The following is a 57,671-nucleotide window of genomic DNA, read 5'->3' as shown; positions in this document are numbered from 1 at the left end:
GTTTTGATTCTTATTTAGGTAAAAAAGAATACAACAAGTATAAACTTGCACGTGTGATGAATGATGTGGAAGTGAAAAAGGATCCGCATAGATCAAATGAACGACTTTATCGCTTAACTACAAATAAAGTTGTAACAGTTACAGGTGAAGAAACGATAAATGGACAAGTGTGGGTTAAAATTATTTCTGATAATCCTGCTGTAAATGAAGCATATATCGCAAAAGAAAACTTAGAATACGTAACACACTAATTAAATATAAAAGAGAAAAACTGTTTATCTAGATGCGTTTATAAAAAAGGTGCTCCAAAAGCCAGCATAACTGACTTGTTGGAGCACCTTTTTTTTATTCAATTTCAAAATCAACAATCATATAAGCGAGTATAACAACGAAGAAAATACTAACGGATGGCGCTGTTAATACGTGCCCGGACATAAAGCCGATTCCAAGTGATAGGACGAGCGTGCTAGCCAGTAGCATATATTTCACAGTTAATATTTTCTTGAAGTTTGTCATGATACGAATGAATAATTTAATACCGAAGTATAGAAATGGTATTAAGTAAATAAGGAAACCGACGATTCCGAATGCAAAGAATAGGTCGTGGAAATCCATTTCGATTAACTTAATTTTATCAGTATAGTTACCAGCATAGCCCATTCCGAATAGTTTTTGTGATAGTGGTGCGTCTTTATAGTATTGTTTGTATACTTTTAAAAATTTATCGCGATCACTGTAAATTAAACTTTTCATTTCAGAGTCTGTTAGTTCACCCTGCTCATGTTTTTCTTCTTTAATTACTTTTCCTTCTTTTCTATCCTTTTCTTCTTGTACTGATTTTTTGTATTCGTATATTTGCATGTGGATGCCCATATTTTTTGCGATAGGAGTATGTGGTGTAAGTACAATTAAACCTCCTAGTACAATAGCGGCAACAACTGTATTTACGAGATATTTGAATCCTGTTCCTTCTTTTTTGCGATGAATCATATATTCAATGAATGAGAATAAAAGTGCCACGCCAAGCGTTAGAACAATTGCACCATATCCTACTTTCGTTCCGACCATAATACTTGCATACATCGCAAGCATTGTTGGAATCCAGTAATAGATTTTCGAGAAAGAAGTTGTTTTATGAATCGAATAGAGCACTACGATTGGGAACATAATTGCAAAAATAGAACTTAAATCATTTCCAGCAAAGAACCAACCTCTTGAGCCAATCTTTGAGTGAGGGTAGCTTGGGAAATCTGTACCAGTTTGCATTGCAACAATCAGTGTGATGCTTAAAATTAAAGTTGCATATAAGAAATATGTAATGATTTTATGCAACGTATATTCTTTATTTTTCAACTTTTTAAAGACGATGGTATATCCAAACAGTAGCACAATTGGATATATGCTCTTTAAAATAAACTTTACTTCTTCGCCAAATGAAACTGGAGATTTAATCATCATATTATTTGCAAGACCAATTGCTAGTACGATCCCGAGTAGGCATAAATAGAGAATGTACTTTTTCGCTCCAGGTTGTTCTCTATGAAGAAGTAGATAACCTAATGCAAGAAGCATAAAGGCGAAACGGACTACGATTCCAACTGTTGCGCTCATGTGTAATACATAGATTGAAAAAGACGTTAATAAATCTAAAATTGGTTGAAACACAATGAATAGCAATAGGAAATGCGGGAAGTAGTTATCCGTTTGTTTCAACTTATTAACCATATATTCCTCCATTTCTTCATTCCTTTAGTTCAATACCCAAGAGATGGGGATAAAAGCCTTGTTTACATAATAAGGCGAATGAATTTCAATATTTATTTTTTTGCATCAAAATTAAGAATACACCATTTCATTGTAATGGTAAATAGATGAAAAATATTGATAAACCGACTTTAATTTCTATATTTTTTAACGAAATTGGATGTTTTATACGGAGATATATACAAATTACGAGAAAATTAAGAAAAAAGAAGGATTTTTAACATGCTTTCTATAATTATATAAGTATAATCTTTATGTTGAAAAGAGGGGTATATATAATGGAAGTAACAAGTAAAACAGAATCTGTTGTTGTGAAATATGAAGGGCGCGTAGCAACGGTTATGGTCAATCGTCCAGAGGTTTTAAATGCATTAGATGAACCAACGTTAAAAGAGTTATTACAAAAGTTGAAAGAAGTGGCGGAAAGTTCTGTTCACGTTGTTGTGTTGTGTGGAAGTGGCCGTGGTTTTTCTGCGGGTGGAGATATTAAATCAATGCTTTCAAGTAATGATGAAAGTAGGTTTGAAGGCATCATGAATACAATTTCTGAAATCGTTGTGACGTTATATACGATGCCGAAGCTTGTTATTAGTGCAATTCATGGGCCGACTGCTGGACTTGGATTAAGTATTGCATTAACAGCTGATTATGTTATGGCAGATATATCATCAGTTATTGCGATGAACTTTATTGGAATCGCTTTAATTCCAGATGGTGGTGGCCATTTCTTCCTTCAAAAGCGCGTCGGTGAAAATATGACGAAGAAAATCATTTGGGAAGGGAAGAAATTATCAGCGACAGAAGCGCTAGATATCGGTTTAATTGATGAAGTAATCGGTGAGGATTTCCAAACGGCTGTGAAGCAAAAAATTAATGAATGGTTACAAAAACCAATCAAGGCGATGATTCAAACGAAACAAATTTTATGTGAAGTAAATCGTTCTAATTTAGAACAAACGCTTCAGCTCGAAAAGCGTGGTCAATATGTGATGAGACAAACAGCGGACCATAAAGAAGGTATTGCTGCTTTTCTAGAAAAACGTTTACCAGCATTTAAAGGGGAATAAAGTGAAACTTTAATCCGTGGGGGGTGTTTATCCCCCGCGGATTATTAGTCTGACTGCCCGTTAATTCGAGATAAAGGGAAGAAAGTGCTAACACATTTTAGTATAATTGTGTTAGCACTTTTTTTAGGAGTAATAAATGAAGAAAATTATCGGTGTTATCGTTATGATTTTACTTACATATTATGCTTTGCATAGTACACCATCTCTTGCGGTACGGACTGCATTATTCTTTGAGGGACATCCAACTGTTTCTTTCTCTGGTGAAGTGAAGAAAGAACGGGATGTGAAAAAAGAGGCGATTCCTGATGAGTACCAAACCTTATACGGCGATAAGAAAGAAGAACCAGAGCATTACTTCTTTCCGGTAGTAAAGGCGCACGGATCAGGAATTGATATGTTAAGTGCTTGTGTGGAAAAAGAGTGGTTTTTCTATAAAGCAGAGCTTGGGTGTTATTAAAAGTGGGAGGAAAAGTGATGTCAACTTATAACAGGTTAGTAAGAGATCGTGTCCCGGAGAAAATTTTGATGTCTGGAAAAACATATACAGCACAAAAATTAACAGGGCAAGCTTACATACAAGCGTTAGCGAAAATTGGTACAGAAGAAATTCGTGAATTTGCTTCGATGAAAGAGCGTGAACATGCGCTAGATTCACTTGCAGATGCACTTGAAATTATTATTTCATTAGCGCGTGCAGAAGGTGCAACAATGGAAGATGTAGAGCTTATTCGTAAACAGAAAGAAGAAGAGCGCGGCGGATTTACAAGAGGGATTTATTTGATGGACGTTTCGGAAGAGTAGTTTTATAGAAAAAGCACAACTTACTCAGTAGCGCTGTGCTTTTTTCCTACAATTAGGCTAATGATTAAGAAGATAATAGTTAATGCCCAGCCAATTGTAATTGAGGTAGTAGTGTGAACGACATAAGAGACTTGTAAACATAGTAATGATGATAAAAACCAAATAAGTGCAATATGTACATGTTTTTTCGTTACATTCATTTTTGTTATCTCCTTTTCACTTACTAAACTAAATTTTACTATAATTTAGAAAATTAGACTATATGAGTAGAGGTTTTATTGTAATTTCGCTATACTAAATAGTAGAGAAAACGAGGGGGAAACGACAATGGCACATCATGCGAAAGAAACGATGGAATTAATCAAGGAGCTTGTCTCTATTCCAAGTCCATCTGGAAACACGGCGAAAATTATTAATTTTATTGAAAACTATGTAAGTGAGTGGAATGTAGAGACGAAGCGTAATAATAAAGGCGCTCTTATTTTAACGGTTAAAGGGAAGAATGATGAGCAGCACCGTTTATTAACTGCACATGTTGATACGTTAGGCGCAATGGTGAAAGAAATTAAGCCAGACGGTCGTCTTCGACTATCTATGATTGGTGGATTTCGCTGGAACTCTGTAGAAGGGGAATATTGCGAAATTGAAACGTCAAGCGGTAAGACGTATACAGGTACAATTTTAATGCATCAAACCTCTGTCCATGTGTACAAAGATGCAGGGGAAGCGAAGCGCGATGAGAAAAATATTGAAGTGCGTATTGATGAGCGTGTCTTTTCAGCAGATGAAGTACGTGAGTTAGGAATTGAAGTAGGAGACTTCGTTTCATTTGATCCACGCGTTCAAATTACGAAGAGTGGATACATAAAATCACGCCATTTAGACGATAAAGTAAGTGTAGCAATTCTATTGAAATTAATTAAAAGATTACAAGATGAAAAGGTAACATTACCATATACAACACATTTCTTAATTTCTAATAATGAAGAAATTGGGTACGGTGGAAACTCGAATATTCCAGAGGAAACGGTAGAATATTTAGCAGTTGATATGGGAGCGTTAGGTGATGGACAAGCATCTGATGAATATACAGTATCTATTTGTGCGAAAGATTCTAGCGGTCCATACCATTACGCTTTACGTAAACATTTAGTTGAACTGGCGAAAGCGAATGCTATTGAATATAAAGTGGATATTTATCCATACTACGGATCAGACGCATCAGCTGCGATTCGCGCCGGATTTGATGTGAAACATGCGTTAATTGGAGCTGGTATTGATTCTTCTCACGCATTTGAGCGAACGCATGAGAGTTCTATTATGTATACAGAAGCATTAGTGTATGCATATGTAATGTCTAATTTAATTGAAGAATAATTTCATAGCAAATAGAGAGGGCTGATTGAAAATATTATTTTTAATCAGCTTTTCATTAGCGCAAGTTTTTTATATTCATAAAGGAAAAGTACTCGAAGTGAAAATTGGCGAAGGTGACCTAGGTATTGCAGGAACTTGTTTTAAAGCTTTAGATAAAGGGAAGTTCCTTATAGGGAATTATGATAATGGAGAAGGAATATGGTATTTCTCGACTTTCCAAACAAATCTTGAGACGGGAAAAGCAGAAAGGATCGATCAGGTAAAGCTTTCTTTGGAGGAAGGGAATATATATTAAAGAAAATTTTAAATAATACATTAGGAAAAGCGATTAGAGTACTATGTACTAATCGCTTTTTTATATACATTCATTATCAGTTATATATATACGATTTTTGTTATGTGAAGGGAAAACGTATTTACTATAGATATATAATGTTATAAACTATGAAAGGATTAATTATTAGTTAATACTTTATAGTTAGTTTAATGGGAGAAATTGTATAAATATGAAGTTTCGAGAGGAGATTTATTTTTCATGAAGTACAAAGCAATAGCCGCAGGTATATTAGCAGCAAATTTACTAGCACATCCAATTAGTAGTTTAGCAGAAACGAAGAAATTTCCTGATGTTTCAGACGATGCGTGGTCGAAAGACGCGATTTATTATTTAGTAGAGAGAAATGTAATTAATGGTATGCCAGATGGTAACTTTATGCCACAAGGAAATTTAACACGTGCTCAGGCGGCAAAGATTATCGCAACAGCAATTGGCGTTAAAGTGGATCCAAACGCTAAGCCATCTTTTAATGATTCAAAAAATCATTGGGCAGCTCAATATATTGCAGCGATTGAAAAAAAGGATATTATTAAAGGCCGAGGACCGGGAGTATTTGATCCTGAAGGACAAGTAACTCGTGCTGAAATGGCGGCTATGCTTGTAAGGGCATATGAATTGAAAAGCCAAGTAACCGGAACAGCGCCTACAAAATTTGCTGATTTAGAAAATCATTGGGGTAAAGAAGAAGTAAATATTTTAGTAGAATTAAAACTTTCTTTAGGTACAGGTGACGGCTGGAAACCAGATAATTCTATTACACGTGAACAGGCAGCTCAGCTTACTGCTCAAACAGATAAATTTGGAAAGAATAGTAATCGTCCAGTAGAAACAAAGAAAATATATATGGATAGAAAATTCATTACATATCACGGACCATCATTAACATCTGGGATTAGTGCAAATCAGCATGATCCACAAATGGTTGAAGTAAAAGAAGAGCGAGATGGATGGATCAAAATTGCAACAAGTAACGGTGATAAATGGACACCTTTAGTAGAGAAAACAGAAGCTATTAAGGAAGGATTCACTACATATGCAGGGACTACCCATACTTCTAAAGTACTAGGTACATATGGAGCACAACAAGTAACTGTTATTGAAGAAAGCGGCAGCTGGATTCGCATCCGTACAACTAGTGGTTTCCAATGGGTTGATAAAAACCAATTGAACCCAGCGAAACAAGGGAACTTCTTAGAAGGAAAAGCGATTATTATTGATCCGGGTCATGGCGGGGTTGATCCAGGGCATTCTGGTGTGAAAATGGATGAAAGTGCTATCGTATTAGATACATCTTTACGCGTACAAAAACTATTTGAACAAAAGACACCATTTACTGTTTTATTAACACGTAATGATGATACACGTCCAGGAAATACCTCTGGTGAATCTTTGAAAAAACGTATAGAATTTGCGCAAGAAAATAAAGGTGATATTTTTGTGAGTGTTCATGCAAACGGGTTTAATGAACAAGTAGAAGGAACAGAAACGTTCTACTACAGATCAGCATCAAATCCAAATTCAGAAGAGAGCCGTGTACTAGCAGAAAAAGTACAAAAACGTTTAGTACAAGCACTTCAATCAAATGATAGAGGTGTAAAAACAGAAGACTTCTATGTAGTGAAATACAATACAATGCCTGCTATTTTAGCTGAACTAGGTTTCATCGATGCTAAAGGCGAAGGTGAAAAACTAGCTACTGAACAATGGAGACAACGTGCAGCAGAAGCAATTTATTCTGGTATTCTAGATTACTATGAATGGCAAGGTAACGATGTATCTTCTTATCGTTAATAATAGAAAAAATTATGGAAGAGATTGCCATAGGCAGTCTCTTTTTATTTATAAAACAAATTATAAAGGTTTCTCTTTATTTCGGGCATATGATATCATTTAATTTTATATGAAAAAGTATTTGAGTAATTTTGATCATAACAATTTTAAACGATAAAGGATGATAATAGATTGAGTAATCATAGTAAAACACCTGCATGTATATATACGTATGCATTTCGCGAAGAGGAGCGTGCTTTATGTTACTTGGAAATGCGCTCGTTCTTTGGAATGGAGGCTCACGTTAATATTTTGAAAAGTGATGTCAAAATTGACCCGAGTAGAAGTGCGTTTATGAAAGAGCGCGTTGAGGTTATGTATGAAGGAGACGACTTAGAAAGTATTTTAAAACAAGTAGAACAAATTGATTTGGCGGGGGCGTCATTTAAAGTTATCTTCGTTAAAATCAATGATCTTGGGAAAGAAAATAAAATTGAATATGGGGAAAGACGTCTCATTGAACGCGACCTCGGTATGCATATTGAAGGAGAAGCGGATGTTCGTAATCCAGAGCGTGTATTCGGGATTGTTCCTCTTGGAGGACGCTGGTACTTCGGACACTATGTAGAAAGTGAGCCAGTTTGGTATCATCACATAAAAAAACCGCATAGTTATTCGACATCTCTTAGCACGCGTGTTGCGAGATCAGTTGCAAATATCGCTGTACCAAATCCAGAGGGAGTACGAGCTATTGATCCGTGCTGCGGCATTGGAACAGTAGTAGTAGAAGCACTTTCTATGGGAATTAACATTGTTGGTAGAGATATAAATCCACTTGTGGTTCTTGGAACGAGGAAAAACATCGCACATTTTGGGTTTGAAGGAACAGTAACAAAAGGTCCAATCGAGGAAATTACTGAGAATTACGACGTTGCGATTATCGATATGCCGTACGACTTATTTACGCATGCAACACCAGAAGACCAGTTCTCAATTCTTTCAAGTGCGCGCCGCATTGCAAAAAAAGTAGTCGTTGTCACGATGGAAACAATGGACGACATGATTCATGAAGCGGGATTTGAAATTACAGACCGCTGTATCACAAGAAAAGGATCATTTTCTAGACAAATTCTTGTTTGTGAATAGGAAAGGTCACCCGTTTATTAAATTAATAAATTACAGGATAGTTAGTCCATTATGAGGCTGATTATCCTTTTTTATTTAACAACAAATACAAAAACTCCATTTTGAATAAAGATTGATCAAAATGGAGTTACCCTTTTTAGCTAAGTATGAGATTTTTATAAAAAAGTTTGATTATTTTACTGAGCCTTAATGAATAACATTTCAAGAATACCAATAAAAAGCATAATCAGTCATAACTGAAGAATCACCCAACTGATGTAACATAGCTGAAATATTCCCTCTATGATAGGTTCCATGATTCACAACGTGTAAGACCATTTCAGATATACTTGTTTCTCTTAATCCTGCCCATGGATTATCCAACATTATTCTCTTTTCCATATCTTCCTGTCTGTTCAAAAAGGTTTTAAACCGGGATGTTAAAGTGTGAAATTCCGTTTCTAAGTCTTCAATGGGCAGTTTCTCAATCTTTTCTTGAATTTGAAATGAAGATTGCATTGCTTCATTCATACTCTGACCCTCAAGGGTATGAAGCCATCCATATTCCACCAAATAGAGATGAGATAAAACCTTTGAAACAGAAGAAAAGACACTTTTCATTTCCTTTTGATATTTCTCAGGAGAAAGTGTCTTAAGATGATCAATAATCCGTTGATTTGCCCATACATGATAGTTATATAGATTTTCTACATGATTGGCCATACAATCGCCTCCTTATCATCACGTTTTTTAATGTTCTTTATCAGAATGAATTATTCCTTTAAATATCATTACTTATTTGATGAGATCTTCAACTAAATGGCCCAATTGTTGAACAAAGGTCAAAGCAATCTTCAACTAACCTGCCCCGTTAGTTGAAGTACATTTCTTCACAATGTTTATCGTTAGATTAACATAAATATCCAACAAGAAAACATCAAGCTTTTTTACAAAGCTACACTTGTGACAAAAAAGCTTATTTTTTCATTTTGTGGTGATTCTGAATTCTTAAGTTGATGGGCATGCCTGTGTAGGTGATCTTTTTTTGGTTTGTATCAATGTGTGATTAGTTGGTAGTTTAGATGGGAGATTTGACGGGATTTGTTGAATAGACGATATATCTCGAGAGTTGTTTTGTTAGTGAATTACTCTTCTTTCGTTGTCTCTTGTTGTGCGATTAATAAATTGCGTAATACGTGTGCGCGGTAACTTTCTAGTTTTCGTCCTTCATGATAGCGAACACCTAATTTCTTTAGTTCAGCTACGTACCAGCCTTTCGTTCCGTAATACATGAGACCACTTCCTTTTTTCTTTTGAACAGTATATGTGCCTGGGTGAGAGAATTTTCTTTTTTTATTCATGAAATTTGCGGAATTTAACATTGAATATTCAGTTTATTTTTATTATGATTAACTTATTATCGGATGACAGTGATTAGCCTCGCTGTAAGCCAGAATTTATGTTTGAAAAAGAAGAGAGTAACTTCTTTCCACTTGAGCTTCTTTAGAAGAAGTACGAGCTATAAGGATAAGGGTAGTAAAATTCAATGCAAATGTGTACATTGTTTTTCTGGCTCTTAACATAGTAACGGAGGATGAAATATGCGTAAAGGGACTTTTTTTATGGCAGGACATTCGAGACTTCCGAAAGGTATGGCTGTTCGCAGTATGTATGAAACATTAACAATTACAATTGAGGCAGATCATAAATATCATGTCATTATTGAAGCGTCATGTACGCTTGCGACAGAGCATGGTAGAGACTTCGTCGCTCAAATGTTGAGAGGACATAGTTTGCAAGATGGTATTGAGGAAATCGTTCAAGATATTACGGACCATTATCAAGGAAAAGCGCAAAATGCTATCGTCAGTGCGGTGAAAGATTTACATCGCCAATATGTAAGTTATTTAAATGATGAACAGCCCAGGGGAGAGTACGAGGAAACAACACCATAAAAACTATCTAGTTAACAACCATAAACGAGAGCCAGTTGTATTTCTTTTAAAGAGATACGACTGGCTTATTTTATTGAGGAGGCAAGAACTATGAAAAAGTTAAATGAAGTGTAAGTTGTAAAACAAGAGATGAAAAAAAGAGGGTGCGTAGAAAGTAAGGGGGTTTTTAAAACGTATAAAGTATGTAGAGAAAATAATAAAAAACAAATTGACAGTTAGAATATTTTGAATTATTATTTAATTAATAAGATCCATACGAGAAATTAGCCTTCTCTATATTCGATCTTGCTTTCCTGTTTTACAAATATTTTCATACAAACTGTCTATTATTATTGTACTTTAAGAGATTAAAGAACACTCGTAATTATGAGCCAGTTGTACGTTTCTACGATTTTATGTCGTGGTATGCGTATGACTGGCTTTTTCGTTGTTAGGACAGTAAGACCGAATCTCAGCATAAGAAGATAAGGATAACTGTCTGTAAAAAACGTCAATAAGTTCTTCATATTTAAATTAGGGAGGAATTGAAATGTCGATTATTACAGAACAAAATGCAAAGATGAAATTTGCAAAGAAATATGAGGGGTATGAAATTGCTCCTCATCCAGAGCATAAACGTTTATATCATATTACGCTAAACCAGCAATTGCTTAAGCAGTTTTTTGAAGAGGTAAAAGAGCATTCAGAGCAGTCATTACAATACATTCCTTATTCTCGGTTTAATCTTGCGGATGGAATGAGAAAGATTTTTGGGCAATCATTTATGGATAACATTCGCGGCATTGTTCATGACCGTGAAACGGGCGGATTTACAATTGGGGTACAAGGTGAAACGTCAGATCCAGCAGACTACGTGAAATTTGCAACAGCATTAACACATTTAATCGGGGAGCCAAACTTTGATGCAATGACAGGAACGTATTATGCTAGATTTAATGTGAAAGATACGGATAGTAGTGATTCTTACCTTCGTCAAGCGTACCGATTGTTTACACTGCATACAGACGGTACATTCGTTGATGAGCCGACAGATTGGCTTCTTATGATGAAAATTGAAGAGCAAAATGCAGTAGGTGGAGAATCTCGTTTACTACATTTAGACGATTGGGAAGACCTTCATAAATTTAGAAATCATTCGCTCGCATCTGTTAAGGTTACGTATAAAGCGCCACCAAGTAAAAATGCGCAAGAAATCGTCTATCGTGAAACGTTTTTTGATGTGAATAACGCACCATGTATTTGCTTTATTGATCAGTTCGCTTATCCAGATAATATTGAACAAGCAAACTATCTGAAAGACTTATCATATTCTGTTGAAAACTCACCAGCAACACATGCATTGAAATTACCAATTGGTGACTTAGTTCTTTTAAACAACTTATTTTGGATGCACGGAAGAGCTGCGTTTGAGAAAAATAAAGATTTATATAGAGAACTAATGCGTCAACGTGGTTGTTTTTCTAAATAAGTTTGTACGGCGGGTCTTAAAAAAGACCTGCCTTTCATCATATTAAGGGGGAAGTAGGATGTATGACTTTATAATTATTGGCGGAGGAATTGTTGGGCTTTCAACGGGAATGGCTTTAACGAAAAAATTCCCTCGTGCGAAAATCGCGATCATTGAAAAAGAAAAGGAACTTGCACATCATCAAACTGGACATAATAGCGGAGTAATTCACTCTGGAATTTATTATAAACCAGGGAGTTATAAAGCGAAGTTTGCCAAAGAAGGAAACGCAGCTATGGTTCAATTTTGTAAAGAAAATGACATCGCTTATGACATGTGCGGAAAAGTAATTGTCGCTACAGAAAAGGACGAACTTCCTCTTTTACATAACTTATATGAAAGGGGCTTACAAAACGATTTACATATTGAAAAAATAGATAAAGAAGAATTAGCTGAAATTGAACCGCATGTAAAAGGACTTGGCGCAATCCGTGTTCCTTCTTGCGGGATTGCTGATTATAAAGGAGTAAGTTATGCATTTGCCCGTTTGATCCAAGAAAGCGGGGGAGAAGTACATTTAGGAACAGCGGCAGAGCGTATTACGGAGAAAAAAGACGCTGTAACAATTGAGACGAATCAAGGGATATTTAAAACGAAATTTCTCATTAACTGCGCCGGCTTACATAGTGACCGTATTGCGAAAAAGACAGGCATATTAACGGATATGAAAATCGTTCCGTTTCGTGGTGAATATTACGAACTTGTCCCAGAAAAACGCCATCTCGTAAAACATTTAATCTATCCAGTTCCAAATCCAGAATTCCCGTTTTTAGGTGTTCATTTCACAAGAATGATAAACGGGGATGTACATGCAGGACCAAATGCAGTATTAAGCTTCAAACGCGAAGGCTATACGAAAACAGACTTCAACATAAAAGACTTCATGGAAACAATGACATACACAGGCTTTTGGAAAATGGCGATGCCAAATATGAAAGAAGGCATAAAAGAAATGGTGCGCTCATTTAGTAAACAATCATTTTTAAAAAGCTTACAGCGCTTAATACCAGAGCTTACAGAGAAAGATATCGTGCCAACCCATGCAGGTGTAAGGGCACAAGCCATTTTATCAAACGGAAATATGGTTGATGACTTCTGCATTATCCCTGGCATCAATTCTCTGCATATTTGCAATGCACCATCCCCGGCCGCAACGGCTAGTATAAAGATTGGTGAGGAGATTGCTAAGCAAGTGCCGGATGTGGTGGCGGTTAGGGTTTGATGGGTCAGGGTGATTTTTCTTTAGTATCAGGGCTACGAAATTGAAAACTATTTAAAGAAAATACGACATCACTTCTATTTCTAGTTTATTAAAATAGGATTTATAGTAAGAATTTCTAAAAATATAAAGGAGGGATATGCTTTGTTTCCAGGTACTTTATATGAAACACATGTTAAAACAAAAAATTTAGAAGTGGCAAAAGAGTTTTATACTAAACTTGGATTATTTCATGCTCGCACTATTGAAGAACGCCGTGTAGCTTTCTTTTGGTTTGATAAAGAAAATAAGAAGGAACAAATGCTGGGCATTTGGGAAGTATCGGAAGAAGCATTCCATACAAGTCACTTTGCATTCAAGGTTAACTATGAAGAAATCATTCATGCAAGAGAATGGCTTCTTAATAAAGGAATAAACCCAAGGGCTGCTTTCGGTCTTGAACCTTCTGAGCCTATGGTTCAAACTTGGACACCTAGTGCAAATCTTTATTTTTACGATCCTGACGGCAATTCTTTAGAATTTCTATGTTTACTTCCTGAAAAGAAAAAAGTAAAACAAGACGTCATGTATTTGAGTGAGTGGGAAAGCTTGGAGAGTGAAGAATAAATTTGATTTTTAACTCAAATCCCGCAAAACTATGGCTTAAATCACCCCCTGAGTTTTCGGGGGGATCTTTTTGTTTTGGGGCTAATAATCACCTACTGTATAAAAAAATAGACAGTAGTATTTATTTTTCAAAAAATGTATACAGATTTATCCCGCATTAACTGCCCGTAAAAGCCCGATTGGTGTGGGCGAATAATCAGTGGGGGATGGAGCCCCCCCACTGATTAAAGTTTCACTTTATACTCTATGCGTTGGCATGATACTTGCAATGAAAATAGTATTAACATATAGGGGAGAGATAGAAATGAAGGTTAGTAAAATATACACAACAATTGATGCTCACGTAGCTGGGGAACCACTTCGAATTATTACGGGCGGAGTGCCAGAGATAAAGGGAGAAACGCAACTAGAAAGACGCGCATACTGCATGGAACATTTGGATCATCTTCGCGAGGTTCTTATGTATGAACCGAGAGGACATCACGGCATGTACGGTTGTATCATTACTCCGCCCGCAAGTCCTCATTCTGATTTTGGCGTATTATTTATGCACAATGAAGGCTGGAGTACGATGTGTGGTCACGGAATTATCGCTGTTATTACAGTTGGAATTGAAACAGGTATGTTTGAAGTGACAGGAGAAAAACAAAAATTCATTATTGATAGCCCTGCCGGGGAAGTTATTGCGTATGCAAAATTTAACGGGAGCGAAGTAGAGGCAGTATCATTTGAAAACGTTCCTTCGTTCGTATACAAGAAAGACGTTCCTATCAAAATAGATGACTATGAATTTCAAGTAGATATCGCGTTTGGCGGAGCATTCTACGCTGTAGTGGATAGTAAAGAGTTTGGTTTGAAAGTCGATTTTAAAGATTTAGCTGCAATTCAAACGTGGGGCGGTAAAATTAAACACTACATTGAAAGTCAAATGGAAGTAAAACATCCACTTGAAGAAGATTTAAAAGGAATATACGGCGTTATTTTCTCAGATGAACCGAAAGGAAAAGACGCTAGCTTACGAAATGTAACGATCTTCGCTGACGGGCAAGTCGACCGTTCCCCTTGCGGTACAGGAACATCCGCAAGAATCGCAACTCTTTTTGAAAAAGATGCCTTACAAAAAAGAGAGATGTTCATCCACGAATGCATTACTGACGGCCAATTTGAGGGAGAAGTATTGTCGGTAACAGAGGTAGATACATATGAAGCTGTCGTTCCGAAAGTAACGGGGAATGCATTTATTACAGGATTTCATCAGTTCGTTGTAGACCCGAGAGATGATTTGAATCGGGGATTTTTGTTAGAGTAGAAGGAGGAGGTGGAAAGATATGCTAGTCATAAGCGCGAACGAACAACGAAACTTAGTAAATATGAAGGAAGTCATTGAATACGCGGCGCTTGCTTTAAAAGAATTTTCAGCAGAAAGAACGATCACACCAATTCGCGGTTCATTACCATTTGCGAACGAGCAAAATACCGCATTAATTATGCCTTCAGTAGCGGAAGGACTCGAAGCGCTCGGTTTAAAAGTAGTAACGGTAGCTCCGCATAATAAAAAGATAGGAAAGAAAACGATAAACGGAATTGTTATGCTATCAGACTTTCAAACGGGAGAACCACTCGCACTTTTAGAAGGATCGTACTTAACGATGATTCGAACAGGAGCCTTATCAGGAGTAGCGACAAAACATTTAGCTCGTCATAACGCAAAAAACTTATGCATTATCGGTACTGGTGAACAAGCGAAAGGAATTGCAGAAGCTGTACTTGCAGTTAGAGACATCGAAAAAGTCACCTTATATAACCGAACGGAAGAAAAAGCGTATGCATTCGCGCAATATATCCAGGAGACATTTAACAAACCAGCTTACGTCTACAGGGATCCAAATGAAGCAATAAGCGAAGCGGACATCATCGTCACAACAACGAATGCATCCACACCAGTCTTCTCAGAAAAACTACAAAAAGGCGTCCACATAAACGCCGTCGGTTCATTCAGACCGAGCATGCAAGAACTACCATCTCACGCTATCGCGGGCGCAAACAAAGTAGTAGTCGAATCAAAAGAAGCAGCACTAGAAGAAACAGGTGACCTTCAAGTCCCGATAAAAGAAGGGTTATTTGAGGCGAGCGACATCTATGCTGAACTTGGTCAACTTATAAGCGGGGAAAAGGCTGGTAGAGAGAACGATGAAGAGATTACTATTTTCAAATCGGTTGGTTTGGCGGTAGTGGATATTATAGTTGCGAAATACTTATATGAAAAAGCGATGGAGAATGGAATGGGTACTATGATTCAGTTGTGAGGCTGCCTTTTGGTGGTCTTTTTTTGGTGGGGCGTGGCGCCGCTTTGGGGTTGGTTGCGGGCGAATTACAGATTTATTTTATTTAAAATTTATATATATAAATTACAAAAGGCGTTATATAATCTATAAGGATGAAAACGGTTTATGAAACAATTAAGAAAGGAGTATAAAGTATGGAGGAATGGATTGCAAGTCAGAAAGAAACCAACCATCATAAAATAGCGATAACATTATTTCCTATCATTTTATTTTTAGGATATATCCATCCAGGATTATTTGGTTTTGGACTATTTTTATTTTTTATTATTACATCATTTAAGTTATTGAAGAAAATGTTATTTTTCATGCTCATATTAGGCATAATAGCGGCAATTCTTCCGTTTTTAGCACCAATTATTTTTATTGTTATGCTCGTTCTCTTTTTTATGAGAATTCAGTTTGTGCTAAAAAATTGGAGGCCTTTCTTAGCTGGATTGCTTGTATATGGAATTGCGGCTATTTTATTAGCCAGAATGAGTTTCGATCCTACTAGTGCGTCTTTAGCCTACGATTCTTCACCTAGTAAAGTAATGGAGTCTATTATCGTTTCGGCGTTAGGCTTTATTGGTATAAGAGCAACGTTAATTTGGTTGTATGGACATAGTTATAGTAGTTATGCAGCTCTTGGAATTATGGGAAGTGTACCTCTTATTATTATTTCTTTCATTTTGCCATTTTTAAAAATGCATGTTGGTGGAGATGTGTATGTCGCAGAACCAGGAGTGGTTGATGGACACGCTGTGACAGGAGAAACAGTTGTACATTCTTCAGAGGCGCATATAGCTAAGGGAACGAATGTGCAACCATATGTAAGAACGGCGCCAGATGGAGACGTAACGAATAACTTATCGTATCACGGCCCCGATGCAAAGCCTGTGAATACAGAAATGGTAGCAGTGAAAGGCCATGTAAGAACAGTGCCAGATGGAGATGTAACGAATAACTTATCGTATCATGGTCCGGATGCAAAGCCGGTGAATACAGAAATGGTAGCAGTGAAAGGCCATGTAAGAACGGTGCCAGACGGAGATGTAACGAATAATTTATCGTATCACGGCTCAGATGCGGAATCGGTGAATGTAGAAGCACACGACTATGCAAAAACTAGTTTGGATGGAGATACGGCTAAAGCTAAAGACTCTTCACAGTGGGGGAGCATGACCCCAGAACAGAAAGAAACCGCTTTGAATGCATTTAATGGAGTATTAATTGGACAAGGAACGATAGATAAACTGTTAAAACGTGTTGAGCCGAAGAAAGGGCGGAGTCGTTTTTGCGGACATTGTGGTAAGGAAAGGTCTGGAAGAGAAAGGTTTTGTGTCGCATGTGGCAGTAATCTTGAAAATGATGAGCTAGCTCCAAAACAAGCGGATAGTAAAAAAGAAAAGGATTTCGTGTTGTTAGGCATTACGGGAGTAATCGGTGTAGCAGTTGCGCTGCTTACGGTGAAAATGTTATTTTTCTCAGGTGATGATAAAATCACAACTCCGGTGGAAACTAGCGAAAATATGGAAGCGCAAACTACACAACTAAGCACCGCATCATTAGCGGATATAGATGGTTATTGGGTAGATACAAGTGATCCTAGTTATGTAGGGATTAATGTAACTGGAGATAAAAAAGGCGAAATAACACTCTATAACGGTGAAAAAAACGTTACATACTTATTTAAAGAACAAAATATTGATGAGAAGAAAATTAGTTTACGCATTTATGAGGTGAAATCTAATTTAGAAACATTCACACCATTTAATGTTCAGGTGAATGTAGTAGATGACGAGGAGATTGAGTTAATAAGACTAGGGCATCAAGAAGAAAACCTCTCGCTAAAACGAATGACGAAAGAAGAGTTTATGAACAATTATGAGCCTGTTGATGAGAAAAAAACGTATACAGGACAAAATGATAAACGTGAACAATCTAATCGCACGAAAACAACGATACCATTCACACAGGTAGAAGGTGACTGGATCAATACTACCGGTGGGGATGGCATAGCTTTTGTATTAAGTGAAGGAGATAAAAGCGGTGAATTAATTATCGCAAAGGAACAGCCAGGCGGCCGTCTTCCACAACATAAATTCTATATAAGCTCTGAACCGAAGAGTGGGGATAATACATATATCATCTCGGTCAAACAAAACTCAGGTGAATACAAAAAAGTAGAGTTAACGTTGGCGGAAGATCGATTACGAATGAAGGTGGATGGGCAGGAGAGTGTTTATCGGAGAGGATAGAAACGGTTTTGTCTCAAAAGGTGTAAATTAGTTTTACTATAATATATAAGAGAATCGTTTTTTTATTTAATTTTGTTGTGGTGACTCTTATATGTACAACGAAATTTAAAAGGCATTACGAGGAGAAGTCGAAATAGACGAAGGACTGTAAGAATGGTTAGGGAAATTTGATTTAGAAGATGTTAATGATATGTTGGAACACGTGAATTCTGTGCGGACATCAAATCATTAATTCAATTGGCGTATGAAAAAAGCTGTACCTCTAATAATTAGAGGTGCAGCTTTTTTACCACTCCCGCCATTCTTCTGTTATATCTTCTTCGGATTCTAAGCCAGCTATTCGTGCTGCTGCATCGATAAATTCATAGAGATCTTCTCTTTCCATTGTTTCGATAAAATGGTCATGTTCGATATTTAGTTCATTTAGTTTAATAACTACCTCTTTAACAACTCGCATTACTTCGACTTCGGTTGGAGTCTCGCCTAATTGCTCTAGATGGTTAATGTAAGTGTCAAGAACCTTATTTGTTGCACTTATATTTTCTTCAGTGAAAAATTCCCCATCTTCATCATGCTCAACCCATGGGGTTGTTGGTTTGTTTTTTTTCAATTCATCAAACGTCATGATAACCTCCTAAAAATGTTTTTTTATCTTTAATCTCATTCTACATTTTCAATTATATATAACAACCATTTCAGAGAAACTTTCTGTAGGCTGCTAGTTTTTCAACGCATTTTACGAGGCCACCTATTCGTGGTCTTTTTATTTTACCCCCCGCATAAATATATTTTATCGCAAGAATTCATTAATAGATTTCAAACTGTCTATCTTTGCGAAAAAGTTTGACAATACATAAGGGTAGTGGTAATTTAAAACCTATAAGAAAACTCGGTATTAATTCCGAGTTTTCTTATAGGTGTAAATAGTCGAGAGGGGTCGAAATATGAAGAAGAAGTTGTTTGCATTACCATTTGTCCTACTATTACTTATTGCATTAGCGGCTTGCTCAGGGGAGAAAGATTCTTCGAAGCAAGCGAACACTAGTAAATCAGGGACTCCGGAAGACGGAGGAACGTTAACAGTTGGTGTTAGTGATAATCCAGATACGATGAACCCGCTTTATGCGAATGATCGTGTGTCGTTAACAATACAGCAAGCTTTATATGCACCGCTGTATCATATGGAAGACGGTAAGAAAAAGTTTGTTCTTGCTGAGAGCTTTACGCCTTCAGAGGATCAATTAACATGGACTTTAAAATTAAAGGATAATTTGAAATGGCATGATGGTAAGAAAATTACATCAGATGATATTGTATTTACATTCAAATCTATTCTAGATGAGAAGCAAAATAGTTCAAGCCGTGAAAATTTTATTTTTAAAGGAAAGCCGCTTGAGGTGAAAAAAGTGGATGAGCTAACGACTCAATTCGTTTTACCACAAGTAAGTGCATCTTTCGAAGGGGTTATGAACGATTTCTTCCCAATTCCGAAACATGTATTTGAAGGTGAAGCGGATTTAGTGAAGAGTAAGAAAAACTTACAACCCGTAGGATCAGGTCCATTTAAATTAAAAGAGTTTAAATCAGATGAATATGTTGCGCTAGAGCGATTCGATGATTATTTTGCTGGTAAAGCGAAATTAGATTCTGTCGTGTACCGCGTTGTAAAAGACCGTAATACAGCAAACGTTTCACTACAAAATGGTCAAATTAATATGAAGATGATTGAGCCGCAAGACTTTAAGAAATTAGATAGCACTGGGAACTTCTCAATGGTCACATTCCCTGAAGGTAGATTATTCTACTTAGCTTATAACTTTAATACAGACCTTATGAAGAAAAAAGAAGTGCGCCAAGCAATTGCGCATGCATTAGATAAGAAAGAAATGATTAACTCAGCGTTCGTTTCTAGTCAATTTGCAGAACCGGCAAATTCAATCTTAACACCAGACGCTATGTATTATGCGAAAGATATTAAAGAGTATAAGTATGATCAAAAAGAAGCGAAAGATTTATTAGCAAAAGCTGGTGTGAAAGATAAAGAAAAAATCCGCGTTATGTATGTAACGAATAATAAAATCATGGAAAGTCTAGCACTTTATACACAGCAAAAATTACAAGAAGTTGGCTTACAAGTTGAACTGAATGCATTAGATGCTAGTGCAGCAAGTGAAAAAGGCTTAGATAAAGAGAATAAAGAATATGACATTACATTCGGTGGTTACATAATGGGACCAGAGCCAGATTCATATAAGAGCCTGTACTTAAGTAATGCGGAATACAATTATGCACGTTATAAAAATGCTGACTTCGATAAGTTATGGGAAGAAGCTGCGGTTGAAACAGATAAAACAAAACGCGCAGAGCTATACCACAAAATCCAAGATACAGCTAGAGAAGACTTACCTTATCTTCCAATCGCATATCCGAAAGCAGTTATTGCAGTAGATAAAAAGTTTGATGGATTAAAAGAAGCAAAAGCAATTCCAGTTACAATGTTTGAAGATCTATCGAAGATTTATGAAGTGAAATAAGAAACTGTAAAGAAGCTGGTGAAAATCAGCTTCTTTATCCCGCTTTAATGGGCAGTAAGACTCCCACCTCAAAATCCGGCGAATGCGAGGAAGTTAGGCGGGAGTAGGGCTGATTAAAATTTCACTTTATCCCGCATTAACGGGCAGTAAGACTCCCACCTCGAAAGTCAACTGAGGCAAAGAAGTGAGGTGGGAGATCAACTGCCTGTAAATGCCCGATTGGTTCAACTAATAATCAGTGGGGATGGACAAAACCCCCACTGATTAAAGTTTCACTTTATCTTGGGGGGGGAAGTTTGTGTATAAAGTAATTGCAAAGAGGCTTTTAAATGCGATTCCGCTTTTATTTGTTATTTCTATTATTTCTTTTCTATTAATAAAACTAGCGCCGGGCGATCCTGTTCGAAACTTTGTAACGCCGAATATGAGTCCGATTGATGTCGAGCGTATTCGCAAAAGTTTAGGACTAGATCAGCCGATTTACGTGCAATATTTTTTATGGTTAAAAAATATTTTAACAGGGAATTTTGGATACTCACTTCAAAACCATCGTCCTGTTTTAGAACTTATTACAGAAAGATTACCCGCAACAATTGGGTTAATGGGATCATCTTTACTCGTCTCATTTGTAATCGCAATACCGCTTGGATTATTTACAGGTGTGAAAAAGAACTCGTTCTTTGAACGCATTGTGAACTTCATCTCCTATGTGGGAATCTCAATGCCAGTCTTTTGGTTCGCGTTACTATTAATCTACTTATTCTCTTTAAAGTTGAACATGCTTCCGAGTATGGGTATGCGCACAGTCGGTCAAGATTCCTTCTGGGATATTGTCCAGCACGGTATTTTACCTTGCATGGTGCTAGCGTTCCAAAACATCTCTGTCTATATGAGATATATTCGCTCAAGTACCATCCAGCAATTAGAGGAAGATTACGTACAAATTCAATATGCGTACGGTGCTTCACAGAAAACAGTTTTATTTAATCACGTACTTCGAAACGTATTAATACCGATCATTACAATTTTCGGATTATCCATTCCAAGTTTAGTAGGCGGAGCGTTCATTACGGAAACAGTATTCTCATGGCCGGGACTTGGTTCACTCGGGGTAAATGCTATTTTTAGATTTGATTATCCAATTATTATGGCAATCACATTATTATCATCGTTCATGTTAATTCTCGGTAATTTAATTGCTGATATTTTATATGGCGTAGTAGATCCGCGCATTCGAATGAGGGGGTGATTTGGAATGAACAATAGGAGATTTCAAACGATAAAAAATAGTTTTACAAAAAATAAGTTTGTAGTAATGGGAGTTATTATACTGGGTGTTTTAACAATCGCGTCTCTTTTCGCATTCGTATCACCGTACGATCCTAGTAAAATGTCGATTCCAGATCGTTTACAAGAACCGAGTATGATTCATCCGTTCGGCACAGATGATTACGGAAGGGATTACTTAACGAGAGCGTTATATGGCGGACGAGTTTCCCTTGCTGTTGGTTTTCTAGCGATGGTTGTTTCCATTACAATCGGGACCGCAGTAGGAACAATTAGCGGATATTTTGGCGGAAAGTTAGACAACTTCTTAATGCGAATTGTTGAAGTTTTAATGTCAATTCCATCATTCTTTTTAATGCTGTTATTAAATGCGTATTTAAAACCAGGAATTACAACGCTTGTTCTTATTATCGGATTATTAACGTGGATGGACACCGCGCGTATCGTAAGGGCAGAAACGTTATCTGTAAAAGAGCGTGAATACGTGTTATACGCAAAAGTATCTGGACAAAAATCACTCATGATTATTATAAGACACATCATTCCTAACATTTTATCAACCATTATAATCGCAGCGACATTAACAATTGCGACATCGATTTTAATGGAATCATCACTTAGCTTCTTAGGATTAGGTATTAGAGAACCAGATTCTTCTTGGGGCAGCATGCTAAATAATGCGCAAGGATACATAGGTGAAGCTTGGTATTTAACACTCTTCCCAGGGTTCCTTATTTTATTAACAGTACTAAGTTTTAACGTAATCGGTGAAGCGTTGAAAAAAGCTTTCGCGCCAAAAGGGGCTCATCATGAGAACTAATGCTTTAAGTGAGGGGGAGTGAAAAGCGTGTCTGAAAAACTATTAGAAGTGAAAAACTTAAAGACTTCTTTTTTCATAGAAGACGGCGAAGTAGAAGCGGTTCGCGGCGTTTCATTTAGCTTGAAAAAGGGTGAAGTCGTTGGGATTGTTGGCGAATCGGGAAGCGGAAAGAGCGTTATGGCGAAATCCGTTATGGCCCTCGTTACGTCGCCAGGGAAAGTGAAAGAAGGAGAGATTCTTTTTCAAAATGAAAACGTGCTTTCTAAATCGGAGAAAGAATTGCGTTCTATTAGAGGAAATCAAATTTCACTCATATCTCAAGATCCAATGTCGGCATTAAACCCAGTTGTGAAAATTGGAAAGCAAATGACGGAAGTAATTATTCGGCATCAAAAAGTGAAAAAGAAAGAAGCACAAAATATCGCGGTCAATTTGCTAAAACAAGTCGGTCTTTCTTCACCGGAAGAAAGGGTAAAACAATATCCGCATGAACTAAGCGGCGGAATGAAGCAGCGGGTTATGATTGCAATGGCGATGTCTTGTAACCCAGACCTTCTCATTGCGGACGAACCGACGACTGCGCTTGATGTAACGATACAAGCACAAATACTAGATTTAATGAAAAACTTAAAAAACGAAACGAATATGTCGTTACTTCTTATTACACATGATCTTGGAATTGTTGCGCAAAACTGTACACGCGTCATCGTTATGTACGGCGGGCTTATTATGGAAGAAGGACCTGTACTTGATATTTTTCAATCGCCGAATCATCCATATACGAAAGGGCTATTAAACTCTCTGCCAAAAATATCGAACGGAGTAAAAGAAAGACTAGCTCCAATTCAAGGTGTCACGCCCAACTTACTACACCCGCCGAAAGGGTGCCCATTCGCAGAGCGTTGCCCACATAAAATGGACATTTGTGAAAAAGAACGTCCACCATATTTTGAAATCGGAAACGGAAGACGCTCTATGTGCTGGCTAAACGATAGGGCGGTAGGTGATTCCCATGCATGAAGAAAACTTAATTGAAGTTCGGAACTTAAAAAAGTATTTTCCTATTAAAAAAGGACTATTCGGCAGAAAAACAGAGCAATTAAAAGCAGTCGATGACCTAAGCTTCACAATTAAAAAGGGTGAAACATTCGGACTAGTAGGAGAATCAGGCTGCGGAAAATCAACGACAGGAAGAAGTATCATTCGCTTACACGATGTAACTTCAGGTAACATTCTATTCGACGGAAAAGATATCGCAGATCTAAAAGAAAATGAACTAAAAGAATATAGAAAAAGAATGCAAATCATTTTCCAAGACCCATACGCATCATTAAACCCGACAATGAACGTATTCCAAATTATTAGCGAACCGATGAACATTCATGGCTCTTACACAGCCGAAGAAAGAAAAGAAATCATTCTAGACCTTCTCAAAAAAGTAGGACTAAAAGAAGAACACCTATATCGCTACCCGCACGAATTTAGCGGAGGCCAAAGACAGCGCATTAGCATCGCACGCGCACTATCTGTAAAACCGGACTTCATCCTATGTGACGAACCAATCTCAGCACTAGATGTCTCAGTCCAAGCACAAGTCGTAAACATGCTGCAGGATATTCAAGAAGAAACAGGCGTCACATACTTATTCATCGCACATGACCTATCCATGGTAAGGCACATATCAGATAGAATCGGAGTCATGTACTTAGGAAACATAGTAGAAATTGCCGACAGCGAAGACCTATACACAAAACCGGCACATCCATACACACAAGCACTACTCTCATCCATGCCAGAACCAGATCCAACAAACACAGGCAAAGAACGGATCATTCTGCAAGGGGAAGTACCAAGCCCACTCAACTCACCATCCGGCTGCAAATTCAGAACGCGCTGCAAATTCGCCACTGAAAAATGTGCGCAAGAAGTACCGAAGATGGTGGAGATTGCGAAGGGGCATGAGGTGGCTTGTCATTTGTTTTAGGGGGGAAAGCATCGGGGGGACCTGGTGGTATTTCAGTTGGTAATATGATAGCTGGTATGGCTTGTAGCGTTAAATAATTTATATAATAAACAATAAACATAAAAAAGAGCTAAGGTTCTCATACAGCCTTAGCTCTTTTTTATGTTTATTAAACAATTGATCATCTATTTTTCTTTACATAATCTCCAGATACAGTCCATATCAACTATAGATTCTTGTCTTATGCTAAATGTAATCAAAAAGCAAGTAGATAAAGATAATGACTAAAACATTAACTCTAGATACTTTTTTGATGAATATTACAAATAAACAGGAGGTAATGAAAAATGATTAAAACATTATTAGCAGGAGCACTTTTAAGTACAGGATTGGTAGCGGGAGGTGCAGTAGGTGCAGATGATGCGAAAATGGACAATTTAAAGTCAAATGAAAATAGTTCCAATCAAGTAATTACACAGAGTGCAGATGGAACAACGTCTTTCTCACAAAACTTTGATTTACCTAAAGATGCAGTGCCAGCAACTCCTAAAGGAGACGCAAAAACTGTTGAAAGAACAGAAGGTACAGGTTCTCAAGAAGGAAAAATGGTGCCAACAAAAGAAGGTACAGATTCTCAACCTGGATTTGAAATGGGAGCCCCTGAAAAACCAGAACATGCAAAAACTGTTGAAAGAACAGAAGGTACAGGTTCTCAAGAAGGAAAAATGGTACCAGCAAAAGAAGGTACAGATTCTCAATCTGGATTTGAAATGGGAGCCCCTGAAAAACCAGAACATGCAAAAACTGTTGAAAGAACAGAAGGTACAGACTCTCAAGAAGGAAAAATGGTACCAACAAAAGAAGGAAATTAAATAATATATAGTTATAACGAAGAGCATCCAAAAGGGGTGCTCTTTTTATATTGTAGGGATTAACTAGTTTTACTCAATATAGAACTATAGGAGGAATTCAAGCTAGAATAGGGGTTACTGTCTCTTCAAATCATGGTGTTGGAAGCACTAGTTTTGGTGGTAACGTTACAACATAAACATTTTATTAGAGATTTTCTAAATTTACATACACTCTAGATGGACTACATATCAACTTCAGATACTTGTTTTATGATACAAGTAATCAAACAAAAGGAGGGCAATACAAAATGATTACAACAGTATTAACAGGGCACTCTTTTAAGTACAGGAGATTATTAACAGGTGGAGAAAATGTTGAAGATGTACAGACAGATAAACATATTCCATATGAACAAAATGAATTGCAGCGGACTCTAGAAAAGTACGATTCGAAGAAATTTGAGTTATAAAAAGAAAATAGATAAATATAGTGAAAATAGATAAATTGACAAGAGAAAAGCACTTTGTGTATATCACAGGTGCTTTTTATTTTCATTTTGATATAGGGCTTGAATTAAATTTTTACACTAAAATATATACGGCAAAAAGGGGGGAGTTCATTGCACAAAGTTATTTATGGAATATTAATTTTAATTTATACTTTGTATTCATTTTTTGTAAGTGATGGAAGTGAAGTAAGGTTTATTATGGTGTTAACTATAGTACTTATCTTTTCTGTAGTTTTAGAAAAAGGAAATGCAAACAAAACGACTGATTAAAGGTCTTTTTGTTTGCATTTTTTAGTTGGCTATTAAAGTCCAGATGTTTTAGGGATAGCACCAAATCGCCATCAAGCTTAAAGGACGATTTATCCCCAAACAATAAAAATGAGCTTTTTATTACAAGTTAGCACCAAATTTCGTTTTTGGGACACTATTAAATTTTTAGTTGATGAAAACACCCGCCTAAAATAGAAAACTTTTAACCTATTATCATTTATTCCGTAGCTTTTAAGGTGTTTAACACGACTTTGGTTGCGTCTGCAATAAGTTTATCATCGTATTTAGCATCTTCTTTATCATGATTAGAAAGTATAGCAAGAACAATCGGCTTTTTATTTGGTGGCCAAATAATTGAGATATCATTTCTTGTTCCGTAAGATCCCGCGCCTGTTTTATCAGCTACTTCCCATCCTTTTGGTACGCCCGCACGAATCAATTTATCTCCAGTTGTATTTCTCTTCATCCAATCTACTAATAGTTCACGTTTTTCTATTGGAAGTGCAGTTCCTAATGTAAATGATTGAAGTGTCTTAGCTATCGCTTCTGGTGTACTAGTATCATGTGTTTCTCCTGGATGCACTTCATTTAATTCAGGTTCAAATCGTTCTGAAGTAGTAACAGTATCTCCCATTTCTCTCAAGATTTTTTCAAATTCAGGGGGCCCCCCTAACTGTTTAAGAATCAAATTATGTGCTGTGCTGTCACTATATCGAACAGAAGCATCTGCAAGTTCTTTTAACGTCATTCCTGTATCAACATGCTTTTCAGTAATTGGATTATAATTAGAAAGATCTTCATGAGTATACGTAATCCTTTGATCAAGAGCTTCTAATGAGTTCTTGCGTAAAAGAGCGCCCACAGCTAATGATTTAGATGTAGATGCAAATGCAAAACGATCATCTGAATGATAAGCAACAGTTTGATTTGTACCTGTGTCCAGTGCATAAATACCAAGCTTAGCATCATATTCTTTTTCAAGTTTAGCGAAAGATTGATTACCTGTATTTTCTTGTTTAATTTGATTAGCTTGATTCGTTTGCTTAGGTGGTTCAGATTGAGTGTTACTATTGGAACAGCCTATAAGTGATACACATGAAAGTAATACTACAGGCACAATCTTTTTGTAATGTAAAATGTTAAAGAACTTGTTTAAAACGAACATAAATTTTCAACCTCTTTCAAGAATATATGGATTTTGTCTAGGTATTCTAAATACCAATGCAATTAAAGATGGCATAGGGTAACAATACTACTGCAACTAAAATTTCACAGGTTAAATAAAGGACATCCAAAACGTTTATATGATTGATAAATCACGGTTTGGGTTGTTTCTTTTTTGTTGCTACTTGTAATGGTTCACCTGTGAAAGTATTAAACTTGTAATACTTAACCGTAGTCTTACAATACATGTTTTTTACTTTTGGGAATAATAAGTCCTTTCTTTTTTTTGTAATACATAAAAATAGATGTCAAACGGGATATGTTGTATCCAATCTGGACAACTAATATTAGAAATACACTTATTAGACACTCTAAGTAATAAATTTGTTCCACTTTAAGATGAGGAAGAATTTGGGGTTTGTAAAATAACAATGGAACTACGTGTTTTTTCGTCATACAAAAACCTCTACATGTAAGTAGAGGTTTTTAAATTGTATATTAATGAATTATGCTTTTTTAGATAAAGCAAATCGAGTTCGGGTAAACGAAGAACATAGAATACGTAATTTTAACTAGATTTATTATTAGCTAGTTTATCTCCACCATTAAGCTCCGCCTCAATCTGCGAAGTCTTCGATGACTCATCCATACGCCAATACGTAATAAAGCTTATCGCGATACATCCAGCTACGTAGAAGTAAAATAGTGATTCCATTCCAATACTCTTTAGCCATAATGCGATGAACTCGGCTGTTCCGCCAAATATCGCAACGGTTAGTGCATATGGTAAACCTACGCCAAGTGCGCGAATTTCGGTTGGGAAGAGTTCGGCTTTTACAATTGCGTTAATGGAAGTGTAACCAGTAACGATAATGAGGCCGACCATCATGAGTAAGAATGCTACGATTGGTTCTGTCGTTTTTTCCATAAAGAAGAAGATCGGCGCTGTTAGTAAAGTTCCGAGAATACCGAAAGCCATTAATAGTGGGCGTCGTCCGATTTTATCGGATAATAGCCCAGCAATTGGTTGAAGTACTACGAAAATAAGAAGTGCGACAAAATTAATCCAGCTTACAATTTCTTTCGGAAGACCGACTGTGTTTACCATGAATTTTTGTAAATATGTTGTGTACGTATAGAATGCAACAGTGCCTCCTAGTGTTAGTCCGACTACTGTTAATACTGCTTTCGGGTGTTTCATAAGAGCGCGAACGGTTCCTGCGCTTTCGCGGTTTTTCGATTCCATATTTGAGAACTGCTCCGATTCATCCATTGTACGTCGAAGCCATAATACAGCTACTGCGCCCATCGCTCCAATAATGAATGGAATACGCCATCCCCAAGCTTTCATATCTGGTTCGCTTAGTAATTGCTGAAGAACAATTTGAACACCTAACGCAACCATCTGTCCAGCAACGAGCGTTACATATTGAAAACTTGAATAAAAACCCCGGCGACCACTGCTAGCCATTTCAGATAAATATGTTGCGGAAGTTCCGTACTCTCCGCCGAGTGATAATCCTTGAAGTAAACGAGCGAGAACTAAAATAATTGGCGCCATAATACCGATGCTTTCGTAACTAGGTGTACAGGCGATAATTAAAGAACCACCGGCCATAACTGTAATCGAAAGCGTTAATGCTGCTCGGCGTCCGTACCGATCTGCATAGCGTCCCATTAATAAACTTCCGATAGGGCGCATTAAAAATCCAACTGCGAAAATAGCCGCTGTGTTCAGTAACTGACTTGTTGGATCTCCTTTAGGAAAGAACTCTGCTGAGAAGTAAACAGCGAAAGCAGAGTAAACGTACCAGTCGTACCATTCAATTAAATTGCCGACGGAACCTTTGAAGATATTGCCAGCGACTCGGCTTGATTTTACTTGAGCCATAATAATTCCTCCTCTTGCTTATAAATAAAAGGTATATATGAAAGCGTGTTCAATGTAGTTGAATTGTACTGTTCTTTAATTAAAATCTCAATATTATGACAATTTTATTCTTTTTGTACTTTATGTACATGGTTATTTTTAATAGTTGATTCATTTTCAGTTTTGTCATAATAATAGAAAAAGGAGATTGATAGTTTTGAATATTTTATCAAAGGATATGGAGTATGAAAAAATCACGAAAAGTGTCGTTACAAACGAAAATATTAGGCTTAATTATTACATTAATTTTATTTGTCGTTCTCCTATTAGCGGGAATATTCGTTTACATTCAGTCTGTTGATACGAAACGTCAAGTGGAGCAATTAGCTCTGCAAACGGCGAAGTCACTTTCTTTTATGCCAGCTATCAAAGAGGCCTTTCAATATAACGAGCATAAAAGTACCATTCAATCCATTGCGGAACAAGTTCGTGAGCAAGCTGGTGCAGATTATGTAATTGTAGAAGATCGCTATGGGGTTATGTATTCACATTCTAATTCTGAGTTGATTGGAACAAAGAGTAACAATCCATATAACTATGAAGCACTCACTTTTGGTGGCTATTATACGCTCGAAGGAAAGGGAGTAAGTGATCCGGCTTTAATGGCGAAAGCACCCATTATTGTTCATAACGGAGACTACGATCAAGTTGTAGGCGTTGTGACAGTAGAGTTTTTAATAAAGGGTATTGAATCTAACATACTGAGCAGAACGAAAGAAATTATACTCTTTTCTTTAGCGGTGTTACTAGTTGGAATTGTTGGCGGCATTCTTTTAGCACGTAGCATTCGTAAAGATACACTCGGTTTAGAACCGAATGAAATTGCAGCGTTATACCGGGAACGAAGTGCGATACTACTATCCATAAAAGAAGGGATTATCGCTATTGATCAAAACGGTTTTATTACGATGATGAACACGTCGGCAGAAGAAATGTTGCATGTAAATGGTGATTATGTTCAGCAACACATTTCAAAAGTTTTACCGGAATTTAATATGGAAAGAGTGCTAGAAAACGATCAGGAAATCGCGTTTCAAGATAAAGTGTTTATTTTAAACATGACACCGATACTCGAAAATAACAGTACGGTAGGCGTTGTATGTAGTTTTAGAGATAAAACAGAACTGCAAGATCTAGTGAATACAATATCTGAAGTAAGAAAGTATTCAGAGGACTTACGCGCCCAAACACATGAATTTACAAATAAGCTTTTTGTCTTATCAGGATTACTTCAGTTAGGACATTACAAAGAAGCGATTGAATTTATCCAGCAAGAATCTAATGTTCATCAAAGCCAAAACCATATTTTATTTCATCAAATTCACGATGCGAAAGTACAAGCTATTTTATTAGGAAAAATCGGAACAGCATCTGAGAAGAAAATTGATTTTCATATTGAAGGAGATAGTGCGCTTCAACCGTTACCAGACCATATAAAAGTTTCGCACCTTATTACGATCCTTGGAAACATAATCGACAATGCGTTTGATGCGGTGAGTGAACAAGAGGAAAAGAATGTTTCCTTCTTTGTTACGGATATTGGACATGACATTGTATTTGAAGTGATAGATAGTGGAGCGGGAGTACCGACAGAAAAAATCGCAACTATTTTTCAAAAAGGATTTTCAACGAAAGGAAATGATCGTGGTTACGGGCTAGCAAACGTGAAAGAAATGGTAGATTTACTAGGAGGAACAATCGAAATTCAAAACGAGAAAAATGGGGGAGCTATTTTTACAATTTACCTTCCAAAAACATTGAGAGAAAGTACATGACAAACTGGGGGATGGGCATATGTTGAAGGTTGCAATTGCAGAAGATGATTTCCGCGTAGCGCAAATTCAAGAGGAGTTTTTATCAAAAATAAAGGACGTAAAAGTGATTGGAAAAGCATTGAACGCGAAAGAAACGATGGAGCTACTACAAAAGGAAGAAATCGATTTACTTCTATTAGATAACTATTTACCAGACGGAATCGGAACAGACTTATTGCCGAAAATTCATGCTGACTTTCCAAACGTTGACGTCATTATGGTTACGGCGGCAAATGAAAACCATATGCTAGAAAAAGCAATTCGAAACGGCGTAAGCAACTACCTTATAAAACCGATCACGTTAGAAAAATTCGTTCGTACAATTGAAGACTATAAAAGAAAGAAAAAACTATTACATAGTAACAATGAAGTAAATCAAGCACTCATCGATAACTTCTTCGGTACGTCGCAAACACAAGATATAAAAAACTTACCGACAGGCGTTGATCCGTTAACACTGCAAAAAGTGAAAGGGATTATAAAAGGATTCGAAGAGGGCATTACAATAGAAGAAATGGGCGAACAAATGGGGGCCTCCCGAACAACCGCAAGAAGATATTTAGAATACTTAGTAGCGACAAACGAATGCACAGTAGAGTACACATATGGCATTATCGGACGACCAGAACGAAAATATCGAATAGGACGAGGACTATGAAAAAGCGATTATTACTATGCATATGGATCATGACAGGAGTAATAGCTGGTTGTACCGTAGAAAAAACGCACAAGAATAAAGTGAACATAGAAGAAGTAGAGATTGTTGCGCCGAACGTTCAAGGAGCAGGGTGGGACTTAACAGCACGGGCGATGCAAAAAACGCTAACAGAAGAAAAAATCTTCACAAAACCAATCACAGTCACAAACAAAGTAGGTGGCAGCGGTGATGTCGGATGGAAATATACGAAACAAAAAGGCGGTCACGTACTGGCGATCAACTCAAGCTTACTCATAACGAACAACCTATTAGGTCACAGTAAACTAACATATAAAGACTTCACACCGCTCGCAACACTCGCGTCAGATTGGGAAGTCGTTGTCGTCTCAAAAGAATCAAACATAGAAAACGCAAACCAACTAATAGAACAACTAAAACAAGACAAGAAAAACTTCAAAATCGGCGTTGCCCCAGGCCTAGGAAACGACGATCACCTATCCTTCGTACAAGTAAGTAAAGCATTTGGCATAAACCCTGCCGAACTACAATTCTTCGTCTACGAAAACAAAGAAAAAATCATAAACGCCCTAACGAACAAACAAATAGGCGCCGCAACAATGACCCTATCCGAAGCCGAAAAACAATACAAAGCCGGCAAAATAAAAATACTAGCCGTATCCGCACGCATGATTTTGTTATTTTTATCCCAGAGGCGGGGGCTGGACAAAAACTTAAAGTTAAGTTGCCATTTACTGCAAATACAAAGCAAGAATATATAAAAGATAAATCTAAAAAGTTCACTAAGGAAATGGGACATTCACTTGAAGTATTACTTGAGCTGAAAGATGGTTCAACATTTGTAAAAGCGGACTATAAGCATGAGAATATGACAAAGGGTGATTATAGTTTTAGGTTCCTAGTACTACCAACTACTATGAGAAGTTTAATGGTACACGAAAATAGTTTTTCATTAAATACAAAGGGGCATCTTATACTAGAGCTGAAAAACGAATTTTTAGTATTTGGTGAAGAACCTGAAGTTGAATTTGAGTTGCAAAATAAAGACGAGATAGTCGAGATTCCTGAAGAAGGTTTTAAGCTACGATTTGCACCAGACATATTAGATATAGAAACATCTAAGTTAGCTTTTAAAGTCAGAATTGAGGCAGCAGAATTTATCGTTGAAATTGAAGATGAAGGTTTAAGTTCTTTTCCTGCGACTGCCTTCCAAATTTGGCAGCGAAAGATGTCAAAAAAAACAAATGTGGAATATACAACTTTCGATCAGCGAATTATGATTGGTGGTCAACCATTAGTAATAAAAAAAGAATTTCGCCATTTGTATGAAATAGAAGAGAAGTGGGTAAAGGAGGGGTTGCATACAATAGAGAAGAACTTATTAGGACTACATGCAAAAGAAATTGCAATGCCTGAACGTTTAGCAGCAAGTTACTATACGTTTTTAGAGTACTTTAAATTTAACAACACAATCCCGTCTTTCTCTTTTTATAATGAAGAACTTGTAGTACTAGCAAATGAGTATGTGGAAGCGTTCATAGAAGCAATCGATTCAATTCAAGAAGCTGAGAATATGTCCCAAGAAGTGCGTGACATTTTATATCTAGGCACGTTACAAGATTCTGATGTTTTATATATGACACCGTTTTCTCCGTTAAATGTAGTTTATCAATTAATGTTAGCTAATGAACTTGCAGGTAGTGAAGTGAATCGTCACATATTGTCAAAACTAAATGCAGCATATCTGATCCCTTATTTAATAAATGAATTAGACGAGGTTTATAAGCCAAGTAACAACGGTTTACAAGCAGAATGGCATGAATTTCGTCCGAAAACTCAAGTGTCCATTGGCGAGACAAATAAATATCTTGCACAAGTGGTAGAAGAAAAGCTGAAGCAGTTCTTCAAATATTATGACTATTTATTCTCTTTAACAAATGAGCCGGAAATTATAATTGATATTATTAATATAGAAAATGATGTTGAAATTTTACGAGGTATTATACAGTGGTTTAAGCATGAAATAAAGCGTCGAAAATCATTCCAGGGATTACCATGTATTAAGGTCGTTGGTTACTATGGTGATGAGAATAATTTAACAGCGTTTGAAGCATTTAATATTATGAATGATGCAGAAAAACTTAAAACAGAGTTTAATATTGATTGTAAAACGGCGAATTTTGATGGAGTTGATGTATTTCAAGTTATTCAAAGGAAATTAATTTTTATAAAAAAATTAGTTAGCGAGCCAATTGAATATAGTCATTTGAAATTTTATAAGATGTTGAGTAAAGAATCCATTTCAACACAAAATGTAAGGCAAGCTCCAAACTCACTGAATTTAGATGGGCTTTATGTTACGCCAACATCCAAGCGTACAGAACAGGGGGGGTATCGTAGTGGGTTTGGTATAGGTGGATCAAATGAGAAACGTTCACAACTTACTAGATTTGCTACAAAAGTTAATGAACTGAGTGCAAATCGTAGAAACAAAGGGGCAAATGCTTATCATAAAGATGAAATGCTTTGTCTTCATATTGACCGAGATGATGAGAATTTTTTGAGGAATCTATATGATCAATCGATTTGGCTCGTTTTTATTGATCCAGCGGTTGATTTAGAATATTTTCAAGAAACATCAGAAGACTTAGTGATTGTACATTATTCTGATCAATTATCTTCATCGAAGCATTATGATGCCATTACAGTGACAAATAAGTCAATACAATACTATAACGTAATAGAAGAATTTTTTATGAGACATGGAATCGCTTTCCCGAAAAAGAACGTAAATCAAGTTATAAAGGCATTTAACACATTCAATGGGGAATGGCTATTACGAGCGGTACAGGATGTAGGACATGATCAACGTGAAAAAATGAGTATTGTAGCAGCAATTAAGTTTATGATGATTGAATTAGATGAACAGCAAGAGATTATATGGGTCCCTATTTCAATGGAAGAAATTGTCCGAGTGGCTGGGAATATACGATTAAACAAAAAAGAAGGAATCTTTTCAAGCAAATTAATAGGTCAAAAAGGATCACTAAGTGATGATTTATTAATGATTGGTGTCAAGCGATATGAGGATCAGCGTTATATGTATTTTTATCCGATAGAAGTGAAAATTGGTAATAACTCAAATGAAATAATTAGGAAGGGAACACAACAAGTAACGAATTTAACGAAAATCTTAAGCCAAGAACTAATAATAGATACAGGATTTGAAGCGAAATTCCTACGTAATTTCTTTGCTAAATTATTCATTGTTAATGCACGTAAAATGGAAGTGAATGCATTTTGGCCAGAAAAGAGTTATAAGTTAGATGAAAAAACAATTGAACTATTACTAAATGATAAATTTGTTGTCACGGAAGATCACCAGACAACATTCAACATTGGAGCTGTTGTTTCGTTTAGGAAGGATGCGCACGTTAAATGTAAGGAAAAGTATAATGACGTAATGGTCTATGATATTCCAGAAAGAATTGCCTATAAAGCAATAGGGATGACGATTGAAGAGCTGAAAAGGGACGATTACAGTAATATAATCTTAATTGATCAAATTCAAGATGGAAAGAAACAAACTGTGGATTTACCAGAATATTTACCGACACCAGAGTTGCTAGTTGGAAATATGCCTAATTCAGAGGGGACAAATGAGCTAAAGAAAGATTTCATACATTCATCTAACGTGATTGGTGGTTGCTATGAAACTCAAAAAGAAAAAATAGCAATTGATTCTAGTGACGTAGCAAAAAATAATATTGGAATTGAAACGATTGGGGGGACTACTGCAACTGAAATTGCTGTCAGTATAGATGAAATAGAAGAAAAGGATGCAGTTAATAAAATAGAAATAAAAAATGAGAATGTAAATCACTCTGTTGTAATAAAAGATCAGGTTCAAGAGATTAGACCTTTATTTGGTTATCTGCAATCTACTGAAGACCCTATTTATTGGGAGTTTGGTCATCCACAATTAAATAATCGTCATTTGATCATTGGTGGGCGTTCAGGAGAAGGGAAGACGTATTTTATTCAATCTATGCTGCTTCAATTAGCTAAAGTTGGACAATCTTCGGTAATTATTGACTATTCAGCGAGCTATACCAAATCGAAGCTTGATGAGAAGTTTATTAAGGTTTTGGGTGATCGTATTCACGAAAGAATTGTGTATGATGACAAATTACCAATTAATCCGTTTCTACGACGTGAATTTTACACAAACCATGGTTTTCGTGTTGAAAAATCGTATGAGGTAGCGGGGCGAGTAGCTGCTATTTTTGAATCGGTATTTAACTTTGGTCCACAACAAGTGAATGCAATTTATACGGCTATCAAAGAAGGAATCGATAAATACGAAGAGGCTTTTACAATGAAGAAACTCATGTTGGAGTTAAAAGAAATAGAAGCCGTTTCTGGCTCAACGCTAGCTTCTATCGTAAACAAGCTCCAGCAATTTGTTGATATTGATCCATTCGACTATAATGAGCAATTTACATGGGATAATTATTATAAAAAAGCAGGACAAATCTCTATTATCCAGTTTGACGGATTCGATCAGGATAATATTAAAAAATTAATGACAGAGTTATTACTTTGGGAAATTTGGTATTACGCACAGCGTGGAAACGAAGAGCAACCAATGCCTGTGGTTCTAGATGAGGCACAAAATTTAAGTTTTAAATCAGGTTCACCTTCGGATAAAATCCTTCGTGAAGGACGCAAATTTGGTATTACAGCTTGGTTTGCAACACAATCATTTGTTAATTTCAAACCAACAGAAATGAGTGCTCTTGAAAACGCTACGACTTCGATTTATTTTCATCCAATTGATAGTGATCTTAAAGGTGTTTCGGAGAAGCTGTATTTAGAAAGGCGAGATCAAGTATTGCTCCACGGTTTAGGAAAAGGAGAATGCTTCGTTCGAGGGAAATTCTTATTACCAACAGGAGAATTATCAAAACAAACTATAAAGATGATTAAAGTACCGCCAATTCAATAAAAAATTAAGAAGACTAAGACATGAAGTCGTGATTTTGTCAAAGTCTTCTTTTTTATTTATGAGGTTTAAGTCTAAGGAAATCGAAAAGAGCTACTTGGCAGAGAGTGCTAGAAGAAATCAACAACATCCGAAAAAAGAAAGCAGAAGAACGAGGCGGCTTTTCAGATCGAGTCTTCCTAATCAAAGTAACCAACAACTAGCCCCTCCCATACCCCTTACAAGCCCCTACCAAGTAATAAATCACTAAGAAAAAACACAACAAAACAAAAACACCAACAAACACCGTAGTAGTAGTCAAAAAAATTTTTGAAATAACACGCCAAAAACCCACCCCTCCTTCCTATATATAGTACAAAGAAGAATTTTTTACTTTTGAATCGGGACAGGAGGAATTTGGATGGCGGTGTATCGTAATGTGCAGGTGAATTTTTGGCAGGATGATTTTGTTTTAGATTTGACGCCGGAGGAGCGGTATTTTTATGTGTATTTGTTAACTTGTTCGAAGACGACGCAGTGTGGGATTTTTCCTTTTCCGAAGCGGTTAGCTGAGATGGAGACGGGTTATAATCGGGAGACTGTTGATAAGCTTGTGCAGCGCTTTATTGATTATGGGAAGATTCTTTATGATGCGGAGACGCGGGAGTTATTTATTTTAAATTGGCTTCGTTATAATCCTGTGACGAATACGAATGTGGAGAAGTGTGTGCTTCGTGAGCTGAAGGGTGTGAAGAATAAGGAGTTTGTACATATGTTTCTTCAGAAGTGCGTAGAGGAGGAGCTGAATGTTCCGATGCTTTTAGCACATTTCGGTATGCCGAGTGATTTGGCTGTTGATGTGGATGTGGATCCAGATCCGGTTTGTGAAGAGGCGGAAGAAGAGGTTATAGAGGAAGAGACGGGAAGTCGCGTGTTTTCTTTTTATGAACAAAATTTCGGTAGTCTGTCTCCGTTTACGGTAGAGGAACTGAGTGCATGGATGGTTGATTTATCAGAGGAGCTTGTGCTGAAGGCTCTTCAAATTGCGTGTGAGAATAATAAGCGGACGGTTGCTTATGTGAAGGGGATTTTGAGGGGATGGCACGGGAAAGGATTTACGAAAGTGTCGGAGGTTGAGGCAGATACGGCTCAGTTTAGGAAGAAGGAGTCGTCTGTTAGTACTGGGGAGACGGAGGAGTTTTTGACGAGGTGCGAGGAGTGGGAGAAGAATGCGCTGTCAGAGGAAGAGTTGCAGCGCTTTTTAGCGGAGCGAGGGTGGCGTCCATGAGTATTCAAAATGTGGAGGCGGAAAAGACGGTGTTAGGTTCGCTTTTAATTGATGGAGAGCTTATTAAGGAGTGCCGTTTGACGGAGCATTATTTTTCTATGCCGGTGCATAAGTCTATATTTCGGTTAATGCGAAAAATTGAAGATGAAGGGCAACCAATTGATCTTGTGACGCTCGTTTCTCGGATGAATCCAAATTTTTTGGAGAATATCGGGGGAATGGAGTATTTTATAGCACTAATAGAGGGTGTGCCTACAACTGCCAACTTTTCTTATTATGAGGGGCTTGTTCGAGGTGCATGGAAAATGTATCAGGCTGGTGTTCTCGGGCGCAAGATGGGAGAGCGTCTTATTGCGGAGAAGAATGAGAAAATTATTGGTGAGACAATTACGGAACTTTGTGAGTTAGAGGAAAAGGACTGCGTATATGAGTTTGATTTGAAGGATGCGTTAGTTGGTTTGTATGAAGAGCTTCATCAAGATACGAAAGAGAATACTGGTATTGAGACTGGTTATATATCGTTAAATAAGATGACGTGCGGATTGCAGGAAGGGGATTTTGTCGTTCTTGGAGCGCGTCCTTCTATGGGGAAGACGGCGTTTGCATTAAATATCGCACTGCATGCGGCGAAGTCTGGGTCAGCAGTTGGGCTGTTTTCGTTAGAGATGAGTAGTAAGCAACTGTTAAAAAGGATGGCGTCTTGCGCGGGCGAAGTGTCAGGAGGTAGGCTGAAAAATCCGAAGCATCGTTTTACGATAGAAGACTGGGAAAAGGTGAGTAAGGCGTTCGCGGAGATTGGGGAATTGCCACTTGAGATTTATGATAAGGCCGGTGTTACAATGCAGGATATTTGGATGCAGACTCGTAAGTTAAAGAGGAAGCACGGGGATAAAAAGCTGTTAGTCATTGTAGATTATTTGCAGCTTATTACGGGCGATCCAAAGCATAAGGGCAATCGATTTCAAGAGATTAGTGAAATTTCACGTAAGCTTAAGTTGTTAGCGCGTGATTTAAATGTTTGTATAGTAGCATTGTCGCAATTGTCTCGTTCCGTAGAGTCACGTCAAGATAAGCGTCCGCTTTTATCAGATTTAAGAGAGACAGGGCAAATTGAGCAAGACGCGGATGTCATTATGCTTATGTATCGAGAGGATTATTACGATAAGGAAACGGTGCATAAGGAGATGACGGAGATCCATGTGGCGAAGCATCGGAATGGGCCTGTGGGTAGTTTTAAGCTGAGATTTTTGAAGGAGTTTGGGCGGTTTGTGGAGAGTGGATGATAAAATAGAAGAAGGCATATAAAAAGGTAAAGGAGTGGTTACGGTTGACAAAAGTAGGTCGTTTATATGAGCAAGAGAAGCAAGAAGAAATAGATAAAGCTCTTTCTGCAGCTGGAATGCTCTTTAAGGGAATTAGTATAGAAGAAGTAGCTAAGAAATTAGATGTAACAATTGAGAAGGTGAAAGAATGGGAGCAATGTTTAGTGTTGCTCCTTTTTTATTTCTTGTGTGACATAATGCGACAAAATTTGAGTCGTAACTTTGTTAAGATGTGCTTGGGAATCTTACTTTATATGTAATGGAAGGTATTTGAATATAAAAAAGTTAAGGACACTTGTTTGAGGGAGTGCTGTGGTATTCAGTTTAGTAGTCTGTCATAGTAAGACAGGTGATTCTGTAACAGGGAAAGGCGGGGATACATACGAGTATACGGTTGCGGCGTTTGGAGTATGAAACTGATTGTCGCTAGTTGGATAAAAATAGTAACGGAGACTTTGGAGCAAGTATATGGGATAATGTCGCCGGAAATTTGCTGTAGGTAAAACACAAATAGGAATGAAGTAAGGAGCGGGTATTGAAAATGAAACGTACAACAGAATTTGTATTAGGACTTATTGGTGGTATTTTCGGTATTTTATGCGCATTTATTGCGTTATTTATTGGTGGGCTTGGTTCTGCTTTAGATGCGGATGGAGCGAATACACTTATCGGTTTAGGATGGGGAAGTGTTCTTCTCTCTATATTAGGAATTTGTGGATCTGTTGTAGTGAAGAATAGAGCCAAGCTTGGCGGTGCGATGATGACAATCGCTGCAGTTGGTGGATTAATTTGTATTTCTTTCTTTTATATTTTACCGGCTATTCTCCTACTTATTGGTGGGCTAATGGGGATTTTGCGTAAAGAGAAAGTGCTAGTTTCTGCATAATAACGTGGAACTGTTACATGCCATTCATCTAGTCTATGTAAAATAATAGGTTGAAAATCTAAATACCCGACTATTATATGAAATAATAGTCGGGTATTTGTTTTTTCTAATGAACCGCAGATGTGTGTAGTTACCTATTCTATATTCTTCTTATAATTAGGCCTCAACAAACTCTTAAAATCCACCTCAGCAATTAACACACTTACTAATATAAGTGTTGCCCCTAAGTACCCTTTTCCTGTGAGCGTTTCACCTGTGAAAACAAAGGCAAATCCTGCTGAAAAGACAGGTTCTAATGAAAAGATAAGTCCCGTATGTGTTGGCGTCGTGTATTGCTGGGCGATAACTTGCACAATGAACGCGACTGCGGTGCAAAATATGCTTAAGGCTAAGATGATTAGCCATGAGTTGATCGTGCTAGGAAGTTTTGGGGTTTCCATCACTAATGAAAAAATAAGACTAAATAGGCCGACGAAACCGAGTTGTATGACCCCGAGCGCAATCGAGTTCACATGTTTTGTTACGTTTCCAGTAATGATGACATGAATGGCATAAAATAAGGCAGATAGTATGCAAAATATATCGCCGTTACCGATTTTGAATTCACTAGTTAATGTTAATAAGCCAATTCCTATTATCGTTAACACAATTCCTAATATAACTTTCTTTTCAGGAATGTGTTTTAAAAATATAGCTGATAATATCGGAATGAAAATGACTGTTAGACATAGTAAGAAACCAGCATTAGACACACTTGTATACTTTGTACCGAATGTCGCGAAAATGTAAACGATAAATAAAACGGAAGCTAGTATAAAAGCATATTTTACAGTTTTAAAATCGACTTTGAATAAATGTTTGTAAAATATTAAACCTGATAAAAGAAAGGCAATAATAAATCGTAATGCGATTAAATTATATTCTTCTATGCCATCAAGTCCAAGCTTTGTAAGTAGGATGGATGCACCCCAAAAAAATGTAACTAGTAGTAGCATTAAATCAGCTTTTAATTGAATTTTCATTTCTATTCCCTCGTTATGTATAATTTATGATTCCATACCCCTATCCCCATTGTTTATTTTAATATTAATTCTGAATATTTGGAACAAAAATTTATCGACGTTTTTTTCTATAGTTACGTACGACTTAACGTTATCTACCGCAAAAACATTAGCGAAGTTAAATCCAAACATGACGTTCATTTACGTATCCGGTAGCGGAACAGATAGTACAGAATCAGGACGTACGATATGGGCGAGAGTGAAGGGAAGAACGGAAAATGAAGTGTTGCGTTTACCTTTTAAAGCTGCGTATATGTTTAGATCAGGATTGATCATTCCGGCAAATAGTGTGAAATCAAAAACGAAATCATATCAATTGATGTATGATGTGATGAAGCCGTTGAACTCTCTTTTGAAGAGATTCGGCAGTGTGATAACTTCTGAGCAGTTGGGAAGAGCTATGGTGCGAGTTGGGAAAGATGGATATTCTCGTTCAATTATAGAAAGTTCGGATTTGAAGAAAATCGGTAAGTAATAGTATGTAAAAAACGCCTATTTCATATAGGCGTTTTTTTGATGGGGAATTATTTCTTTTCAAACTGAAAAATATCCCGGTTAATAAGTTGATGGAGATACCTATCCATTTCAGCAGCAGAAACGCTTCTTTCATTTTTAAACCACCATGTGCTTAATGAGGTGATTGCCCCTGAATAAAATTCAATGATTAAATCATTGGACATCGTATGATTTTTACACAGTTGATTTAACGCTTCTATTTCTTGTTTTCTCGTTTCATGACTTAAATACTGTGTCCGGCTAATAAATTGTTCATCAGACATTTGCGTTTCTAATATTTTACCGATTTCTTCATGATGCAGAAATTGTTCCATTACTTGAAATGGTTTACTTAATCGATCTGAAACCGGTATTCCCGCAATCATCTTGCTGTATCGTTTAAATCCAAATGCTAATAAAGCATCTTTATCTTCGAAGTGTTTATAAAAGGTTGTTCGGTGTACCATCGCGCGATCGCAAATTTGGTTAATCGTGATAGTACTATATTTCTGTTTTGATTGCGTCATTAATTCAAATAAGGAATCCCATAGTAATTTATGTGTACGTCTAATACGTAAATCAAGTTGTTTTTCATTATCATTCATCTACAATTCTCCTTTTTTGTAGATTAAATATACAATGGCTGAAAATTGATTCTCCCTTTTTAATCTACATATGTATATTATATTACATGTGTTCCGGTGTATTTAAATTTTTTTAGTAAGAAACAGGAGGAGAATCTGTAAATGAATATGACAACAAAGAGCCCTACAAGTGGCAAAGTTGATACTTCTAATATGAAACATACCCCGATTTTAATCGCATTACTTTTAGGGACAATGGTTGCATTATTAAACGAAACATTACTTGGTAATGCGTTAACTGTATTAATGAAAGAATTTGACGTAACAGCTTCAACGATTCAATGGCTTTCTACAGCTTACATGTTGGTGGTTGGGGTTTTAGTCCCGATTACAGCGTTACTTCAGCAATGGCTCACAACGAGACAAATGTTTTTGATCGCTATGGTAACGTTTTTAGTCGGTACATTAATTGCGGGATTTGCACCGACATTTTCCATTTTATTAATCGGCCGTATCGTCCAAGCTGTAGCGACGGGGTTAATTTCACCGTTATTAATGAATACGATTTTACTTATTTGTCCACCTGAAAAGCGCGGTGCCACGATGGGATTAATCGCACTTGTGATGATGGCAGCTCCAGCAATTGGTCCTACATTATCTGGAGTAATTGTGGATTCATTAAATTGGCGCTGGTTATTCTATATTGTTATTCCTATCGTGATCATTTCAATTATGATTGGGATGAAATACATTCAAAATGTTTCAGAGTTAACAAGGCCAAAAGTAGATTATCCATCTATCCTTTTATCGACATTAGGATTTGGCGGGTTTGTGTATAGCTTTAGTGCATCAGGTGATTTAGGGTGGTCCGATGCGAAAGTGTATGGCACTTTAATTGTTGGGCTTATCTCATTATGTATTTTTGTCGTTCGACAATTAAAAATTGAGAATCCAATTTTAGAATTACGAGCATTTAAAGTGCCGATGTTTACAATATCAGTTGGATTAATCGTCATTGTGATGATGTCGTTATTTTCAACGATGACTTTATTGCCGATGTTCCTACAAACAGTTTTACTCGTTACAGCATTTAAATCAGGACTAATAATGCTTCCAGGAAGTATTATTAGCGCCATAATGGGACCAATCGCAGGTAAACTATTTGATAAATTTAGTCCGAAAGTTGTTATCGTTCCCGGTATTGTGTTAGTAGGTATTGCAATGTTCTTATTTAAAGGCATTACTCCTGATACATCAATGGTACAAATTATTGTCATGCATAGCGTATTAATGGTCGGGCTCATGTTTGTAATGACAGCACAAACATATGGATTAAATCAATTAACACCAGATTTATATCCGCACGGAACAGCACTGTTTAATACGTTACAGCAAGTAGCTGGCGCAATTGGTACAGCTATCTTTATTTCGAAAATGTCTTCAGGAACAACTAAGTATATGGAAAGCTCAGCAAATCCAATGGATCCAGTAGAGAAGTTAAATGGTTTAACATCTGGATTCCAAGGTGCATTTACACTAGGGTTAATCTTTATCGTTATTGCTTTTATCGTATCGTTGTTCTTAAAAGAAGAGAAAAAGGGAGTAAAGACAGCGAGGGTTTTACAGAACGGGAATTAAGCTTCAAATAAAAAAGACATCTTTTCTAGGAAAGGTGTCTTTTTATATTTCTTTCGTAACACTTGTTTTGGATATCTTAATACTGAAGAATGGTATGTGCAATGTCTTTCCTTTTTGAGTATGAATAACTATTGAGAATAACGATGTAAAGCTTTACTAATGACTAAAAGGCCGATAATAAGCGATAGTATTCTCATTATAAACTCTGCAACTAATAAGTTACCCATTGCTGTCGATCCATCATACATCAACCCTGTGATGATAATGGGCGTGATCATGATTATAATTCCAATTCCTATTTGAAGAAGTAGATTCATGTTTTTACTCAAGATAATCCCCTCCAAAAAATATTAAAAAGTAAATACATGGAATTTTCTGTGTTATACAGTTAGTATACTGTATCGAGTTTAGGTTGTGGTAATGTTTCTAAAATAAAAAGGAGTTGTCATATAGTCAAAAGATGACTCGTGGGACAGCTCCTTTTAAGTAGTAGTAATATCGATCTGGGGGCACCAATGTAGTTAAAAGGGTAACAGGTTGTTAATGTTGGTTCATCTTTTTCCACAATAAAAGTTCGATCTTCTGCGTCTGTTATCCAATGTTTGTTAATCTTACATTTCTTCCGTAACATCATACCTTAGCAACTGTCCTTGATCATAAAACCTCTCAAAAATAAGCCCCATTACATAAAAGAATACTAGCCCGAAACCAATATGAATGAGCGTAAAGGTAGCTCCAAATGAAGAAAATTCATACACCATAATCGGTAATTTCGCAGTTGTCCAAACACCTAAGAAAAATACGATGTACCTAATGCTGGCGCCTTTTTTTAATAGTAGTGCTGCAATCGGAAAGGCAACATAGAGGGGACCAGCTGCAATGCCACCTAATAATAGAGAGAATAATATTCCATATATGCCGGACTTTTCTCCCATGTATTTCATTAGCGTTTCTTTCTTCACCCACTGATCAAGTAACCCTACAAATATTAGGACAGGGGGGAGTAGAAACAACATATCTAAAATGCTATTCCCCGTTAATTGTAATGCGCTCCATCCTAAAGATGGGTTTATAAAAGTTAGTATGATAAGTCCAATCAGCAAAATGAAAAAGAAGCGATATCTTTTTAGTTCATTCATACCATCACCACCCAAATGATATATGAGAATAGGAGTGACATGAGTAATGCAGATGCATTACGAGCGTAAGCAAAGCTTCGTCCGAATATCTTTTGTTCCATCGGCAAGGTTGTAATTCCTACTGACATTAGTGTAGACATGAGAGCTGCAACTTGAGGAAGACCTGCGCCGTGCTGTACTAACGTATTACCAAGTGGGAACACGATAAAGCTTGGGATAAGTGCCACAGATCCGAGTAGTGCTGAATAAATAATACCTAAAAATCCAGACTGTTCTCCAATGATGGAAGAGATGAAGGACGGCGTTAAGATAGAAAGTGATAGTCCAACGAAAAGCATAATGGAGAGCATGGCAGGGAGAAGGTTTTGAAATATTTTCCATGATTTTAATAGGGCAGCTTTCGTTTTATTCCGATCCTTCATAAAAGAAATCCCCGTAAGAATAATGGCCAAAGTGTAAAGGATAGCGCCATTAATCATGATTAGATTCCTTTAAGTCTTTATATTTGTCTAAGAAAAATGATAAATTTTTCATTTTTTCCTCAATATCCATTTGAAAATCCGCTAATTGTTCTTTTCCGGCTATAGTAATTTTGTACATCTTTCTCGGCTTATCTGGAACGGATGTACTTACATAAGATTCAATAGCGCCTTCGTTTTCTAATTTCTTCAGCGTGCGGTAAAGGATGGCACTATCGATTGGATTGACCGGAAGTTCTTCTTCACATTTCTGAAGTAGTTGCCCGCCATAGTTATCACCTTCTGCTAAAAATAACAAAAGAAATGCACCTGTATGTCTTCCTGTATGTTTCATGAATATACCTCCTAGAATGAATTAAAATATATACTGTTAATGACAGTATACTGTTGTTAACAGTATATGGTGCATGAAGTGCTATGTCAATTTAAAAATGTTACTGAGGGGAAATGGCAATTCATGTTTTAATCTTGTTAAATAACAAAATAAAAGCCTACTGTTTTCTTGTGACAGTGGCTTTCATAGTTGGTAAACTACTATATTACGCTTAGGGAATCTCGCCTTTTGATAGTAACATATATATGTTAGCCCTATATTGAGAAATAAAAAAAAGACACTCTCAAGAGTGCCTCTTATTAGCAGCCGAATCCGCCGCCCCAACAGCTAGCTCCAACGATGATTAATAAGATAAAGAGCACAACAAGTAAGGCGAATCCACCGCCAAAACCACCGCCAAAACCACAGCCTCCACCACAACTACCACCATAGCCTCCACAACTACCACCATAGCCCATATTAACTCCTCCTTCCATAAAGTCCATATATTAATGGATTTATATCACTTTATGTTTTTACGGATAAACTTGAGCAGGTCCTTTTGAAAAAATAAAAGTACTCGGTATTTTAAAAGAGTTGACGAGCGTATTTTTGTCACGAGTATTCCGCTTATTACATATGGTATTTTATTCTGTGCATTGGGGGAAAGGAGATCGTTATGGCTAATTCTGAGATGATATTACGTTTACTTACGGATTTAAAGATTGAGCAGCAAGCTTTAAAAGAACAGCTGGAGAAAATGCAAACAGCTTTGAGTATTCTTGAAGAAAAACCAACTATTCCTGAAGAGAAATCAACTACTCTTCAAGAGAAACCAGTTGTTACAAAGCAACGTGGACATTCTGGGTTTCCAACATCTTTTCGTGATTGGAGAGCATCTTCTCAAAAGAACTAAGGAATCCTGTTATAGTGAGTTATACAAAATCACAAATGAAAAAGTACAGTCTACTGTAGTTAATACAGAGGCTGTACTTTTTGTTATGTTAGTATAAGTTGTGATAGGTGGTTTGTATTTTCTTTGACTATTCCACCTTTAACTCGATCCCTTCACCCAGCATATCTCCATTAATTTTCAAAGTTAATCCTTGCGTATTTTTCGGAACATCGAATACAATGTTCCCTTCCGAATTTTCATTAGGATTAAGAACACCAAATTTAAATGTAGCAGTATTTGCAGCTTTAAGTACTAATTGAGATTCATTAGAAATGTGATATTCTCTTCCGGTTCCGTCAATTAATTTAAAGTTATTGATATTTAGTGTAATGGGTTCCTCTTGACGATTATAAACTGCGACGTCTAATACTTTAAATACACCTTGTGCTTTAACTTCTCCATTACCTATAACTTCTAATGAATCGGCAGAGCGTATTGATATGTATACATCAGAAGAATCTCCATGGGTGGGAAGTTCCTTTTGAGAATCCTTGTTGCTAAGTTCATCATTTTTTGTTTCTTTAGAAGTCTCCTGTTCGTTTTTCGTGTTACTGCTAGATGTATCATGTGAACTGCAAGCTGATAATCCAAATAAGAATGTGCTACATAATAATGATGTTACTAACTTTTTGTTCATAGTTTGTTCCTCCGAAATAAAAGTACTTTCATGGGTGCCATAATGATTTAATAAATCTGTATTTTTCTTTATATGTATTAAATGTTGCATTTTATTATATTGGTTTTGGGATAAAAAGGAAACTTGATGCAAATAAACAAGACACTTTGCAGTGTCTTGTTTATTTAAGTTATGCGCATTACTTAATAAGACGTTAGTTACTCATCCTGAACATGAGTAACTATGTAAGATGGTTTAATTATAACATTTTAACCAGTAATGGGTCTATATGGAATTTAAATAATGGGTACGTTTTGTTATTTGGAATGCGAGATGTTGTATATTATGTTGGGATTTGATCCATTAAAAGCAGTAGACAAGGTAAATGAGCATACCTTATTTCATAATTTACACAAATTGTGTAGAAAAGTATGGAGCTATATTTCCCTTTACACGAACATAAAGGTATAATATAGTTTAGTTAAGTTAACTAAACTATATTACGAAACGAAATAACAGCATGACTGGAGGAAGAATGCTATGACTAGATCGTATAAAGAAGTAATTAATGAAATGAATCGAGCCTACAATGACTTCTACATTTTACTATTTCAGGAGTTAAAGGATGAGTTCGGTCTTACAGGGCAGCAAGAGAGCATGCTATTTTATATCAATTTAAATGAAAACACGACAGCAAATAACATTGCGAGTACTTTTAATATATCGAAAAGTGCTGTGAGCCAAGTTTTATCGAAATTGGAAAAACAGAAGATGATTTCGAAACAAATAAACCCTAATAATAAACGGGAGTATTTCCTTACACTTGGTCCAAATGGTAGTAAGTATATAGATCGGTTATCTGAATTAGATGATGTACTAATTGAGAAATATTTTTCTAAAATTGATATCGAAGCCTTAGAGCAAATGACTGAGACGTTAACGAAAATAAATAAAGTTATATTGGAAGAAAAACAGAAGGACATTAATCCGAATGAGTAAGAAAATCTATATGAAGTGGATGGGTGAGAGGAGGAGAAGCGTGTTATGAGTTACATACCAAATATGATTACGATAGCAAATTTTGTATGTGGGCTTTTGGCCATTTTCGCTATCCTCGTTCACGATATGTATTTGGGAGCAGTTTTTATTATTACAGGAATGCTATTTGATTTTTTTGATGGCATGGTCGCTCGGAAACTTGATTCTGTTTCGGAAATAGGTGGAGAGTTAGACTCATTTGCGGATTTAGTTACCTTTGGTGTGGCACCGTCTATTCTTGCATATAGTGTCTCTTTAAAAGATTTACAGTTTATCGGGATGTTATGTGCGCTTGCTTACAGTATTTGCGGAATGCTGCGGCTTGCTAGATTTAACACACAACAAAGCAAACTCCCAACGTTTATCGGAATGCCCATTCCATTTGCGGCAATGTGTCTCCTTATTTTATGCTTTTTGAATAATCCAGTTTCTGTGGCGTTTGGCACATGTATACTCGCTTATTTAATGGTGAGTAAAATGAAATTTCCTCATTTTAAAAAAGATATATCGGAAAGCTTGAAGTCTGAAAGATGGAATTGATGATACGTAAGTACAATGAGAAAGATAAAGGGGTACAGCATGATTCGTATGGCACTAAGATCATTTAACATACAAATGTATTGTTTACTAGGTGTGATGTTATTGGGATGGTATATAACACCTTTCTCAACCCATTTTGTAGGGATAAGCATTGGCCTTTTGGTGAGCATGTACTGTACTTGGATTTTAGGAAGGCGTATTGAAAAGTTCGGAGATAGCATTGTAAAAAAAGAAAAAGCACCGATGCTTGGAATGATGAATCGATTTGCAGCCGCGATACTAGGTGCGATTATTATGTATGAAATTGAACACCATGATTTCATGTGGACATTTGCTGCTGGAATTATGGGTGGGTATTTCTTGATTATTATCAATTTAGGATATTACAGCATGAGAGATGCGAAGAAATAAAGTGAAACTTTAATCAACACACACTAATCGGCCTTTTAAAAATATGGTTACCTATGGAATGATACTAATCTGTTTAAAGAAGATTTGCCGGATGTATCACCTGCTGAAAATAATGAGTGAAATTAAGGGATTGTTTCAAAAGATGCTTGACGAGTATTATTTTAAAGAAGAAGGCGATTTTTATGTCGTTGATACTTTTCCAGCGGTAGTAAAGAGTGAGAAGTATTTTGATTTCGAAGATAATGTATTGATACCCAATAAATATAATATTTTGAACAAAAGTGTGTTAGCTTTAAGCAAGTTATATTTATATGATGAGAATATATATGTTTTAGATGATGTAGAATCTTTAACATATAGCAAGTACACCAAAAACATAATTGAATTTAATGATGATGTGTTAAAGTTTTTACCAAGTAGAGAAGTTGATAAACTTATATTAATATTTTCTGATTTAAGAATAGGTGTATTAATTGGTGATGGGTGTTTTAATTATATAAGTTTTGAATCTAAGGAATTAAAGTTAGTTGAGCAACTTTGTGTAGCGGAAGGCTTATTTGTATTTCACACTAAAGACCGAAAGTGATGAAGTGTTGCGTAAATAACTAATTTGGATGACTTGAATGTATAAACCTAAAAACTTTCCTTTATGAAGAGCTTTTTATTACAAAGAAAAGACACCCATATAAGAGTGTCTTTTCCGATAGTTTTTTAGCAGAAGCAAGAAGCTCCAACAATGATCAATAAAATAAACAATACAACTAGTAAAGCAAAGCCGCCGCCACAACTACTACAACTACCACCAAATCCCATAATAATTCCTCCTTTAATAAGAGGGGAAAACAAGGGGTCACTCATGTATTTTAACGGATTCAATTTACTTTATGTTTTTTACGCAATAATTGAGCAGGTCCTTTTGAAAATAAAGAAAAGACACCCTAAGGTGCCTTTCTCCGACTTGAACCATCTTAATTTTAATAATATTGGTCATTGAGAAAAAAGAAAAAGCCCTATATAGGGGTATCACCACATCGCTATCAAGCTAAGCTTATGCAAAGTCAATTTTAGGCGAGATTGTTTCTTTTTCAAAAGGGCAAGTTTAGGTGATTGAAAGATTTGCATACGAAATAAACCCTAACGGGTTTCAATTTTTTAGATTATGCTACATGATTGTGAGACATAGTAAAGTCGTATACGATGCCTAAGATATCAAAGACTGTTTTCTTCTTGTACCGGTGAGATTTTCTCCCGTTTTTCTCTAAAAGATAAAACAAACGCAGTAAAACTTTTAATAATTCATGGATGCCCTTCTGTAAACCTTCATAAAACAATAGATAATAATTCTTTATCGTATAGATGGACTTGTATTCACTAAGCTCTTTCTTTTTCTTATCTAAGAGTAACTCAAGATTTTGGTTCGTTGGTATGAAGGCGATTTCTCTCAATCGGTTGAGGAGCATAATTTATTATGGGAATGGGACAATAACAGCACTGGTAAAGCATACGAATTAGCGACACCGGAACAAGAAGAAGCATACATTTTAGAACAAGCGAAGTCTGAAAAACAATAAAGGGGTATCGTCACCTCGGTATCAAACTAATAAAAAGAAATGCCCCCTAAAATGAAAAAATACGCTATTCTTTCTGTAGAATCATAGGAAAGGATGGCGTTTTTTTATGTCTGTTTCTGTCGCGATTTCTGATAACTTACATGTAGAGGCATCACTCAATATAACAAAAATGTAATGTTAATGAAATGTAATTCCATCGATACTATAAATGAAATTATATAAAATGAATTACATAAATGAATGGGAGTTAAAGAATTTTTATAATGAAAAAGGAGAAGTATTAATGCGAAATATATTAAGTGTAGAAAAAATTGAAAAATATTATGGTAATAAAGATAATGTAACAAAGGCTATAGATAATATTAGTTTTAAGGTAGATGAGGGAGAATTTGTTGGGATAATGGGGCCTTCAGGAAGTGGCAAAACTACATTACTTAACTGTATATCAACTATTGATAATGTTACTACGGGAAAAATAATAATAAATAATAGTGACATTACTCGGTTAAAATCAAAGTCATTAGATAAGTTTAGACAAAATGAATTAGGGTTTATATTTCAGGACTTTAATTTATTAGATACCCTTACTGCTTATGAAAATATTGCCCTAGCGTTAACAATAAAAGGTGAGAAAAGTTCAAAAATTGATGGAAAAATACAAGCAGTTGCAAAATATTTAGACATTGAACAAGTATTAAGCAAATACCCTTATCAAATGTCAGGCGGACAAAAACAAAGGGTTGCTTCGGCAAGAGCTATCGTAACAGATCCATCTTTAGTACTTGCAGATGAACCAACAGGATCGTTAGATTCTAAATCAGCTAGATTATTACTCGAAAGATTTGAAAGTCTAAATAAGGATTTAAAAGCTACAATACTTATGGTTACTCATGATGCATTTACAGCAAGCTATGCTCGTAGAATTCTTTTTATTAAAGATGGAAAAATATTTATTGAGTTGGTAAGAGGGAATGATTCCAGAAAAGAATTCTTTATTAAAATTATCGAAGTTATAACCCTTCTTGGAGGTGACGATAATAGTGTATTCTAAGATTGCTATTGGGAATGTAAAGAAAAGTCTTAAAGATTATGCAATATATTTCTTAACACTAACACTGGCTGTTTGTATATTTTATAGCTTTAACTCAATAGAATCACAAAAGGCACTTATGGAAATTAACGCTTCAGATAGAAAGTATGTGCCTACAATAATGAACGTTATCTCAAATGTGTCAGTATTTGTATCCGTAATATTAGGTGGTTTAATATTGTATGCAAATAATTTCTTAATCAAAAAACGTAAAAAAGAATTAGGAATATACATGACTTTAGGTATGGGAAGAAGAAACATATCCAGAATATTAGTAACAGAGACATTTCTAGTTGGTGTTATATCTTTAGTGAGTGGGCTTATAATAGGTATTGGAGTATCACAGGGATTATCTACATTTGCATTAAAGTTATTTGAATTGCCCATCAATAAATATAAATTTACAATTTCAACAGGTGCTATAGGTAAAAGCGTATTATACTTTGGAATCATGTTTTTGCTTGTTATGTTATTTAATGTATATGTTGTTTCTAAATACAAAATAATTGATATGTTAACAGCAGGTAGAAAAAATGAAGATGTAAAATTTAGAAATCCTCTTATCTATGTAATCACATTTATTATGTGTGTAGCGTCACTTGGATATGCATATGTGACTGTACTAAAAATCGGATTGAATTTTAAAAATCCTATGCTCATGGTATCAATCATTCTTGGTATATTAGGTACATTTCTGTTTTTCTTTAGTTTATCTGGATTTATATTATATGTTGTAAAGAAGAATAAAAAAGTTTATTTTAAAGGGTTAAATATATTTATCATCAAACAAATAAATAGTAAGGTTAATACAAATTTTATATCCATGTCTTTAATCTGTTTAATGTTATGCCTTACAATGGTGGCTTTATCTACAGGAATAAGCTTTAACAGAATTATGGACGCAAGAATGAAAGAAACAACACCATTTGATGCCAGTATTAAATTGGAGAATAAGGATGAAAGTTACACTATAGAAGACGTATTAAATAAAGTTAATTTTAAAATAAGTAAAAACGAAAAATATGTATCTTATAATGTATATCCAACAGAGATGTCTGTGGGGGACTTAGTACCAGAAGTACGTAAAGATTATAAGAAAAGCGGTATGAATTTCATTAAAGTATCTGATTATAATAAAATTTTAAATCTTAAAGGTGAAAAGGTAATCACTTTAAATAACAATGAAGTTTTACTTTTATCAAATAATAAGCGGTTGTTTAATTCGATAAATGAAAGATTAAAAAATAGCAATAAGGTGAATATTAAAGAAAAAGAATATCTGGTGAAAAACGCTAAAATTATGCAAGAGAATCTTTACACTTCTGATGAACAATTTGATTTCTTCACAATCGTTATAAATGATGAGTTTTTATCAGACTACAAAATTATTGCATCCGTACTTAATGTGAATTATTTAGGTGGAAATAGAGAAGAATATAATAAAAAATATGATAACGTTGCACGGGGCTTTTATGACGAAAATGGACCGAAATTAAATATTAATCGTATAGCAGGCAAATCAAAGGATGAAGTTTGTGCAGAAAGTAAGGGATTGAAAACTATCATACTGTTTATTGGGATATATATAGGTATTGTATTTTTAATAACGAGTATGGCTGTATTAGCTCTTCAACAATTATCGGAAGCCAGTGATAGCATAGATCGATATAAATCTTTGAAGAGAATTGGTTCAAACGGAACAATGATCGACAAAACAATTTTTATTCAAACTTTCGTATACTTTAGTCTTCCAGTTATTCTTGCCCTAATTCATTCTGTAGTTGGAATTTATGTAGTCAATGATTTTATTAACGCGTTTCAAGAAATAGATATTACTTTACCAGCATTGATGACTGGCTTAGTATTTCTTGTAGTTTATGTAGTATATTTCTACACGACATATGTCGGGTATAAAAATATTGTAAAAAGTAATACTTGATTTTATAATGCTTATTAGGGCTATTACACCTTGTTTCTCAAGATGTAATAGCCTTATATTCTGTATAGGGAGGGAAAAGTCATGAAAAAAATCATTCTTATTGAAGATGATGAAATCATCAGAGAAGAATTACAAAATTTTTTTATAAAGTATGGATATGAAGTAAAGGCTCCCACAGATTTTAATCATATTATCGAATATATAGAAAGTGAGAATGCAGACCTTATATTACTAGACATAAATCTTCCTGTGTTCGATGGCTATTATATATGCAGAGAAATACGTAAAACTTCAGATGTTCCAATCATTATGGTTACAAGCAGAGATAGTGATGTAGATGAACTAATAAGTATGAATTTAGGAGCAGATGATTTTATAACAAAGCCTTATAATACAGAAATACTATTAGCAAGAGTAACAAATATTTTAAGAAGAACATCTGGAGATTTAAAGACGAATAATATCTTAATTTATAGAGATTTTAATTTAAATCTTTCAAATGCAACAGTTACTTATCAAGACAAGTCTGTAGAGTTAACTAAAAATGAAGTTAAGATACTCTCATGCTTAATAAATAATCGCGGTAATATTGTAAAAAGAGATTCACTCATGGAAACCTTATGGAAATCTGATTATTTTGTGGATGATAGCACTTTAACTGTTAATATAAATAGATTAAGAAAAAAGCTTGAAGAGATAGGTATAGAAAATCCAATTGCAACAAGAAGAAGGTTAGGGTATATAATGCCATGAATATAGGTGAATTTTTTAAAGATAAAATGGTAGTAATACTATCTAATGTACTGGTATTTATTATACTAGCAGGTATATTGCTGACTGCGAATGTTCAGTTCATTATAATATTCTTTGTCTTTTGTATTTGGTTTTTTCCATTGGTTTCATATATGGCTATAAAATGTAAAAATTATTATAATGAGATTAATGGTATATTAGAAAACTTGGAGAAAAAATACCTACTTCCAGAGGTAGTAAAGGAAGCAAACTTTATACATGGGGAAAAGCTTAACGCTATACTGAAAGAAATAAGTAGAGATATGCATGAAAATGTAAAATATTATAGAGATATGCAAATAGATTACAGAGAATATATAGAGACATGGGTGCATGAAATTAAGACACCGATAGCTTCTACAAAGCTAATAATTGAAAATAATCAAAATGAAGTAACTAATAAAATTGACTCTCAAATGGATCGAATCGAGGGATTTGTAGAACAGGTTCTGTATTATTCTCGAAGCAATAACGTTAATAAAGACTATATTATAAAGCCAATCAACCTTGATAATGTAGTAAGGAATGTAATTAAAAGAAACTATAGGGATTTTATTCATAAGAGAATAAAATTAGACATACAGGATATTGATGAAATCGTATATAGTGATGGAAAATGGGTTGAATTTATTATTAATCAAATAATAGGAAATTCTATAAAGTACTCAAATAACAAAGAACAAATGATACGTATATACTCAATTAAGAAAGCTAACTCAGTAATACTAACTATAGAGGATAATGGAGTAGGGATAATAACTAAAGATATAAATAGAGTTTTTGAAAAAGGATTTACTGGAGAGAATGGAAGGAGATTTAGCAAAAGTACAGGAATGGGTTTGTATCTATGCGAAAAACTGTGCTCCAAATTAGGAATGAAAATTGGCATTGAATCTGAAGTGAATAAAGGAACTAGAGTTACATTAATATTTCCTTTATCAGGTATGGTAACTTTTGAGCCTTGTTTATAAAAGAGATGCTGCCACCTTTCCACGAATTTCGTATGAAACTTATAAACAAATTTAAAACGGTATGAAAAGAGTAGAAATTCTCTTCATACCGTTTGTATTATTTAGCCATTTAACATATTGGTATATTTAATTGTGAATCGGATGGATGTTAATCTGGATTAGTCATTACTATTTTTGATGTCCACTAATACTTAACGTACAATAAACCCAAGTTTTTCAACTTAGAAAATCCTTAGCGTACAAAATTCGCGTTTTGTTGGCGGGATCCCATCGCCATCAAGCTAATAGTTGGGGCACACAGAGAGCCGTAAGTGCGATCATGTTGTTTACCTGGACCAGTATGAATATGTAGGAACTGTCCACTTAACAAATCATACTCAAGTTGAATTTTTATCCCAGCTGTATGGCTGCATCCTCCTGCACCTGGATAAACCGATGAAAATACATCCGGGAGTTGAAATGCAGTTGAATCTAAAATACGAATACGCTTGAAAACAGAAGTGTATGGAGAAGAAATCGGCATAGATGCGGCCAATTTTTTGCTTAGTAGTTCGGCTAGTAGGTGTTGTAAAAGTTGGACGGCCGCCTTATTAAACCGTTGATTCAGTCCCTCAGGACTGATGAGTACTTCTGTTGATGCTTCTAAACAGCTAGATAACTGAGTTAAAGAAGTCATAGCTACATTTTGGCTCAACCATACACATAAAGCTACTAAATCTTTTGTTTGGTACTTACTGGTTCGTTGTACAAAGCCAACATCTCTAGCAAGATCCCGTAAGGTATTTGGAGATAAAAAACTTTGAATCTCTTGAGCAAATAGTTGTAATTCGTCATACACAGAAACAGACATAAAAAACGCCATCCTTTCCTATGATTCTACAGAAAGAATAGCGTATTTTTTCATTCTAGGGGGCATTTCTTTTTATTATTTTGATAGCGATGGGGTATCACCACACGACTAGCCAGCACTCACACCTAAAAACAGGAGGGAATGATAAAATGTAGTTTAAGGAGGGGGATGAATGAAAAATGTACATAGATGGTTAAATTATTTTGGTTTTATATGTGTGTGCATGTCTAGCTTCGGTTTTGTTTCTCGTTGGATTTTTCGTGATGTGATTGCACTCGATCAATTACTTGTTTTGAGTATAGGAATTATTATTTTAATAACAGCATTTTTTGTAAAACGTTGTAGTAAAGAGTTACGAGGTGATAAAGGTTAATCGCCCTAAATGTAGTTTTAGAATTTCGCAATCGGAGTATATTGTTGAAAAAGGCTTATTGAATAATGACAATTTATTTTAAGAAAGTAAATCGATAATATAGTAAATAATACTTTCCTTGACCCTGTACTATGGCACAGGGTTTATACTTTATATGAGGTGAGACAGATGCAATATCTTATTATCGGAACTTTAATAGATTCAGAAAAAAAAGTAGAAGAACATTTATAAAAATAATAAATTGTAAAGGTGGGAGAATAATGGAAGATTGTTGTAGTAACCTTAAAGGAATAAAAATTTAAAATAATGGTCATTGTCCATCATGTAAAAATAAAGCTAAGAATGTAAAGTTGATTACACTAAAATCATTGCTTAAACCATCGGCATTAGAAACATTAAATGCTAAAG

General features: G+C 35.8%; 57 protein-coding genes and 7 pseudogenes (2 of these 64 only partly in view). 46 read left to right on the top strand and 18 right to left on the bottom strand.

Annotation, left to right across the window (positions count from 1 at the left end; all coding sequences use genetic code 11):
- A protein-coding gene (locus tag AC0IXC_RS21340; RefSeq protein WP_215590790.1) for an S-layer homology domain-containing protein crosses the window boundary here: on the top strand, positions 1–251 show its end. Its footprint begins 1,612 nt before the window's first position; 251 of the gene's 1,863 nt are visible here — the last part of the coding sequence; its start codon lies off the left edge, out of view; its stop codon occupies positions 249–251.
- Positions 252–345: 94 nt separating this feature from the next.
- Here the strand turns inward: AC0IXC_RS21340 and AC0IXC_RS21335 are convergent, their stop codons facing one another.
- Complete coding sequence (locus AC0IXC_RS21335; protein WP_471653253.1) at positions 346–1,725, bottom strand: O-antigen ligase family protein; 1,380 nt, start codon at positions 1,723–1,725, stop codon at positions 346–348.
- 317 nt (positions 1,726–2,042) lie between these two features.
- On the opposite strand from AC0IXC_RS21335, the gene AC0IXC_RS21330 reads away from it, so the two are divergent.
- From AC0IXC_RS21330 to AC0IXC_RS21320, 3 genes are all read left to right on the top strand, one after another.
- Positions 2,043–2,831 (top strand): enoyl-CoA hydratase, encoded by a 789-nt coding sequence (locus AC0IXC_RS21330; RefSeq protein WP_215590791.1) that lies wholly within the window; start codon positions 2,043–2,045, stop codon positions 2,829–2,831.
- A gap of 136 nt (positions 2,832–2,967) precedes the next feature.
- On the top strand, positions 2,968–3,288 hold the full coding sequence (locus AC0IXC_RS21325; RefSeq protein ID WP_215590792.1) for a hypothetical protein: 321 nt from the start codon (positions 2,968–2,970) through the stop codon (positions 3,286–3,288).
- A gap of 17 nt (positions 3,289–3,305) precedes the next feature.
- The gene (locus AC0IXC_RS21320) at positions 3,306–3,632 is read left to right on the top strand and encodes a nucleoside triphosphate pyrophosphohydrolase (RefSeq protein WP_002125566.1); all 327 of its coding nucleotides are present in this window, start codon (positions 3,306–3,308) and stop codon (positions 3,630–3,632) included.
- A gap of 20 nt (positions 3,633–3,652) precedes the next feature.
- Here the strand turns inward: AC0IXC_RS21320 and AC0IXC_RS21315 are convergent, their stop codons facing one another.
- Entirely contained in the window at positions 3,653–3,832 is a 180-nt protein-coding gene (locus AC0IXC_RS21315; protein ID WP_012260403.1) for a hypothetical protein, read from the bottom strand.
- 127 nt (positions 3,833–3,959) lie between these two features.
- On the opposite strand from AC0IXC_RS21315, the gene AC0IXC_RS21310 reads away from it, so the two are divergent.
- The 4 genes and pseudogenes from AC0IXC_RS21310 (at position 3,960) to AC0IXC_RS21295 (ending at position 8,262) form a co-directional block, all read left to right on the top strand.
- Positions 3,960–5,009 carry a M42 family metallopeptidase gene (locus AC0IXC_RS21310; RefSeq protein WP_215590793.1) on the top strand — a complete coding sequence of 350 codons (1,050 nt, stop codon included), beginning with the start codon at positions 3,960–3,962 and terminating at the stop codon, positions 5,007–5,009.
- A 58-nt stretch (positions 5,010–5,067) separates the two neighbouring features.
- A pseudogene (locus tag AC0IXC_RS21305) lies at positions 5,068–5,320 on the top strand (hypothetical protein); the annotation flags it as partial.
- A 224-nt stretch (positions 5,321–5,544) separates the two neighbouring features.
- Complete coding sequence (locus AC0IXC_RS21300; protein ID WP_113769002.1) at positions 5,545–7,137, top strand: N-acetylmuramoyl-L-alanine amidase; 1,593 nt, start codon at positions 5,545–5,547, stop codon at positions 7,135–7,137.
- Between the two features lie 171 nt (positions 7,138–7,308).
- Positions 7,309–8,262, top strand: a complete 954-nt coding sequence (locus AC0IXC_RS21295) for a TRM11 family SAM-dependent methyltransferase (RefSeq protein ID WP_471653252.1) — start codon at positions 7,309–7,311, stop codon at positions 8,260–8,262.
- Positions 8,263–8,463: 201 nt separating this feature from the next.
- Here the strand turns inward: AC0IXC_RS21295 and AC0IXC_RS21290 are convergent, their stop codons facing one another.
- Together AC0IXC_RS21290 and AC0IXC_RS21285 are read right to left on the bottom strand one after the other, a co-directional pair.
- Positions 8,464–8,964 (bottom strand): DinB family protein, encoded by a 501-nt coding sequence (locus tag AC0IXC_RS21290; RefSeq protein ID WP_001273686.1) that lies wholly within the window; start codon positions 8,962–8,964, stop codon positions 8,464–8,466.
- 422 nt (positions 8,965–9,386) lie between these two features.
- Complete coding sequence (locus tag AC0IXC_RS21285) at positions 9,387–9,602, bottom strand: YflJ family protein (protein WP_002030060.1); 216 nt, start codon at positions 9,600–9,602, stop codon at positions 9,387–9,389.
- Between the two features lie 240 nt (positions 9,603–9,842).
- Here AC0IXC_RS21285 and AC0IXC_RS21280 point away from each other — a divergent pair, with 240 nt between their 5' ends.
- The 7 genes from AC0IXC_RS21280 to AC0IXC_RS21250 all read left to right on the top strand — a co-directional run bounded on the left by AC0IXC_RS21280 (position 9,843) and on the right by AC0IXC_RS21250 (position 18,110).
- Positions 9,843–10,196 carry a DUF3870 domain-containing protein gene (locus AC0IXC_RS21280; protein ID WP_001225455.1) on the top strand — a complete coding sequence of 118 codons (354 nt, stop codon included), beginning with the start codon at positions 9,843–9,845 and terminating at the stop codon, positions 10,194–10,196.
- 529 nt (positions 10,197–10,725) lie between these two features.
- A complete protein-coding gene (gene glaH, locus AC0IXC_RS21275) occupies positions 10,726–11,664 on the top strand; it encodes a glutarate dioxygenase GlaH (protein ID WP_242248120.1) in 939 nt (312 codons plus the stop codon).
- Between the two features lie 58 nt (positions 11,665–11,722).
- Positions 11,723–12,925 carry an L-2-hydroxyglutarate oxidase gene (gene lhgO / locus AC0IXC_RS21270; protein ID WP_240380622.1) on the top strand — a complete coding sequence of 401 codons (1,203 nt, stop codon included), beginning with the start codon at positions 11,723–11,725 and terminating at the stop codon, positions 12,923–12,925.
- A 141-nt stretch (positions 12,926–13,066) separates the two neighbouring features.
- A complete protein-coding gene (locus AC0IXC_RS21265; protein ID WP_002125581.1) occupies positions 13,067–13,528 on the top strand; it encodes a VOC family protein in 462 nt (153 codons plus the stop codon).
- Between the two features lie 256 nt (positions 13,529–13,784).
- Positions 13,785–14,837, top strand: coding sequence for a proline racemase family protein (locus AC0IXC_RS21260; protein WP_471653288.1), 1,053 nt, complete (start codon positions 13,785–13,787; stop codon positions 14,835–14,837).
- A 19-nt stretch (positions 14,838–14,856) separates the two neighbouring features.
- Positions 14,857–15,834, top strand: coding sequence for an ornithine cyclodeaminase family protein (locus tag AC0IXC_RS21255; protein WP_471653251.1), 978 nt, complete (start codon positions 14,857–14,859; stop codon positions 15,832–15,834).
- Positions 15,835–16,007: 173 nt separating this feature from the next.
- Entirely contained in the window at positions 16,008–18,110 is a 2,103-nt protein-coding gene (locus AC0IXC_RS21250; protein WP_471653250.1) for an ABC-2 family transporter permease, read from the top strand.
- A 286-nt stretch (positions 18,111–18,396) separates the two neighbouring features.
- Here the strand turns inward: AC0IXC_RS21250 and AC0IXC_RS21245 are convergent, their stop codons facing one another.
- On the bottom strand, positions 18,397–18,735 hold the full coding sequence (locus tag AC0IXC_RS21245) for a hypothetical protein (protein ID WP_471653249.1): 339 nt from the start codon (positions 18,733–18,735) through the stop codon (positions 18,397–18,399).
- Positions 18,736–19,054: 319 nt separating this feature from the next.
- Between AC0IXC_RS21245 and AC0IXC_RS21240 the strand changes: the two genes are divergently transcribed.
- The 8 genes from AC0IXC_RS21240 (at position 19,055) to AC0IXC_RS21205 (ending at position 26,344) form a co-directional block, all read left to right on the top strand.
- A complete protein-coding gene (locus AC0IXC_RS21240) occupies positions 19,055–20,644 on the top strand; it encodes an ABC transporter substrate-binding protein (protein ID WP_471653248.1) in 1,590 nt (529 codons plus the stop codon).
- 298 nt (positions 20,645–20,942) lie between these two features.
- Positions 20,943–21,893, top strand: a complete 951-nt coding sequence (locus AC0IXC_RS21235) for an ABC transporter permease (RefSeq protein ID WP_471653247.1) — start codon at positions 20,943–20,945, stop codon at positions 21,891–21,893.
- 6 nt (positions 21,894–21,899) lie between these two features.
- Positions 21,900–22,751 (top strand): ABC transporter permease, encoded by an 852-nt coding sequence (locus AC0IXC_RS21230; protein ID WP_471653246.1) that lies wholly within the window; start codon positions 21,900–21,902, stop codon positions 22,749–22,751.
- Positions 22,752–22,778: 27 nt separating this feature from the next.
- Positions 22,779–23,771, top strand: coding sequence for an ABC transporter ATP-binding protein (locus AC0IXC_RS21225; protein ID WP_016119684.1), 993 nt, complete (start codon positions 22,779–22,781; stop codon positions 23,769–23,771).
- A complete protein-coding gene (locus AC0IXC_RS21220; protein WP_002134672.1) occupies positions 23,764–24,735 on the top strand; it encodes an ABC transporter ATP-binding protein in 972 nt (323 codons plus the stop codon). The genes AC0IXC_RS21225 and AC0IXC_RS21220 overlap by 8 nt, the downstream gene beginning before the upstream one ends.
- A gap of 326 nt (positions 24,736–25,061) precedes the next feature.
- Complete coding sequence (locus AC0IXC_RS21215) at positions 25,062–25,586, top strand: hypothetical protein (RefSeq protein ID WP_085309462.1); 525 nt, start codon at positions 25,062–25,064, stop codon at positions 25,584–25,586.
- A 287-nt stretch (positions 25,587–25,873) separates the two neighbouring features.
- A complete protein-coding gene (locus AC0IXC_RS21210) occupies positions 25,874–26,035 on the top strand; it encodes a hypothetical protein (RefSeq protein ID WP_165689461.1) in 162 nt (53 codons plus the stop codon).
- Between the two features lie 150 nt (positions 26,036–26,185).
- A complete protein-coding gene (locus tag AC0IXC_RS21205; RefSeq protein ID WP_002087303.1) occupies positions 26,186–26,344 on the top strand; it encodes a hypothetical protein in 159 nt (52 codons plus the stop codon).
- A 217-nt stretch (positions 26,345–26,561) separates the two neighbouring features.
- Here AC0IXC_RS21205 and blaIII read toward each other — a convergent pair whose 3' ends face one another.
- On the bottom strand, positions 26,562–27,509 hold the full coding sequence (gene blaIII, locus AC0IXC_RS21200) for a class A beta-lactamase BlaIII (RefSeq protein WP_471653245.1): 948 nt from the start codon (positions 27,507–27,509) through the stop codon (positions 26,562–26,564).
- A gap of 567 nt (positions 27,510–28,076) precedes the next feature.
- Complete coding sequence (locus AC0IXC_RS21195) at positions 28,077–29,399, bottom strand: MFS transporter (RefSeq protein WP_471653244.1); 1,323 nt, start codon at positions 29,397–29,399, stop codon at positions 28,077–28,079.
- A gap of 224 nt (positions 29,400–29,623) precedes the next feature.
- On the opposite strand from AC0IXC_RS21195, the gene AC0IXC_RS21190 reads away from it, so the two are divergent.
- From AC0IXC_RS21190 to AC0IXC_RS21150, 9 genes and pseudogenes are all read left to right on the top strand, one after another.
- A complete protein-coding gene (locus AC0IXC_RS21190) occupies positions 29,624–31,213 on the top strand; it encodes an ATP-binding protein (protein WP_471653243.1) in 1,590 nt (529 codons plus the stop codon).
- A 19-nt stretch (positions 31,214–31,232) separates the two neighbouring features.
- Positions 31,233–31,910, top strand: coding sequence for a response regulator (locus AC0IXC_RS21185; protein ID WP_471653242.1), 678 nt, complete (start codon positions 31,233–31,235; stop codon positions 31,908–31,910).
- Positions 31,907–32,593: pseudogene (locus tag AC0IXC_RS21180) on the top strand (tripartite tricarboxylate transporter substrate-binding protein); the annotation flags it as partial. The gene AC0IXC_RS21185 and the pseudogene AC0IXC_RS21180, both read left to right, overlap by 4 nt.
- Positions 32,594–32,718: 125 nt before the next feature.
- Positions 32,719–36,936 carry a helicase HerA domain-containing protein gene (locus tag AC0IXC_RS21175; RefSeq protein WP_471653241.1) on the top strand — a complete coding sequence of 1,406 codons (4,218 nt, stop codon included), beginning with the start codon at positions 32,719–32,721 and terminating at the stop codon, positions 36,934–36,936.
- 107 nt (positions 36,937–37,043) lie between these two features.
- Positions 37,044–37,136: pseudogene (locus tag AC0IXC_RS21170) on the top strand (nucleoside triphosphate pyrophosphohydrolase); the annotation flags it as partial.
- A gap of 197 nt (positions 37,137–37,333) precedes the next feature.
- Positions 37,334–38,200, top strand: coding sequence for a DnaD domain-containing protein (locus AC0IXC_RS21165; protein ID WP_471653240.1), 867 nt, complete (start codon positions 37,334–37,336; stop codon positions 38,198–38,200).
- Positions 38,197–39,483: a replicative DNA helicase gene (gene dnaB, locus AC0IXC_RS21160; protein WP_471653239.1), complete on the top strand. Its 1,287-nt coding sequence runs from the start codon at positions 38,197–38,199 to the stop codon at positions 39,481–39,483. The genes AC0IXC_RS21165 and dnaB overlap by 4 nt, the downstream gene beginning before the upstream one ends.
- A 44-nt stretch (positions 39,484–39,527) precedes the next feature.
- A complete protein-coding gene (locus tag AC0IXC_RS21155) occupies positions 39,528–39,782 on the top strand; it encodes a hypothetical protein (protein WP_471653290.1) in 255 nt (84 codons plus the stop codon).
- Between the two features lie 281 nt (positions 39,783–40,063).
- On the top strand, positions 40,064–40,408 hold the full coding sequence (locus AC0IXC_RS21150) for a DUF4064 domain-containing protein (RefSeq protein WP_088292405.1): 345 nt from the start codon (positions 40,064–40,066) through the stop codon (positions 40,406–40,408).
- A 134-nt stretch (positions 40,409–40,542) separates the two neighbouring features.
- Here AC0IXC_RS21150 and AC0IXC_RS21145 read toward each other — a convergent pair whose 3' ends face one another.
- Positions 40,543–41,430 carry an EamA family transporter gene (locus AC0IXC_RS21145; RefSeq protein ID WP_107888124.1) on the bottom strand — a complete coding sequence of 296 codons (888 nt, stop codon included), beginning with the start codon at positions 41,428–41,430 and terminating at the stop codon, positions 40,543–40,545.
- Between the two features lie 169 nt (positions 41,431–41,599).
- Here AC0IXC_RS21145 and AC0IXC_RS21140 point away from each other — a divergent pair, with 169 nt between their 5' ends.
- Complete coding sequence (locus AC0IXC_RS21140; RefSeq protein WP_471653238.1) at positions 41,600–41,944, top strand: Rossmann-fold NAD(P)-binding domain-containing protein; 345 nt, start codon at positions 41,600–41,602, stop codon at positions 41,942–41,944.
- Between the two features lie 49 nt (positions 41,945–41,993).
- On the opposite strand, the gene AC0IXC_RS21135 is transcribed toward AC0IXC_RS21140, so the two are convergent.
- A complete protein-coding gene (locus tag AC0IXC_RS21135) occupies positions 41,994–42,569 on the bottom strand; it encodes a TetR/AcrR family transcriptional regulator (RefSeq protein ID WP_471653237.1) in 576 nt (191 codons plus the stop codon).
- Between the two features lie 141 nt (positions 42,570–42,710).
- Between AC0IXC_RS21135 and AC0IXC_RS21130 the strand changes: the two genes are divergently transcribed.
- The gene (locus tag AC0IXC_RS21130; RefSeq protein WP_471653236.1) at positions 42,711–44,186 is read left to right on the top strand and encodes an MDR family MFS transporter; all 1,476 of its coding nucleotides are present in this window, start codon (positions 42,711–42,713) and stop codon (positions 44,184–44,186) included.
- A gap of 128 nt (positions 44,187–44,314) precedes the next feature.
- Here the strand turns inward: AC0IXC_RS21130 and AC0IXC_RS21125 are convergent, their stop codons facing one another.
- The 5 genes and pseudogenes from AC0IXC_RS21125 to AC0IXC_RS21105 all read right to left on the bottom strand — a co-directional run.
- Positions 44,315–44,515 (bottom strand): hypothetical protein, encoded by a 201-nt coding sequence (locus AC0IXC_RS21125; protein WP_151304818.1) that lies wholly within the window; start codon positions 44,513–44,515, stop codon positions 44,315–44,317.
- A gap of 282 nt (positions 44,516–44,797) precedes the next feature.
- Positions 44,798–45,325 carry a permease gene (locus AC0IXC_RS21120; protein WP_471653235.1) on the bottom strand — a complete coding sequence of 176 codons (528 nt, stop codon included), beginning with the start codon at positions 45,323–45,325 and terminating at the stop codon, positions 44,798–44,800.
- Positions 45,322–45,804: a hypothetical protein gene (locus tag AC0IXC_RS21115; RefSeq protein WP_002140612.1), complete on the bottom strand. Its 483-nt coding sequence runs from the start codon at positions 45,802–45,804 to the stop codon at positions 45,322–45,324. Before AC0IXC_RS21115 ends, AC0IXC_RS21120 begins: the two co-directional genes overlap by 4 nt.
- Positions 45,797–46,138, bottom strand: a complete 342-nt coding sequence (locus AC0IXC_RS21110; RefSeq protein ID WP_002087269.1) for a PadR family transcriptional regulator — start codon at positions 46,136–46,138, stop codon at positions 45,797–45,799. Before AC0IXC_RS21110 ends, AC0IXC_RS21115 begins: the two co-directional genes overlap by 8 nt.
- Positions 46,139–46,437: 299 nt before the next feature.
- A pseudogene (locus AC0IXC_RS21105) lies at positions 46,438–46,536 on the bottom strand (YjcZ family sporulation protein); the annotation flags it as partial.
- Positions 46,537–46,796: 260 nt separating this feature from the next.
- Here AC0IXC_RS21105 and AC0IXC_RS21100 point away from each other — a divergent pair.
- Positions 46,797–47,033 carry a hypothetical protein gene (locus AC0IXC_RS21100; RefSeq protein WP_002140614.1) on the top strand — a complete coding sequence of 79 codons (237 nt, stop codon included), beginning with the start codon at positions 46,797–46,799 and terminating at the stop codon, positions 47,031–47,033.
- Positions 47,034–47,160: 127 nt separating this feature from the next.
- Here AC0IXC_RS21100 and AC0IXC_RS21095 read toward each other — a convergent pair whose 3' ends face one another.
- The gene (locus AC0IXC_RS21095) at positions 47,161–47,709 is read right to left on the bottom strand and encodes a DUF4352 domain-containing protein (protein ID WP_471653234.1); all 549 of its coding nucleotides are present in this window, start codon (positions 47,707–47,709) and stop codon (positions 47,161–47,163) included.
- Between the two features lie 519 nt (positions 47,710–48,228).
- Between AC0IXC_RS21095 and AC0IXC_RS21090 the strand changes: the two genes are divergently transcribed.
- From AC0IXC_RS21090 to AC0IXC_RS21075, 4 genes are all read left to right on the top strand, one after another.
- Positions 48,229–48,687 (top strand): MarR family transcriptional regulator, encoded by a 459-nt coding sequence (locus tag AC0IXC_RS21090; RefSeq protein WP_107888114.1) that lies wholly within the window; start codon positions 48,229–48,231, stop codon positions 48,685–48,687.
- A gap of 45 nt (positions 48,688–48,732) precedes the next feature.
- On the top strand, positions 48,733–49,266 hold the full coding sequence (gene pssA / locus AC0IXC_RS21085) for a CDP-diacylglycerol--serine O-phosphatidyltransferase (protein WP_044440278.1): 534 nt from the start codon (positions 48,733–48,735) through the stop codon (positions 49,264–49,266).
- A gap of 39 nt (positions 49,267–49,305) precedes the next feature.
- Entirely contained in the window at positions 49,306–49,677 is a 372-nt protein-coding gene (locus AC0IXC_RS21080; RefSeq protein ID WP_012260455.1) for an ATP synthase subunit I, read from the top strand.
- Positions 49,678–49,768: 91 nt separating this feature from the next.
- A complete protein-coding gene (locus AC0IXC_RS21075; RefSeq protein ID WP_234705716.1) occupies positions 49,769–50,263 on the top strand; it encodes a hypothetical protein in 495 nt (164 codons plus the stop codon).
- Between the two features lie 125 nt (positions 50,264–50,388).
- Here the strand turns inward: AC0IXC_RS21075 and AC0IXC_RS21070 are convergent, their stop codons facing one another.
- Both AC0IXC_RS21070 and AC0IXC_RS21065 read right to left on the bottom strand, forming a co-directional pair.
- Positions 50,389–50,490, bottom strand: coding sequence for a YjcZ family sporulation protein (locus AC0IXC_RS21070; RefSeq protein WP_000505688.1), 102 nt, complete (start codon positions 50,488–50,490; stop codon positions 50,389–50,391).
- A 344-nt stretch (positions 50,491–50,834) separates the two neighbouring features.
- Positions 50,835–51,092 (bottom strand): annotated as a pseudogene (locus AC0IXC_RS21065) (IS4 family transposase); the annotation flags it as partial.
- Here AC0IXC_RS21065 and AC0IXC_RS21060 point away from each other — a divergent pair.
- The 5 genes from AC0IXC_RS21060 to AC0IXC_RS21040 all read left to right on the top strand — a co-directional run bounded on the left by AC0IXC_RS21060 (position 51,090) and on the right by AC0IXC_RS21040 (position 56,040).
- Complete coding sequence (locus AC0IXC_RS21060; RefSeq protein WP_001982172.1) at positions 51,090–51,248, top strand: DUF6241 domain-containing protein; 159 nt, start codon at positions 51,090–51,092, stop codon at positions 51,246–51,248. The pseudogene AC0IXC_RS21065 and the gene AC0IXC_RS21060 sit on opposite strands and share 3 nt — an antisense overlap.
- A gap of 283 nt (positions 51,249–51,531) precedes the next feature.
- A complete protein-coding gene (locus tag AC0IXC_RS21055; protein ID WP_002086075.1) occupies positions 51,532–52,299 on the top strand; it encodes an ABC transporter ATP-binding protein in 768 nt (255 codons plus the stop codon).
- Positions 52,289–54,277 (top strand): FtsX-like permease family protein, encoded by a 1,989-nt coding sequence (locus AC0IXC_RS21050; RefSeq protein ID WP_471653233.1) that lies wholly within the window; start codon positions 52,289–52,291, stop codon positions 54,275–54,277. Before AC0IXC_RS21055 ends, AC0IXC_RS21050 begins: the two co-directional genes overlap by 11 nt.
- An 81-nt stretch (positions 54,278–54,358) precedes the next feature.
- A complete protein-coding gene (locus AC0IXC_RS21045) occupies positions 54,359–55,030 on the top strand; it encodes a response regulator transcription factor (protein WP_097810615.1) in 672 nt (223 codons plus the stop codon).
- Entirely contained in the window at positions 55,027–56,040 is a 1,014-nt protein-coding gene (locus AC0IXC_RS21040; RefSeq protein ID WP_471653232.1) for a sensor histidine kinase, read from the top strand. The genes AC0IXC_RS21045 and AC0IXC_RS21040 overlap by 4 nt, the downstream gene beginning before the upstream one ends.
- 280 nt (positions 56,041–56,320) lie before the next feature.
- On the opposite strand, the pseudogene AC0IXC_RS21035 reads toward AC0IXC_RS21040, so the two are convergent.
- Positions 56,321–56,890: pseudogene (locus AC0IXC_RS21035) on the bottom strand (IS4 family transposase); the annotation flags it as partial.
- A 172-nt stretch (positions 56,891–57,062) separates the two neighbouring features.
- Between AC0IXC_RS21035 and AC0IXC_RS21030 the strand changes: the two are divergent.
- A complete protein-coding gene (locus AC0IXC_RS21030; RefSeq protein WP_002158997.1) occupies positions 57,063–57,263 on the top strand; it encodes a hypothetical protein in 201 nt (66 codons plus the stop codon).
- 260 nt (positions 57,264–57,523) lie between these two features.
- Positions 57,524–57,671: pseudogene (locus AC0IXC_RS21025) on the top strand (putative iron-sulfur cluster-binding metallochaperone); it runs 311 nt beyond the window's last position.

Source organism: Bacillus sp. AC266 (assembly GCF_979253805.1).
This window is presented reverse-complemented; position numbering and strand designations above follow the sequence as displayed.

What these genes read in the sequence shown, in the direction of transcription:
- AC0IXC_RS21190 (WP_471653243.1), top strand. Translation starts at nt 29,624, where the DNA reads ATGAAAAAATCACGAAAAGTGTCGTTACAAACGAAAATATTAGGCTTA.
- lhgO (WP_240380622.1), top strand. Translation starts at nt 11,723, where the DNA reads ATGTATGACTTTATAATTATTGGCGGAGGAATTGTTGGGCTTTCAACG.
- AC0IXC_RS21140 (WP_471653238.1), top strand. Translation starts at nt 41,600, where the DNA reads ATGACGTTCATTTACGTATCCGGTAGCGGAACAGATAGTACAGAATCA.
- AC0IXC_RS21030 (WP_002158997.1), top strand. Translation starts at nt 57,063, where the DNA reads ATGAAAAATGTACATAGATGGTTAAATTATTTTGGTTTTATATGTGTG.
- pssA (WP_044440278.1), top strand. Translation starts at nt 48,733, where the DNA reads ATGAGTTACATACCAAATATGATTACGATAGCAAATTTTGTATGTGGG.
- AC0IXC_RS21260 (WP_471653288.1), top strand. Translation starts at nt 13,785, where the DNA reads ATGATACTTGCAATGAAAATAGTATTAACATATAGGGGAGAGATAGAA.
- AC0IXC_RS21285 (WP_002030060.1), bottom strand. Translation starts at nt 9,602, where the DNA reads ATGAATAAAAAAAGAAAATTCTCTCACCCAGGCACATATACTGTTCAA.
- AC0IXC_RS21240 (WP_471653248.1), top strand. Translation starts at nt 19,055, where the DNA reads ATGAAGAAGAAGTTGTTTGCATTACCATTTGTCCTACTATTACTTATT.
- AC0IXC_RS21300 (WP_113769002.1), top strand. Translation starts at nt 5,545, where the DNA reads ATGAAGTACAAAGCAATAGCCGCAGGTATATTAGCAGCAAATTTACTA.
- AC0IXC_RS21335 (WP_471653253.1), bottom strand. Translation starts at nt 1,725, where the DNA reads ATGGTTAATAAGTTGAAACAAACGGATAACTACTTCCCGCATTTCCTA.
- AC0IXC_RS21075 (WP_234705716.1), top strand. Translation starts at nt 49,769, where the DNA reads ATGTATCACCTGCTGAAAATAATGAGTGAAATTAAGGGATTGTTTCAA.
- AC0IXC_RS21195 (WP_471653244.1), bottom strand. Translation starts at nt 29,399, where the DNA reads ATGGCTCAAGTAAAATCAAGCCGAGTCGCTGGCAATATCTTCAAAGGT.
- AC0IXC_RS21215 (WP_085309462.1), top strand. Translation starts at nt 25,062, where the DNA reads ATGATTAAAACATTATTAGCAGGAGCACTTTTAAGTACAGGATTGGTA.
- AC0IXC_RS21280 (WP_001225455.1), top strand. Translation starts at nt 9,843, where the DNA reads ATGCGTAAAGGGACTTTTTTTATGGCAGGACATTCGAGACTTCCGAAA.
- AC0IXC_RS21130 (WP_471653236.1), top strand. Translation starts at nt 42,711, where the DNA reads ATGAATATGACAACAAAGAGCCCTACAAGTGGCAAAGTTGATACTTCT.
- blaIII (WP_471653245.1), bottom strand. Translation starts at nt 27,509, where the DNA reads ATGTTCGTTTTAAACAAGTTCTTTAACATTTTACATTACAAAAAGATT.
- AC0IXC_RS21120 (WP_471653235.1), bottom strand. Translation starts at nt 45,325, where the DNA reads ATGAATGAACTAAAAAGATATCGCTTCTTTTTCATTTTGCTGATTGGA.
- AC0IXC_RS21070 (WP_000505688.1), bottom strand. Translation starts at nt 50,490, where the DNA reads ATGGGATTTGGTGGTAGTTGTAGTAGTTGTGGCGGCGGCTTTGCTTTA.
- dnaB (WP_471653239.1), top strand. Translation starts at nt 38,197, where the DNA reads ATGAGTATTCAAAATGTGGAGGCGGAAAAGACGGTGTTAGGTTCGCTT.
- AC0IXC_RS21250 (WP_471653250.1), top strand. Translation starts at nt 16,008, where the DNA reads ATGGAGGAATGGATTGCAAGTCAGAAAGAAACCAACCATCATAAAATA.
- glaH (WP_242248120.1), top strand. Translation starts at nt 10,726, where the DNA reads ATGTCGATTATTACAGAACAAAATGCAAAGATGAAATTTGCAAAGAAA.
- AC0IXC_RS21055 (WP_002086075.1), top strand. Translation starts at nt 51,532, where the DNA reads ATGCGAAATATATTAAGTGTAGAAAAAATTGAAAAATATTATGGTAAT.
- AC0IXC_RS21100 (WP_002140614.1), top strand. Translation starts at nt 46,797, where the DNA reads ATGGCTAATTCTGAGATGATATTACGTTTACTTACGGATTTAAAGATT.
- AC0IXC_RS21210 (WP_165689461.1), top strand. Translation starts at nt 25,874, where the DNA reads ATGATTACAACAGTATTAACAGGGCACTCTTTTAAGTACAGGAGATTA.
- AC0IXC_RS21325 (WP_215590792.1), top strand. Translation starts at nt 2,968, where the DNA reads ATGAAGAAAATTATCGGTGTTATCGTTATGATTTTACTTACATATTAT.
- AC0IXC_RS21095 (WP_471653234.1), bottom strand. Translation starts at nt 47,709, where the DNA reads ATGAACAAAAAGTTAGTAACATCATTATTATGTAGCACATTCTTATTT.
- AC0IXC_RS21255 (WP_471653251.1), top strand. Translation starts at nt 14,857, where the DNA reads ATGCTAGTCATAAGCGCGAACGAACAACGAAACTTAGTAAATATGAAG.
- AC0IXC_RS21090 (WP_107888114.1), top strand. Translation starts at nt 48,229, where the DNA reads ATGACTAGATCGTATAAAGAAGTAATTAATGAAATGAATCGAGCCTAC.
- AC0IXC_RS21045 (WP_097810615.1), top strand. Translation starts at nt 54,359, where the DNA reads ATGAAAAAAATCATTCTTATTGAAGATGATGAAATCATCAGAGAAGAA.
- AC0IXC_RS21310 (WP_215590793.1), top strand. Translation starts at nt 3,960, where the DNA reads ATGGCACATCATGCGAAAGAAACGATGGAATTAATCAAGGAGCTTGTC.
- AC0IXC_RS21330 (WP_215590791.1), top strand. Translation starts at nt 2,043, where the DNA reads ATGGAAGTAACAAGTAAAACAGAATCTGTTGTTGTGAAATATGAAGGG.
- AC0IXC_RS21135 (WP_471653237.1), bottom strand. Translation starts at nt 42,569, where the DNA reads ATGAATGATAATGAAAAACAACTTGATTTACGTATTAGACGTACACAT.
- AC0IXC_RS21320 (WP_002125566.1), top strand. Translation starts at nt 3,306, where the DNA reads ATGTCAACTTATAACAGGTTAGTAAGAGATCGTGTCCCGGAGAAAATT.
- AC0IXC_RS21175 (WP_471653241.1), top strand. Translation starts at nt 32,719, where the DNA reads ATGGGACATTCACTTGAAGTATTACTTGAGCTGAAAGATGGTTCAACA.
- AC0IXC_RS21110 (WP_002087269.1), bottom strand. Translation starts at nt 46,138, where the DNA reads ATGAAACATACAGGAAGACATACAGGTGCATTTCTTTTGTTATTTTTA.
- AC0IXC_RS21150 (WP_088292405.1), top strand. Translation starts at nt 40,064, where the DNA reads ATGAAACGTACAACAGAATTTGTATTAGGACTTATTGGTGGTATTTTC.
- AC0IXC_RS21230 (WP_471653246.1), top strand. Translation starts at nt 21,900, where the DNA reads ATGAACAATAGGAGATTTCAAACGATAAAAAATAGTTTTACAAAAAAT.
- AC0IXC_RS21165 (WP_471653240.1), top strand. Translation starts at nt 37,334, where the DNA reads ATGGCGGTGTATCGTAATGTGCAGGTGAATTTTTGGCAGGATGATTTT.
- AC0IXC_RS21080 (WP_012260455.1), top strand. Translation starts at nt 49,306, where the DNA reads ATGATTCGTATGGCACTAAGATCATTTAACATACAAATGTATTGTTTA.
- AC0IXC_RS21315 (WP_012260403.1), bottom strand. Translation starts at nt 3,832, where the DNA reads ATGAATGTAACGAAAAAACATGTACATATTGCACTTATTTGGTTTTTA.
- AC0IXC_RS21145 (WP_107888124.1), bottom strand. Translation starts at nt 41,430, where the DNA reads ATGAAAATTCAATTAAAAGCTGATTTAATGCTACTACTAGTTACATTT.
- AC0IXC_RS21220 (WP_002134672.1), top strand. Translation starts at nt 23,764, where the DNA reads ATGCATGAAGAAAACTTAATTGAAGTTCGGAACTTAAAAAAGTATTTT.
- AC0IXC_RS21115 (WP_002140612.1), bottom strand. Translation starts at nt 45,804, where the DNA reads ATGATTAATGGCGCTATCCTTTACACTTTGGCCATTATTCTTACGGGG.
- AC0IXC_RS21185 (WP_471653242.1), top strand. Translation starts at nt 31,233, where the DNA reads ATGTTGAAGGTTGCAATTGCAGAAGATGATTTCCGCGTAGCGCAAATT.
- AC0IXC_RS21040 (WP_471653232.1), top strand. Translation starts at nt 55,027, where the DNA reads ATGAATATAGGTGAATTTTTTAAAGATAAAATGGTAGTAATACTATCT.
- AC0IXC_RS21245 (WP_471653249.1), bottom strand. Translation starts at nt 18,735, where the DNA reads ATGACGTTTGATGAATTGAAAAAAAACAAACCAACAACCCCATGGGTT.
- AC0IXC_RS21290 (WP_001273686.1), bottom strand. Translation starts at nt 8,964, where the DNA reads ATGGCCAATCATGTAGAAAATCTATATAACTATCATGTATGGGCAAAT.